The sequence below is a fragment of the Actinomadura sp. 9N215 genome (assembly GCF_044326345.1).
Taxonomy (GTDB): Bacteria; Actinomycetota; Actinomycetes; order Streptosporangiales; family Streptosporangiaceae; genus Spirillospora.
Map to the genome: position 1 here is coordinate 110027 of NZ_JBIRBA010000021.1, position 57671 is coordinate 167697.

General features: G+C 72.4%; 47 protein-coding genes and 2 pseudogenes (2 of these 49 running past the window's edge). 31 read left to right on the plus strand and 18 right to left on the minus strand.

The window, feature by feature from the left end:
• Window positions 1-854, plus strand: the 3' portion of a protein-coding gene (locus ACH34T_RS30405) for a DUF4132 domain-containing protein (protein ID WP_396024367.1). It extends 1795 nt beyond the left edge of the window; only the last 854 of its 2649 coding nucleotides appear in the window; its start codon lies off the left edge, out of view; it ends in the stop codon at window positions 852-854.
• Between the two features lie 49 nt (window positions 855-903).
• Here the strand turns inward: ACH34T_RS30405 and ACH34T_RS30410 are convergent, their stop codons facing one another.
• Window positions 904-1551 carry a response regulator gene (locus ACH34T_RS30410; protein ID WP_396024368.1) on the minus strand — a complete coding sequence of 216 codons (648 nt, stop codon included), beginning with the start codon at window positions 1549-1551 and terminating at the stop codon, window positions 904-906.
• Window positions 1548-3671: a sensor histidine kinase gene (locus ACH34T_RS30415; protein ID WP_396024369.1), complete on the minus strand. Its 2124-nt coding sequence runs from the start codon at window positions 3669-3671 to the stop codon at window positions 1548-1550. The genes ACH34T_RS30410 and ACH34T_RS30415 overlap by 4 nt, the downstream gene beginning before the upstream one ends.
• A gap of 201 nt (window positions 3672-3872) precedes the next feature.
• Here ACH34T_RS30415 and ACH34T_RS30420 point away from each other — a divergent pair, with 201 nt between their 5' ends.
• Window positions 3873-4592 carry a hypothetical protein gene (locus ACH34T_RS30420; RefSeq protein ID WP_396024370.1) on the plus strand — a complete coding sequence of 240 codons (720 nt, stop codon included), beginning with the start codon at window positions 3873-3875 and terminating at the stop codon, window positions 4590-4592.
• Window positions 4593-4730: 138 nt separating this feature from the next.
• Here the strand turns inward: ACH34T_RS30420 and ACH34T_RS30425 are convergent, their stop codons facing one another.
• A complete protein-coding gene (locus ACH34T_RS30425; protein ID WP_396024371.1) occupies window positions 4731-5303 on the minus strand; it encodes a glycoside hydrolase family 25 protein in 573 nt (190 codons plus the stop codon).
• Between the two features lie 250 nt (window positions 5304-5553).
• Between ACH34T_RS30425 and ACH34T_RS30430 the strand changes: the two genes are divergently transcribed.
• From ACH34T_RS30430 to ACH34T_RS30440, 3 genes are all read left to right on the plus strand, one after another.
• A complete protein-coding gene (locus tag ACH34T_RS30430; RefSeq protein WP_396024372.1) occupies window positions 5554-5880 on the plus strand; it encodes an Lsr2 family protein in 327 nt (108 codons plus the stop codon).
• 180 nt (window positions 5881-6060) lie between these two features.
• Complete coding sequence (locus ACH34T_RS30435) at window positions 6061-6549, plus strand: GerMN domain-containing protein (RefSeq protein WP_396024373.1); 489 nt, start codon at window positions 6061-6063, stop codon at window positions 6547-6549.
• Between the two features lie 462 nt (window positions 6550-7011).
• Window positions 7012-7305, plus strand: a complete 294-nt coding sequence (locus ACH34T_RS30440) for an alpha/beta hydrolase (protein WP_396024374.1) — start codon at window positions 7012-7014, stop codon at window positions 7303-7305.
• 40 nt (window positions 7306-7345) lie between these two features.
• On the opposite strand, the gene ACH34T_RS30445 is transcribed toward ACH34T_RS30440, so the two are convergent.
• Window positions 7346-9985, minus strand: coding sequence for a PQQ-binding-like beta-propeller repeat protein (locus tag ACH34T_RS30445; RefSeq protein WP_396024375.1), 2640 nt, complete (start codon window positions 9983-9985; stop codon window positions 7346-7348).
• A gap of 551 nt (window positions 9986-10536) precedes the next feature.
• Here ACH34T_RS30445 and ACH34T_RS30450 point away from each other — a divergent pair.
• From ACH34T_RS30450 to ACH34T_RS30465, 4 genes are all read left to right on the plus strand, one after another.
• Complete coding sequence (locus ACH34T_RS30450; RefSeq protein WP_396024376.1) at window positions 10537-11082, plus strand: sigma-70 family RNA polymerase sigma factor; 546 nt, start codon at window positions 10537-10539, stop codon at window positions 11080-11082.
• On the plus strand, window positions 11079-11903 hold the full coding sequence (locus ACH34T_RS30455; protein WP_396024377.1) for a maleylpyruvate isomerase family mycothiol-dependent enzyme: 825 nt from the start codon (window positions 11079-11081) through the stop codon (window positions 11901-11903). Before ACH34T_RS30450 ends, ACH34T_RS30455 begins: the two co-directional genes overlap by 4 nt.
• Window positions 11904-12039: 136 nt before the next feature.
• Window positions 12040-12615: a TetR/AcrR family transcriptional regulator gene (locus ACH34T_RS30460; RefSeq protein ID WP_396024378.1), complete on the plus strand. Its 576-nt coding sequence runs from the start codon at window positions 12040-12042 to the stop codon at window positions 12613-12615.
• Window positions 12612-14138, plus strand: coding sequence for an MFS transporter (locus ACH34T_RS30465; protein ID WP_396024379.1), 1527 nt, complete (start codon window positions 12612-12614; stop codon window positions 14136-14138). Before ACH34T_RS30460 ends, ACH34T_RS30465 begins: the two co-directional genes overlap by 4 nt.
• A gap of 24 nt (window positions 14139-14162) precedes the next feature.
• Here ACH34T_RS30465 and ACH34T_RS30470 read toward each other — a convergent pair whose 3' ends face one another.
• Both ACH34T_RS30470 and ACH34T_RS30475 read right to left on the minus strand, forming a co-directional pair.
• Complete coding sequence (locus ACH34T_RS30470; RefSeq protein WP_396024380.1) at window positions 14163-14594, minus strand: nuclear transport factor 2 family protein; 432 nt, start codon at window positions 14592-14594, stop codon at window positions 14163-14165.
• Window positions 14595-14751: 157 nt separating this feature from the next.
• Window positions 14752-15450: pseudogene (locus ACH34T_RS30475) on the minus strand (TIGR03619 family F420-dependent LLM class oxidoreductase); the annotation flags it as partial.
• A gap of 52 nt (window positions 15451-15502) precedes the next feature.
• Here ACH34T_RS30475 and ACH34T_RS30480 point away from each other — a divergent pair.
• From ACH34T_RS30480 to ACH34T_RS30490, 3 genes are all read left to right on the plus strand, one after another.
• Window positions 15503-16159 carry a Crp/Fnr family transcriptional regulator gene (locus ACH34T_RS30480; protein ID WP_396024381.1) on the plus strand — a complete coding sequence of 219 codons (657 nt, stop codon included), beginning with the start codon at window positions 15503-15505 and terminating at the stop codon, window positions 16157-16159.
• A gap of 70 nt (window positions 16160-16229) precedes the next feature.
• On the plus strand, window positions 16230-17018 hold the full coding sequence (locus ACH34T_RS30485) for a hypothetical protein (RefSeq protein ID WP_396024382.1): 789 nt from the start codon (window positions 16230-16232) through the stop codon (window positions 17016-17018).
• Window positions 17015-19180: a hypothetical protein gene (locus ACH34T_RS30490; RefSeq protein WP_396024383.1), complete on the plus strand. Its 2166-nt coding sequence runs from the start codon at window positions 17015-17017 to the stop codon at window positions 19178-19180. Before ACH34T_RS30485 ends, ACH34T_RS30490 begins: the two co-directional genes overlap by 4 nt.
• A 110-nt stretch (window positions 19181-19290) precedes the next feature.
• Here ACH34T_RS30490 and ACH34T_RS30495 read toward each other — a convergent pair whose 3' ends face one another.
• The gene (locus ACH34T_RS30495; protein ID WP_396024384.1) at window positions 19291-22293 is read right to left on the minus strand and encodes a glycosyl hydrolase family 18 protein; all 3003 of its coding nucleotides are present in this window, start codon (window positions 22291-22293) and stop codon (window positions 19291-19293) included.
• Window positions 22294-22356: 63 nt separating this feature from the next.
• Entirely contained in the window at window positions 22357-22593 is a 237-nt protein-coding gene (locus tag ACH34T_RS30500) for a hypothetical protein (RefSeq protein WP_396024385.1), read from the minus strand.
• A gap of 6 nt (window positions 22594-22599) precedes the next feature.
• On the opposite strand from ACH34T_RS30500, the gene ACH34T_RS30505 reads away from it, so the two are divergent.
• Window positions 22600-24219, plus strand: a complete 1620-nt coding sequence (locus ACH34T_RS30505) for a sensor histidine kinase (RefSeq protein ID WP_396024386.1) — start codon at window positions 22600-22602, stop codon at window positions 24217-24219.
• On the opposite strand, the gene ACH34T_RS30510 is transcribed toward ACH34T_RS30505, so the two are convergent.
• Window positions 24204-24854: a LuxR C-terminal-related transcriptional regulator gene (locus ACH34T_RS30510; RefSeq protein WP_396024387.1), complete on the minus strand. Its 651-nt coding sequence runs from the start codon at window positions 24852-24854 to the stop codon at window positions 24204-24206. The genes ACH34T_RS30505 and ACH34T_RS30510 overlap by 16 nt on opposite strands.
• A gap of 104 nt (window positions 24855-24958) precedes the next feature.
• On the opposite strand from ACH34T_RS30510, the gene ACH34T_RS30515 reads away from it, so the two are divergent.
• Window positions 24959-25696, plus strand: coding sequence for an ABC transporter ATP-binding protein (locus tag ACH34T_RS30515; RefSeq protein ID WP_396024424.1), 738 nt, complete (start codon window positions 24959-24961; stop codon window positions 25694-25696).
• Between the two features lie 7 nt (window positions 25697-25703).
• On the plus strand, window positions 25704-28250 hold the full coding sequence (locus ACH34T_RS30520; protein ID WP_396024388.1) for an FtsX-like permease family protein: 2547 nt from the start codon (window positions 25704-25706) through the stop codon (window positions 28248-28250).
• Between the two features lie 33 nt (window positions 28251-28283).
• Here the strand turns inward: ACH34T_RS30520 and ACH34T_RS30525 are convergent, their stop codons facing one another.
• From ACH34T_RS30525 to ACH34T_RS30535, 3 genes are read right to left on the minus strand one after another with little or no spacing between them, the layout of a single operon-like run.
• Complete coding sequence (locus tag ACH34T_RS30525; RefSeq protein WP_396024389.1) at window positions 28284-29786, minus strand: sugar ABC transporter ATP-binding protein; 1503 nt, start codon at window positions 29784-29786, stop codon at window positions 28284-28286.
• 1 nt (window position 29787) lies between these two features.
• A complete protein-coding gene (locus tag ACH34T_RS30530; RefSeq protein ID WP_396024390.1) occupies window positions 29788-30852 on the minus strand; it encodes a sugar ABC transporter substrate-binding protein in 1065 nt (354 codons plus the stop codon).
• A gap of 27 nt (window positions 30853-30879) precedes the next feature.
• Window positions 30880-31944 carry an ABC transporter permease gene (locus tag ACH34T_RS30535; RefSeq protein WP_396024391.1) on the minus strand — a complete coding sequence of 355 codons (1065 nt, stop codon included), beginning with the start codon at window positions 31942-31944 and terminating at the stop codon, window positions 30880-30882.
• A gap of 207 nt (window positions 31945-32151) precedes the next feature.
• Between ACH34T_RS30535 and ACH34T_RS30540 the strand changes: the two genes are divergently transcribed.
• Entirely contained in the window at window positions 32152-33666 is a 1515-nt protein-coding gene (locus ACH34T_RS30540; RefSeq protein WP_396024392.1) for a GMC family oxidoreductase, read from the plus strand.
• Here the strand turns inward: ACH34T_RS30540 and ACH34T_RS30545 are convergent.
• A complete protein-coding gene (locus tag ACH34T_RS30545) occupies window positions 33641-34741 on the minus strand; it encodes an NAD(P)-dependent alcohol dehydrogenase (protein WP_396024393.1) in 1101 nt (366 codons plus the stop codon). The two genes, ACH34T_RS30540 and ACH34T_RS30545, sit on opposite strands and share 26 nt — an antisense overlap.
• Before the next feature lie 38 nt (window positions 34742-34779).
• On the opposite strand from ACH34T_RS30545, the gene ACH34T_RS30550 reads away from it, so the two are divergent.
• From ACH34T_RS30550 to ACH34T_RS30585, 8 genes and pseudogenes are all read left to right on the plus strand, one after another.
• The gene (locus ACH34T_RS30550; RefSeq protein WP_396024394.1) at window positions 34780-35631 is read left to right on the plus strand and encodes an EI24 domain-containing protein; all 852 of its coding nucleotides are present in this window, start codon (window positions 34780-34782) and stop codon (window positions 35629-35631) included.
• A 76-nt stretch (window positions 35632-35707) separates the two neighbouring features.
• A complete protein-coding gene (locus ACH34T_RS30555; RefSeq protein ID WP_396024395.1) occupies window positions 35708-36889 on the plus strand; it encodes a hypothetical protein in 1182 nt (393 codons plus the stop codon).
• 53 nt (window positions 36890-36942) lie between these two features.
• Entirely contained in the window at window positions 36943-39081 is a 2139-nt protein-coding gene (locus ACH34T_RS30560) for an acyl-CoA dehydrogenase (RefSeq protein WP_396024396.1), read from the plus strand.
• 49 nt (window positions 39082-39130) lie between these two features.
• Window positions 39131-40837 carry a hypothetical protein gene (locus ACH34T_RS30565; protein WP_396024397.1) on the plus strand — a complete coding sequence of 569 codons (1707 nt, stop codon included), beginning with the start codon at window positions 39131-39133 and terminating at the stop codon, window positions 40835-40837.
• A gap of 29 nt (window positions 40838-40866) precedes the next feature.
• Window positions 40867-40998, plus strand: a complete 132-nt coding sequence (locus ACH34T_RS30570; protein WP_396024398.1) for a hypothetical protein — start codon at window positions 40867-40869, stop codon at window positions 40996-40998.
• Window positions 40999-41011: 13 nt separating this feature from the next.
• Entirely contained in the window at window positions 41012-41851 is an 840-nt protein-coding gene (locus ACH34T_RS30575) for a glycosyltransferase (RefSeq protein WP_396024399.1), read from the plus strand.
• The gene (locus ACH34T_RS30580) at window positions 41848-43014 is read left to right on the plus strand and encodes a glycosyltransferase family 4 protein (protein WP_396024400.1); all 1167 of its coding nucleotides are present in this window, start codon (window positions 41848-41850) and stop codon (window positions 43012-43014) included. The genes ACH34T_RS30575 and ACH34T_RS30580 overlap by 4 nt, the downstream gene beginning before the upstream one ends.
• 69 nt (window positions 43015-43083) lie before the next feature.
• Window positions 43084-45489: pseudogene (locus ACH34T_RS30585) on the plus strand (alpha-(1->3)-arabinofuranosyltransferase family protein); the annotation flags it as partial.
• Between the two features lie 1771 nt (window positions 45490-47260).
• Here ACH34T_RS30585 and ACH34T_RS30590 read toward each other — a convergent pair.
• Window positions 47261-48484: an acyltransferase family protein gene (locus tag ACH34T_RS30590; RefSeq protein ID WP_396024401.1), complete on the minus strand. Its 1224-nt coding sequence runs from the start codon at window positions 48482-48484 to the stop codon at window positions 47261-47263.
• Window positions 48485-48596: 112 nt separating this feature from the next.
• On the opposite strand from ACH34T_RS30590, the gene ACH34T_RS30595 reads away from it, so the two are divergent.
• Window positions 48597-49535 (plus strand): DUF3068 domain-containing protein, encoded by a 939-nt coding sequence (locus ACH34T_RS30595; protein ID WP_396024402.1) that lies wholly within the window; start codon window positions 48597-48599, stop codon window positions 49533-49535.
• A gap of 46 nt (window positions 49536-49581) precedes the next feature.
• On the plus strand, window positions 49582-50691 hold the full coding sequence (locus ACH34T_RS30600) for an NAD(P)H-dependent flavin oxidoreductase (RefSeq protein WP_396024403.1): 1110 nt from the start codon (window positions 49582-49584) through the stop codon (window positions 50689-50691).
• A 14-nt stretch (window positions 50692-50705) separates the two neighbouring features.
• Here ACH34T_RS30600 and ACH34T_RS30605 read toward each other — a convergent pair whose 3' ends face one another.
• From ACH34T_RS30605 to ACH34T_RS30620, 4 genes are all read right to left on the minus strand, one after another.
• Window positions 50706-51029, minus strand: a complete 324-nt coding sequence (locus ACH34T_RS30605) for a hypothetical protein (protein WP_396024404.1) — start codon at window positions 51027-51029, stop codon at window positions 50706-50708.
• Window positions 51026-51340 (minus strand): type II toxin-antitoxin system RelE/ParE family toxin, encoded by a 315-nt coding sequence (locus ACH34T_RS30610; RefSeq protein ID WP_396024405.1) that lies wholly within the window; start codon window positions 51338-51340, stop codon window positions 51026-51028. The genes ACH34T_RS30605 and ACH34T_RS30610 overlap by 4 nt, the downstream gene beginning before the upstream one ends.
• Window positions 51262-51534: a hypothetical protein gene (locus tag ACH34T_RS30615; protein WP_396024406.1), complete on the minus strand. Its 273-nt coding sequence runs from the start codon at window positions 51532-51534 to the stop codon at window positions 51262-51264. The genes ACH34T_RS30610 and ACH34T_RS30615 overlap by 79 nt, the downstream gene beginning before the upstream one ends.
• A gap of 140 nt (window positions 51535-51674) precedes the next feature.
• Entirely contained in the window at window positions 51675-52487 is an 813-nt protein-coding gene (locus ACH34T_RS30620; RefSeq protein ID WP_396024407.1) for a crotonase/enoyl-CoA hydratase family protein, read from the minus strand.
• A 175-nt stretch (window positions 52488-52662) separates the two neighbouring features.
• Here ACH34T_RS30620 and ACH34T_RS30625 point away from each other — a divergent pair, with 175 nt between their 5' ends.
• From ACH34T_RS30625 to ACH34T_RS30645, 5 genes are all read left to right on the plus strand, one after another.
• Complete coding sequence (locus tag ACH34T_RS30625; protein ID WP_396024408.1) at window positions 52663-54222, plus strand: acyl-CoA synthetase; 1560 nt, start codon at window positions 52663-52665, stop codon at window positions 54220-54222.
• Between the two features lie 106 nt (window positions 54223-54328).
• Complete coding sequence (locus ACH34T_RS30630) at window positions 54329-55261, plus strand: Zn-ribbon domain-containing OB-fold protein (protein ID WP_396024425.1); 933 nt, start codon at window positions 54329-54331, stop codon at window positions 55259-55261.
• The gene (locus tag ACH34T_RS30635; protein WP_396024409.1) at window positions 55261-56310 is read left to right on the plus strand and encodes a thiolase domain-containing protein; all 1050 of its coding nucleotides are present in this window, start codon (window positions 55261-55263) and stop codon (window positions 56308-56310) included. Before ACH34T_RS30630 ends, ACH34T_RS30635 begins: the two co-directional genes overlap by 1 nt.
• The gene (locus ACH34T_RS30640) at window positions 56303-57460 is read left to right on the plus strand and encodes a thiolase domain-containing protein (protein ID WP_396024410.1); all 1158 of its coding nucleotides are present in this window, start codon (window positions 56303-56305) and stop codon (window positions 57458-57460) included. Before ACH34T_RS30635 ends, ACH34T_RS30640 begins: the two co-directional genes overlap by 8 nt.
• A 40-nt stretch (window positions 57461-57500) precedes the next feature.
• On the plus strand, window positions 57501-57671 hold the 5' end (the start) of the coding sequence (locus tag ACH34T_RS30645) for an acyl-CoA synthetase (RefSeq protein ID WP_396024411.1). The gene runs 1464 nt beyond the window's last position; 171 of the gene's 1635 nt are visible here — the first part of the coding sequence; the start codon lies at window positions 57501-57503; the stop codon falls past the right edge of the window.

A 57671-nucleotide genomic window follows, 5' to 3' on the forward strand; every position in this document is an offset into this window, starting at 1 on the left:
ACGGCTGGGCGCTGACCAGGCTGGCGCACATCGGCGACGACGAGACGGCGCGCCGCCTGGTGCCCGTCATCCGGGGCTGGCGCAAATGGCGCGACGAGAACGCGGAAGAACGGGCGATCAAAGCACTCGACGTGCTGGCGGGAATCGGCACCGAGATCGCCTTGATGCATCTCCACGGCATCGCGCTGGATCCCGGCCTCAAGGAATTGGCCACGCACGCGGACGCGAGAATCGGCGAGATCGCGGCTCGGCGCGGCCTGACGGCCGGACAACTCGACGACCGTCTCGTCCCCGACTTCGGATTCGACGTCGACGGGGGACGGCTCGCCCTCGACTACGGCCGGCGCAGATTCCTCGTCGGGTTCGACGAATCCTTCGAGCCCGTCGTCCTCGACCTGGACCAGGACGGCGCGCCCCGCCGTTCCCTGCCCCGTCCTCGCGCGAACGACGACCTCGACCGCGCCGGAGCGGCGAACGCGACGTTCACGCAGCTCAAGGCCGACCTGCGCACGGTGGTCGGCAACCAGTCACGACGCCTGCGGCGCGCGATGACCACCGGACGGCGCTGGACGCACGCGGATTTCGACGCCTTCATCGTCCATCAGCCGGTGACGGGACGCATCGCCAGGCGCCTGCTCTGGACGAGCGAACACAAGGGAATGTCCACCGCTTTCCGGATCGCCGAGGACCGCACACTGGCCGACCTTCACGACAACGCCATCACGCTTCACCCGTCCGCGCACATCGGCGTCGCGAACCCGTCACTCCTCGACGAGGCCACCCGCCGAGCATGGACGCAATTGTTCCTCGACTACGAAATCGCACAGCCGTTCCCGCAACTCCAAGCCCGCTGAATGCGGTCCGTCCGAGGCCGGGGCATTCAGCGCGCCGAGGCCGGGGCCTTCAGCGGCCGAGGCCGGCGTCGCGGGCGCGGAGGATCGCCTCGGTGCGGTCGGCGACCTGGAGTTTGGCGAACACGGTCGAGACGTTGTTGCGGACGGTCTTCGGCGACAGCCCGAGCCGTTCGGCGATCGCCGGGTTCGGCAGTCCCAGCGCGATCAGTTCGAGCACGTCCCGTTCCCGGGCGGTGAGTTGCGGGAACGGCTCGCCGGCCGGGGGAGCCGCCGCGATCCGCGCGAAGTAGGCCGCGACGCGGCCCGCCAGCGCCGGTCCGAAGATCACCTCGCCGCCCGCGACCGCGGAGACCGCCCGCAGGATCTCGGCCTGGTCGGCGCCCTTCACCAGGTATCCGCGGGCTCCGGCGAGCATCGCGGCGAACACGCTCTCGTCGTCCTCGTGCATGGTCAGCACCAGCACCCCGGTCTCGGGGCGCGCCGCGAGGATCCGGCGGGTCGCGTCCACCCCGCCGAGCCTCGGCATCTGGAGGTCCATCACGATGACGTCCGGACGCAACCGTCCCGCCATCTTGACGGCGACCGCCCCGTCCGGCGCGGTCCCGACGATCTCGACCTCGCCGGTGGAGTCCAGCATCAGCCGCAGCCCGTCCCGGTACACCGGATGGTCGTCGGCGAGCAGCACCCGCGGCGTCACGGCGCGCTCCTCGTGAGCGGCAGCGGCTCCTCCTCGGCGGCCGGGCGCGGCCCGAACGGCAGGACGGCGTGGACGCGCGTCCCGCCGCCCGGCCGCGCCGACACCGCGCACCGTCCGCCGAGCTCCTCGGCCCGTTCCCGCATCCCGACCAGCCCGACGCCGACGAGCGCGTCCGGCGGGACGCCCCGCCCGTCGTCGGCGACCTCCACCTCCAGCGCGTCCCCGGACGCCGCCAGCCGGACGTCGCAGCGCGTCGCATCCGCGTGCCGCGAGACGTTCGCCAGCGCCTCCGCCACGATCCGGTACGCCGCCTCCTCGGCCGCCGCCGGCAGCGCCGCGAGCTCGCCCGCGCAGCGGAGCCGCACCCGCAGCGACCGTCCCTGGAACCGCTCCATGAGCTGCTCCACCGCCCCGGCCAGCCCGAACTGGTCCAGGGACGGGGGCCGCAGGTCGTGCACGAGCCGCCGCACGTCCGACAGCACGGCCGACAGGTCCGTGCGGACCGACTCCAGGGTCGCGTCGGCGGCGTCCCCGTCCCGCGGCGCGAGGTTGCGGGCCGCTTCGATCTTCAGTGCCGCCGCCGCGAGCGAGGGGCCGAGCCCGTCGTGCAGGTCGCGGCGCAGCCGGCGCCGCTCCTCGGCGATCCCCGTCACGAGCTGCTCCCGGCTGCGCTGCAACTCCTCGGTCAGCGCCGTGGCCCGCGCGGCGGCGGCCGCCTGCCGCACCATGTCCGCGAGGAGGCGCTGGTCCGCCGCCGGGAGCCGCGATCCCGTCCGCGGCACCAGCGCCAGCCGTCCGATCGCCGCGCCCCGGTACCCGAACGGCAGCACGACCACGTCGTCGCGCGCCGTCCCGTGCTCGACCACGACCGTCCGGCCGTCGGCGCGGTCCAGCTCCACCCGCACGTACGGGGAGCGGAACGACTCCGCCACCGTGCGTGCCACCTCCAGCAGCAGCTCGTCCGGTCCCATGGACCGCTCCAGCCGGCGTGCCAGCGCCGACACCACGTCGTAGGGCTCCGCGCGTCCCATCAGCACCCGGTTCACCCACCGCTGGAGCCGCAGCCGCAGCGGCGCGTACAGGACGGCCACCACGCCCGCGCCCGTCACGGCGGCGAGCGGCTCGTCGATGAACGTCCCCGCGAGGACGAACACCGCCACGTCGATGCCGATCACGGCGGCCGCCAGCGCCCCGTACAGCAGCGTCCAGCCGAGCAGCAGGTCCACGTCGTAGAGGCGGTACCGGGCGACCGCGACCAGCACCGCCACCGCGATCGCCGCGTGCATGAGGATGAGGGAGATGTCGCCCATCCACCAGTTCACCGACGGCGGCGCCACCTCGGTCAGCACCACGCCGACGACGATGAGGACGACGTTGGCGGCCAGCGCCAGCAGCATCCACCGCAGTTGCGCCCGCCGCACCGGGTCCGATCGGCGGAACCGCACCGTGAACGCGGCGATCGACACCGCGAAGGACGCGAGGAAGCCCGCCCAGAACATCCCCCCGGACTCCGCCCAGATCGCGTGGGGCAGCGGCGGCGTCAGCGGGTCCAGCGGGACGTCCCGCAGGCCGGGCGCGATCGGCTCGCCACGCGAGAACACCTCCCAGGGCACCATCAGCAGCGCCATGACCCCGGCGGCCTGCGCGGCGATCGCCGCCGCCACGGGCCATCGCCACCGCCGCGAGGGCAGCCGCCCGTCCGGGAAGAACATCAGCGTCAGCGGCACGATCATGTTGATCATCGGGCCGAACCTGGCGCCCGCGTACACGGCGGACGCCGTCAGCGGCAGGTCCCCGCCGTGCTCCAGCACCGACAGCGACGCGTACGCCGCGGTGATCCCGTCCAAGACCGCGATGGATCCGCCCGCCAGCAGCAGCCACGTCAGCGGATGCCGCGGCAGCCGCGTCGCGAGGACGCCGCCCGCGACCGCCAGCGGCAGCCCCGACCACGCCGACCCCCAGTGCGCCCAGTCCAGCGGATCCGGCGGCGGGCCGGCGCCCGCCAGCAGGACGTCCAGCCAGACGGTCGCGGCGGTCGCAGCCGCGCACAGCACGGCGATCGCGATGGCGGGCGGCCTCAGGAACCGCTCGCCCCGAGGCGCCGGGTCGGCGCTCCTCATCAGGCCAGCTTGACCCGTGCGGCGTCCCGTCTACCTGGGGCCGGTGTCCTTGCAGGTCAGGACAGGGGTCACCGGCGGAAGAGGCGCGGACCCGGGCGCTCCCGCCGCCCCTGTCACTGGCCGCCCGGGACATCGGGGACGGAGCGTCGGGGTCACCGGCGGCGCGCCCCTGCGCCGCCCCGTCACGGGGAGAGACAACCGATGACCGTGCACATCCGGCCCAGTTCCGTCTACGCACACGACCCGTCCGACCGGGGCCCCGGCGGGCTCCTGATCCGCACCCGCATCGCCGGCGCCGCCCTCGCCGCCGGGACCACCGCGTGGATCGCGGGCCTGCTCGAAGGCGGGGTCCGCATCAGCGAGGAGGTCGTCCCGGCCGAGATCTGGGGGAGCCTGGCGTTCCTGGTGGGCGTCATGGCCCTGGTCGTCCTCGTGCTGTCGACCAACGCCACCGGACATCGCAAGGGCCGCTACATCGCCATCGTGGAGATGGTGCTGCTCGTGCCCGCGATGGTGTGGTGCCCGCTCGTCATCGCCTACCCCGACGACACCCCCGCCTGGGTGACCCCCTTCGACATGTGCTGGCCGCTGTCGATGCTCGGCATGCTCGTCATCGGCATCGCCGTCGTCCGGGTCGGCCGCTACCGGGGCCTGCTGCGCTGGCAGTTCCTGCTCTGCGGGCTCTGGCTGGTCGTCGCGGGCGTGGGGCAGGGCGCGCTCGGCGACGACGGCGGCACCTACCCGGGCATGGTCTGGCTCGGCCTCACCTACGGCCTCCTCGGCCTGCGCCTCGCCATCACACCCCACATCGTCCTGCCCACGACCCCTGCCGCCTCCGCCGTCCCTGGCGCACCGGCTGCACCGGCTGCACCGCCCGCAGGAGCCGCCGGGACTGCGGGGCCTGCTGCACCCGCATCCTGACCGGCCGGTCAGCACAGCGCCGGACGGCGTCCCCGGCGGCCGGCGAACCCGCCGGTGGGTTGTCTCGAAGGCCGTCCCCGGACGGTCTTCGACGGGAGCGGGGGCCCCGAACCCACCGGCGCCCGCCGGACCGGGCTGTCAGACGGCCGACGCCCACTCCTTGAGCGCGTCCCGGCTCTTGAAGTCGGCGACGTTCTTGTCCAGCGGCTTGGACGTGTACTGGTGGAAGAGCCACTCGTCCCTGATGAGCGGGTGACCGGCCTTGCGGTAGTCGGCGATCCACAGCCCGTCGGCCCTGTAGTCGCCGGTGCTCTTCCTGGTCCACAGGTCGCGGTTGACGTACAGGATCACCCGGTGGTCGGGGCGCAGCTTGTTCACCTCGCGCAGGAACTTGTCCTTCTGGCCGCTGGTGGCGAGCCGCCCCTTCGGGTCGGTCTCCCAGTCCAGGGCCAGGATGTCGCCGGGCTCGGCGCCGCAGTTCTCGGCGAAGTACCGCGCCTGGGCCTTGATCCGGGCCAGGCTCAGACCCCGGCGGCCGAGCAGGAAGTGGTAGAACCCCACCACACAACGGGCCCGGCGGGCCTGCGCGGCCTGCCGGGCCCGGTAGGGATTGGTGTACGAGCGACCTTCGGTCGCCTTGACGATCACAAAGTCCAGCCCCTCGGCCTCGAACGAGGGGTTGTGGGAAGAAACGTCGATGCCGTGCAGCATCACGGCCCCTTTCAGCTCTCACGCCGACCCCCGTGCACTGCGCATTCCTCCACCGCCCGGGCGCCAACGTGCCACCGGGCAACAAACCCGTTTGTTCCGGCGAGACCGTCATAGCGCCGATGAAACGTCTCACAGTGCGGACACCCGGCTCGTGCCCGGTAACCCCGGCGAACTCCTCGCATCCGGAGCCCGTGATACGTTCAGCCGCTACAGTAAGAGCGAACAGTGACGCGAGAAGAAAGGGAAAGAAATGGCTCAGAAGGTACAGGTCACCATGACCGACGACCTCGACGGTGGCGAGGCTGAGGAGACCATCTCTTTCGCCCTCGATGGCAAGGCCTACGAAATCGATTTGAGCGAGAAGAACGCGAACAAGCTCCGCCGCACTCTGCACGCCTACATGGAGAGCGGCCGCCGGCTCAAGGCCACCCGGGGCGTGCGGACGACGGCCCGCGGCGCGGGCAACCGTGAACGGTCCGCCGAGATCCGGGAATGGGCGAGACAGGCCGGCATCAAGGTCAACGACCGCGGCCGCATTCCAGCCGACGTCGTCGAGCGGTACGAGGCGGCTCACTAGTGCGTTGACCAGGAATGTTCACCGGTTCGGTCATGCGGCCTTGGGGCTGGTCTTCCCCGGCGTGTCAGCAGACGCGGTGGACGTTCGCATCGCATCCAGGTATGTCCTTGGGCGGTTGGCCGGCTGGCCTGGAGTGGCCATCGGGGCCGGGGGCCGAGGTCCCACTGGCACGCTGATCATGTGTTGTCAGTCGCGATGATGGCCGCTCTCGCGCTCGCCGCGCCGCCGGCCGCGCTGCCCGGCGCGCATTCCTCCGGCGAGAGCTACCCGATCAAGGTCTACTTCTGGCGGCAGAGCCCCGGCGCTCCGGCCGCCGTCACGCCGGTGCGACGCCGGTCTCCCGACCTGCAAGTGGCCCGGTACGCCTTGGAGCAGCTGCTGGCCGGGCCGACCGAGCGGGAACGGGCTCAGGGGCTGCGCGGGGGTCTGCGCGACGCCCTCAAGGGCCCGTCGAACTGTGGCCAGGACTTCACCGTGGCGATCCGCCGCGGCGCGCTGACCGTGCGGTTCTGCCGGTACGTCAACACCACGACCGGGACGATGATGCAGGTCCTGCCGCAGCTCAATGCGACCTTGCGGCAGTTCCCCACCGTGCGGCGGGTCATCCTGCTGACCAGGGACGGGCACTGCACGTTCACGCAGCGGGACGGCGACCACTGCCTTTCCTAGCCGTCCTCGCCGGCAAGCACGGAGCGCCCCGAACTCGGAGTAGTGGATCCGGTGTTCGCCTTCGTCCAGGATGACGTAGTTTGCGCGATGCCCCATGCCGTCTGATTGTGGGTGACGCGCGGCCTTCTCTGATCGAATGGTTTTGCCGCAAGCGGGACGTCGTGCCGTGAGGGAGCGTTGGAAGGCGCTTGGTGGGGTCGGGGTGCTGTATTTGCCTACGGTCGCCGCCCGCTCCCTCTTAGGTTTGGGTCGGCGGTTCCCCACGCAGGGCGATGTGCGGGCGATCGGGCGCCATTCACACTTCTGGCGTGAATCTGATTTCGATGAGAGCGGTCAGCGCGGCGGCCGCGATCGCGGTTGCGGCCGCTGGTGGCGCGGTCACCGCATCGGCGGGCCTCGCTGAGACGCCGCGGAAAGAGTCGGTCGGCTGTGTGCCGGAGCCCGGGTCTGAACCAGGACCCGGTGCAGTCGACCGGCGGGCCGTTCCCCGACGTCCCGGTGCTGGTGGTCTCGGGTGATCTGGACGCCAACACCCCGACCGAACAGGGCCGGCGGGCCGCCCGCCAGTTCCGGCGCTCCACGGTCGTGGAGGCGCCCAACGTCGGACATGTGGCCGAACGCGAACCCAGCGGGTGCGTGGCCGCGATCGAGACCGGCTTCATCCGCGACCTGCGGGTACCCGATACCTCGTGTCTGGCGGACATTCCCCCTGCCCCGGTGAAGCCCCTTCCGGTCGCCGGACGGCCGGCCCGCTGACTCGGCACGCTCGCCGCGCCGCGGCGCGCCGCCTGGTGGCTCAGGCTTGGACGCGGTGGACGGTGAAGCGCGGCACCCCCGGTCCCGCGATGCCGTGCGTGATCTGCGACGGGGTCAGCACGGCGAACCCGGCGCCGAGGTCCACGTCCACCGGCCTGCCGGGGAGGCCGTCGGCGATCTGGCGGCCCGCCGCGTCGAGCAGCAGGAACCGTTCGGGCCGTCCGTCCGCGGCCGGGCGGATCGCGGTGAACCAGGTCCCGACCGCTCCGTACCGGGTGAGCGGCCCGGTCTCCAGCAGGTCGCGGATCGTCGCGCCGCCGCCGCCCGTCTGGACGGTCACGGCGCGCCCGCCCGGGTCGCTCCCCGAACCGCTGCGCGACCCCGCCCGGCAGACGATCAGCGCGTCGCCGTCCCCGCTGCACTGGACGAGCGGCGCGTACGTGCGGGCGAGTTCGCGGCCGGTCGCCCGGTCGAGGACGGCGCCGCCGTCCGCCGTCCCGATGACGATCGTTTTGCCGCCCTCGTCGTGCAGCAGTTCCGGTTCCCGGTACCGCGCGCCGAGCCGCCAGCGCTGCCCGCCGTCCGACGCCCCGTATGCGATGAGGTCGCGGGGCTCGCGCGTCCCGTTCTCGCCGCGGGCGTACCGGGCGGCGAGGACGAGCCCGCCGCCGACCCCGGCAGGGGAGACTCCGCGCTTGCGCCACAGCTCGCGCCGCGTACCGGTCGCGAGGACGACCGTTTCGTCGCGTCCGCCCTTCGGGCCGTCGTAGCTGGTCACCTCGACCGCGATGGTCGCGCCGTCGGCCGCCTCCAGGGTCACGAACCCGTTCCCGCCGGTCACCGGCTTCGTCCAGCGGGTGCGGCCGTCCTTGAGGGACAGCGCGGCGATGCCCTCGGCGTTCCCGGACGCCTCGTAGCGGACGAGCACCAGCCTCTCCCCGCCCGCGTCCACCATGCGGGGGACGGCGACGAAGCCCGCCTTGGCGCCGCCGCCGAGCGACGCGCCTTCGCGGACCGACCACCGCACCTTCCCGGTCTCGGCGTCGGCCACGACGAGCCTGTCGAGATCGTCGTCCTCGCGGTCCCGGCCGGTGTAGACGAGGGCGTCGCCCACGAGGTCCATGCTGATCACCGACTCCAGGCCGGTGTCCTTGGCGGGCGGGGGCACGGGGGCCTCGCCGGCCCCGGCCGTCCACAGGGGCGCGGCGTCGATCCGGGGCGGACGCAGCGTCGGCGTGCCGGGCCCGGCCGGTTCGGACGGCGTCGCCCCCACGGACACCGCGTGCACGACGAGACCGTCCGGCGTGGACGAGGTCGACCCCGCCCGCGCCACCCGGAACGCCGCGGCGCCGTCCGAGATCGCCGTCGCCTCGCCGGGCGGCGGCGACCCGGCCCGGTTCGCCGCCCGATCGACGACGGCGTACCGCTCTGGCCGGCCCTCACGGCCCGATCCCGCGAGCAGGACGCGGTCCCGCCAGACGGTCATCACCCGGGCCATGGTGTCTTCGCCGAACGGCTGCTTCTCCGTGACGACGGGCTTTCCGTGGTGGCCCGGCCGGATCGTGACGAGCCGTCCTTCGGGGCCCGAGCAGGCGATCAGGCTCCGTCCGTCGTCGTCGGCGCAGCCGTAGAGGATCAGGGACGTCCCGTCGTCCTCCTTCTTCGGCGATTCCTTCGTGGGACGGCCGGTGGCGGCGTCGACGAGCATCGTCCGGTCGCGGGAGTAGGTCCGTCCGGGCGGGGTCTCGGTCACCTTGACGACGGCCGTGCCGTTCGCGGCCGCCATCAGGTGGGAGCTTTCGGCCGTGCCGCCCAGATCCCAGCGCTTCTGGCCGGTCCGCGCGTCGACGGCGAAGACGTCGGTGTCCTCGCGCCCTTCTCCCCACGTGTGCGTCGGCGGGGCCTCGGCGCCGCGCGTCTCCCCGAGGACCACGTCGCCGACGAGCCGGTAGGCCCAGCCGTCCGCGTTCTCCCAGAGCCGGCGGCCGGTCGCCGGGTCGAGCGCGACGGTCTTCGGGTCGATGCCCTGCCGCGACTCCACGCTCGTCAGGACGATCCGCGGGTCCCCGGCGAGCAGCCGCATCCGCTGCTCGCGGTCGTCGTCGCCCGCATCGCCGCCCCGCGGACGGATCAGCGGCTGCTTCCACCGGACGGAACCGTCCTTGCCGGACAGCGCGGCGACCCCCAGCACGGTCTCGCGCCCCTGATCGCCCTCGGTGTACTGGACGAGAACGGTCCAGTCGTCCCCGTCTCCGGCTCCGTACACGGCGGGCTTCCCGGTGACGCCCCGCAGATGCTCCGCGCGATACCCGGACCCGTGATGGGCCACCGCGCCGCCTCCGCCCCGGAGCACAGAGCCCTTGTCGACGACCCAGCGGGGGCTCCCCGTCCTGACGTCGACGACGGCGAGCCTGGCGCCGCCGAGACCGACGTCTCCGGCGATGACGGCGACGTCGCCGCGCAGCTCGATGCCCGCGACCCGCGACATGCCGAGCTTCCGCTCGTCCCACAGCGGCTTGCCGCTGAACGAGACCGGCTTCGGTCGCCTCTCCCCGTGCGGCAGGTCGGCGACGTCCGAGCCGCCGCACGCCTTCACCCCGCCGAGGACGGCCAGCAGCAGGACGGCCAGCAGCCCGCCGCCCCACCGCATCGCGCTTGTCCGGGTCGCCGTCGGCCGCATGGCCCGCCTTTCGTCCGTCCTGCCCGGCGGACGACGGTTCCGTCCTGCGGCCGGGTGCGGGGTATGCGTGCAGACGTCGAGGCCGCCGCCGAAGCGGTCGGCCTCGCGAAACGGCACCATAGTGGGTCGAAGGCCCCGGCGCATAATGTGACGTCAATCACATACCTGGACGACATCCGATCACCCGGTACCGCGCGAAGCCATGACGACCCGATGCCGATGGAGGGGACCCGAATGGCACGGTACAAAACGGTCGTGCCGCAGTGGCGCGGAGAAGTGCTCCGGTTCAGCGGCCACTGCGCCTTCACCGGACGACAGCACTCCTGATGGATCACGGGCGACCCAGCCCCGACCCCGTACCCCGAGCCGACCCCGCCCCGGCCCCCGCCCCGGTGCTCGGCGTCGGCGCCAGGGGCGCGTCCGGCGACCGGGCCGCGGACGCCGCCGCCTTCCATCGGGACGGCCGGACTCGGCCACGTTCCCATCCCGTGCACGCCGACGAACGAACCCCATTTGCGGCAACGATGTCGTCAGGGCAGGGGAGAGGTTCGATGGACGGGGACATCAGGCTCAGGCAGCGGCTGGCGGCGGGCGACGACGCGGCGCTGGGGCATGCCTACGATCGCTGCTCGTCATTGGTCCACAGGCTGGCGTTACGGGTGACGCGGAGCCGTGAGGCCGCCGAGGAGATAACACAGGACGTGTTCGTCCATCTGTGGGAGCACCCTTACGCCTTCGATCCGGGCCGTGGGAGCCTGCGCACGTGGCTGGCACTGCTCGCGCACCGGCGCGCGGTCGACTGGGTCCGCCGGGAGGAACGCCGCCGGCGACTGCTGGACGCGGTCGGAAACCCCGAACCGGCCGCGCCCATCATCGACGTGATCATCGCCGACGAGACGGGGGCGCGGGTGCGGCACGCGGTGGCGGCCCTCCCGCTGCGGTTGCGCGAGGCGATCGAGCTGGCCTACTACAACGGACGGACCTACCGGCAGGCGGCGGTCGAGCTGGGGTTACCGGAGGGAACCGTCAAGTCGCGGATCCGCTCCGGGTTGCGCTGCATCGCCGACACCCTGGCAGAGGAAGGGAGCACCCCATGACCGAACCTCCGCTGGACCTGCGTGCGCGCACGCTCCGGGCGGCGCTGGCCCGCCGTCCGCCGGCGCGCCGGGTGCCCGATTTCGCCCGGCCGTACGCCGCGACGGTCGCGATGCTCGACGCGCTGCTGGCCGGCCTCAGGGAAATCGAGTGGGCGGTGGTCGTCGTCCGCGACTGGGACGCCCGCGACCTGGTCGTCCACCTGTCCGCCAGCGACGGGCTGCTCGCCGAGGCGATCGACGGGCGCGCCTCGTCCGCCTGCGACGTCCTGGACCGCACGCGCGAGGCGATCAGCCGCTGCCCGCCTCCGCAGGACGCGCGCCGGGCGTGGCGGTGGCACGCGGACGCCCTCTGCGACGGGCTCTGCGAGGACGACGCCGACCGCCGGGTCGAGGTGGGCGGCCGGCGGATGCGCCTGTCCGACCACTTCGCGGCCCGCGCCTTCGAGACCTGGATCCACGCCGACGACATCGCCCGGGGGACGGGCCGCGTCCTGCTGCCGCCGCCCGCCGAGCACCTGCACCCGATCGTCGACCTGGGCGTGCGGAGCCTGCCCAAGGCGTTCGCCGTGACCGGCCGCGACCTCCCCGACCGCATGCTGCGGCTCATCCTGGACGGTCCCGGCGGTGGCCAGTGGACGATCCCGCTGGGAACGGCGGCGGCCGGTGACGACCCGGTCGCGCTGCTGAGGATGGACGTCGTCGAGTTCTGCTTCCTGGCCGGAGGACGCCGCAACCCCGCGAGCGTCAGCGCCGAGACCAGCGGCGACCCGGCCGTCACGGACGACGTGCTCGCGGTCGCCTCAGCCTTCTCCGGCCCGTAACCCACCCCTCCGACCGCGCCTCCGCCACGGCCTCTCCGCGACAGCGTCCCCGCTGCCGCGGCATCCGCGTGCACACGCGACGGCCACCCTTTGTGTACTATCGTACATGTACATTCGTACATTAAGGGGTGCAGGGATGCCGGACGAGAGCACACCGGCGGCGGGCCCGCGCCGCCGCCGCGATCCCGCGGGGCGGCGGCGGGCGATCGTCGAGGCCGCGGCGGAGCTGATCACCGAGGTGGGGTCGGGCGGGCTGACGCACCGGCTGGTCGCCGGGCGGGCGGGCGTGCCGCTCGGCTCCACGACGCAGTACTTCGCGACCCTGGACGACCTGCGCGAGGCGGCGCTCCAGCACCTCGCGGACGAGATCGACGAGGCGCTCGCGATCGTGCGCGAGACGATGAAGGACGCGAGCACCGCGCCGGCCGCGCTCGCGTCCGCGTTCCACGAGTACCTGCGGGACACGCGGCTCGTCCAGGCGGACAGTGCGCTGGCCTGGGCCTCGGTGCACGACCCTCAGCTGCGCTCGCTGTCGCTGCGCTGGTTCGACGAGCTGGTCGCCATCCTGTCCGCGCACATCGGCGAGGCGAGGGCGACGGCGGTGGCGGTGTTCGCGGACGGCGCCACCTGGCACGCCGCGCTGCACGAGGAGCCCCTCGACGTGGACTTCCTGACGGACACCATCACGGCCCTGTTCACGGAGCCCCGATGAGCGTCGCCATGGACAAGCCGCCGGCCTCGGCGCGGCGGCGGTGGGCGTCGGTCGTCGTCCTCTCGGCGAGCCTGCTGGTCATCACGATGGACCTGACCGTCCTCAACATCGCGATCCCCGACATGTCGGCGGACCTGCGGCCGTCGTCGAGCCAGCTGCTGTGGATCGTCGACGTGTACTCGCTCGTCCTCGCGGGGCTGCTGGTGTCGGCGAGCGCGATCGGCGACCGGTGGGGACGCCGGCGCATGCTGCTGGCCGGGTACGCCGTCTTCGGCGGCGCGTCGGCCCTCGTCCTGCTCGCCGGGTCGGCGGAGGCGGTGATCGCGCTGCGCGCCGTGCTGGGCGTCGGCGGCGCGATGATCATGCCGACCACGCTGTCCATGATCCGGACCGTGTTCACCGACCCGGCGGAGCGCGCGACGGCGCTCGGGATCTGGGCGGCCGTGTCGGGGATCGGCGCGGCGGTCGGCCCGGTCGTCGGCGGGCTCCTGCTGGAGTACTTCTCCTGGCACGCCGCGTTCCTCGTGAACGTGCCGCTCATGGCGGCCGCGCTGATCGCCGGCGCGCTGATCCTGCCGGAGTCGCGCAGCCTGCGTCCCGGCCGGTGGGACGGCGTCGGCGCCGCGCTGTCGCTGGTCGGCATGGTCCTGCTCGTGTGGTCGCTCAAGCGCTTCGCGAAGGAGGAGAGCCTCGCCGTCCCCTACGGCTGGGCCGCGCTGATCGCGGCGGCCGCGACGCTGACCTGGTTCGTCGTGCGCAGCCTGCGCCGCCGCGACCCGCTCCTGGACATGCGCCTGTTCACCAGCCGGCGCTTCACCGCGGGCGTCGTCGCCGCGCTCGGCTCGACGTTCGCGCTGGCCGCCGCGCTGCTGCTGCTCGCCCAGTGGATGCAGCTCGTCGAAGGGCTCGGCGCGATCCAGACCGGCGTCCGGCTGCTCCCGGTCGCCGTGACCGCGACCCTCGCGTCGCTGCTCGCGCCGTGGCTCGCCCGGCGGACGGGCGGCAGGAGCGTGCTCGCCGGCGGGCTCGCGGTCGCGGGCGCCGGGATGCTCGTGCTCTGTCTCGTCCCCGGCGAGCTGGCCTACGCGCACGTCGCGGTCGCGCTGTCCCTGGTCGGGGCCGGTATCGGGTCGCTCGCCATCGGCTCGGCGATGATCATGTCGGGCAGCCCGGGGGACAGGGCCGGGAACGCCGCGGCGATCGAGGAGACGAGCTACGACCTCGGAAACGTCCTCGGCGTCGCGGTCCTCGGCAGCGTCGCGGCGCTCCTCTACCGCGCCGGGCTGGACGACCTCGGCATGCTCGACTCCCCGGCGGCCGGGGCGGCGCGCGAGTCGCTGGGGTCGGCGGTGGAGATCGCCGACCGGCAGGGCCTGCCCGAGCTCGCCGCCAGGGCGGGCGGCGCGTTCACCGACTCGATGCGGACGACCTCGCTGATCGGCGGCCTCATGATGCTGGCCGTGGCGGCCGCCGTCTTCAGGATCGTCCCGAAGGGCACCGACATCGCCGAGCAGCAGCACTGACCGTCAGGCGTCAGGCGGGAGGCGTCAGGCGGGCACGGTGCGCGTCGCCAGCGCCCGGTCGGGTTCCCAGTGGGCCCGCAGGGACGTGATGAGCCCCGCGTCGTCCACCGTGTAGACGATCACGCAGTCGACGGTCATCGTGGAGCCGTCGTCCAGCACCGTCGTGATCGTCGCGACGTTGGCGCAGCAGGGGCCGTTGGCGAACGAGTCGGCGACGGCGAAGTCGAAGCGCGCGGCGGTGGCGACGAAGGCGTCCCAGAACGCCTCGATGCCGTCCCGTCCCCGGTGGCCGCGTCCTTCGGGATCGAGGAACGACGGCCCGACGGGGTCTTCGATCAGGGCGTCCGGCGCGAACAGCCCCAGCCATTCGTCCTTGCGGCCCGCGGAGACGGCGCTCATGGACGCGTGCGCGGCCCGCCGCGCCGGATGCCCGTCTGTAACGTGTTCTCGTTTCATGTCCGGACGATGACGTTCTCGGCGAACCGTTCGAGCTGCTCGATCTTCTTGTGCAGCGGCTCCGTGTCGGGCCCCTTCGCGTAGGCGTCCGGAAGCCGACGATGACGTCGGTGACGCCCTTGTCCTCCAGCCGCCGGACCCCGTCGGGCGTGTAGGCGTCCGGCGAGATCACATGGACCTCGAAGGGCGCGCCGCCCTTGCCCTCCGCCTCGCGCAGGCGGTTCAGCCTGGTCAGGAGGCTGTCCAGGTCGCCGCCGCCCGCGTGCATCCAGCCGTCCCCGCGGACCGCCGCGCGCCGCAGCGCCGCCTCGCTGTGCCCGCCGACCAGGATCGGGAACGGCCGCGCCGGCGCCATCTTGATCGCCTGGATGTCGAAGAACTCGCCGTGGAACTCGAAGTACTCCCCGCCGCTCAGCCCCCGGACGACGTCGATGGCCTCGTCCATCCGCCTCCCGCGCCGCTCCCACGGCACGCCCATGACCTCGAAGTCCTCCCGCCACGGGCTGATCCCCACGCCCAGCCCGAGCCGCCCGCCGGTCAGGCAGGCGACCGACGTGGCCTGCTTGGCGACCAGCACCGGCGGCCGCACCGGCAGCTTGAGCACGAACGGCGTGAAGCGGATCGTGCTCGTCACCGCCCCCATCGCCGCGATCAGCGTGAACGTCTCGATGAACGGCTTGTCCTCCAGGAACTCCCGGCCGCCGTCCGCGGTGTAGGGATACACCGAGTCCGACTCCTTCGGATAGGCGAGCGAGTCGGCGACCGACACGCTCGCGTACCCCGCCGCCTCGGCGGCCCGGGCCAGCGGCAGGTAGAACGACGGATCCGTCATCGCCTCGGCGTAGGTGAACCTCATGCCCGGATACTAGAACCTGTTCCACCTCCCCGCCAGGCGGCATGATGTCCGCATGGCCCCGGACCCCGACGGCGTATCGGTGAAGACCTGGGAGTCGCTCGCCTCGGCGGGCGTCGAGCGGCGGTTCCGCGCGGGCGACGTGCTGCTCCGGCAGGGCGGCCCGCCGTCGCACGTGCTGCTGCTGATGGCGGGCCGGGTCAAGGCGCTGCTCACCCTCCCGGACGGCGAGGTGCTGCTCCTCGCCGTCCGCGGCCCGGGCGAACTCCTCGGCGAGATCGCCGTGCTCGGCGGCGACGACCGCTCCGCGACGGTCATCGCCATCGACCCGTGCGTGACCCGCGCGCTGCCCGCGTCCCGGTTCCGCGCGCTGCTCCGTTCGTCCGGCGCGGAGGACGAACTGCTCCGCCGCGCGATGCGCCGTCTCCGCGAAGGGGAGGCGTGGCGAGCGGAGACGGCCGCGCTGCCCGCGGGGCCCCGCGTGGTCCGCGCACTGTTGCGCCTCGCGCTCCCGGGCGAGGGGAACGCGCTGGAGGTGAGCCTCGGGCAGACGGAGATCGGCCAGGCGATCGGCCTGCACCGCAGCGTCATCGCGGCCGAGCTGGCGCGGCTCCGCGGGCTGGACGTCGTCGCCACGCACCGCGGCCGCACCGTCATCACCGACCTGCCCCGCCTGCGCTCGCTGGCCGGATCAGGCCCAGACACTGTCTGAAATCCGACAGTGGGCTCGACCGGCGGTCTGCAGGGTGGTTGGGAACCGCAGCCACCGAGGAAGTAGGCCTATGGAAGCGTTCCGCGCACTGCTCGTCGTCGACGCCGAGAGGTTCAGCGCCCATCGCGACGCCGAACTGCCCGGCCTCCATCTGGAAATCCGGCGTGTGCTCGCGGTGGCCTGCCGCGAGAGCGGGCTAGGCGAAACGTGGGCGAAGGTCCGGTTCATGGAGAGCACCGGGGACGGGATCCTCGCCGTCCTGCCGCTGGACGCGGCCCGTGCGCTCATCGATCCGTTTCCCCGGCGGCTGCAGGAGGCGCTCGAATCGGCCGCGCCGGGGTTGCGGATGCGAGGCGTCCGGCTGCGGCTTCGCGTGGCCATGCACATCGGGCTCGTGGACGACGAACGTCCGGACGCCCCCGGCATCTCGACCGCCACCGTCGACGTCAACCGGCTCCTCGACGCCGCCCCCCTGCGGGACGCGCTGAAACACAGCGACCCGGAGGTCACGTTCGCCGCGTTCCTCGTCTCGGCGGAACTGTTCGCGAGCTACGTCGAAGGCGGACGCACCGGCCTTCGCGAAAGCCAGTTCTCGCGGGTGCACGTCACGGTGAAGCAGTTCGACCGGCCCGCATACCTGTACGTGCCGGCCCCGTCCCACGCCGACGGCCCGCCCGCCGAGCAGGACGGTCCGCCCGCCGACCAGGATGAGCCGCCCGCCGAGCGGGACGAGCCTCCCGCCGGGCGGCGGACGGAGGCGGCCGGGCCGTCCATCAGCGGCATCACGATTAGCGGGGACGGCTCGCAGAACGCCATCGGCAACACCATCGGCGGCGGCTTCCGGCAGGAGCGGGGATGACGGCGACGATCGAGGACGTCACCATCATCGGCGACGACACCCAGAACGTCATCGGCAACACCGTCTCCGGTGATCTCATCCAGACACAGCTCACGTTCGTCCGGGGACGCCCTTCCATGGTCCTGTCGAAGGACGAGATCGACGAACGCGTCGCCGGGTACGTGCCCGTCCGCAATCACGAGCTGATCGCGGACGCGCTGGCGCGCCGGCAGGTGATCGCACTCTCCGGCCCGGCCGGCGCCGGAGTGGCGACCACGGCGGTCGCCGCGCTGCGGGAGGTGCGTCCGAGCCTGCCGATCCGCCTGTTCTCCACCGGCGAGGACGACGTCGAGGAGATCTCGGGCGCGGCGCGCGGCTACCTGGTCCGCGCGGGCGACGAGGAGGAGTCGCGGCTGCGGTCGTGCGTGGAGGCGGTCCGCGCGTCAGGCGGCTTACTGCTCGTGGTGGGCACCGAGGTCGAGCAGCGCGGGTTCGCCGAGTTCCTCCCGGTGATCGCGGTGGACCCGCCGCCGGCCGTCGCCGTCTTCCGGCGCCGGCTGGAACGCCGCGGTCTCGGCGGCACCGGCTGGACGGCCTGGCCTCGTGCCACGGAGCTGCTGAAGGAGGCGTCGCCCGGGGACGCCCGCCGGCTCGCCGACCTCGTCGCCGACATCCGCGACGAGGGGGAGGTCGAGCGGGCCTACCGCGGGTGGAAGGAGCAGCTGACCGGCTGGTTCGCCGAGAACTCGGGGCTGCGCGACCGCGCGCTGCTGGTCGCCGCCGCGACGATCGCGCCGGCGGACGAGACGAGCGTGTACGGCGCCGCGCTGTCGCTGGCGAGGCAGCTCAGGATCAAGGTGGAGGGCGGCGGTCTTGGCTGGTGCCCGTCGGCCGGGCTGAGCGAGCTGCTCGGCGCTGAGCGGGTGGACGACCGGATCCTGTTCCGCCGCCACGGCTACGCCGAGTCGGTCCTGCGGCACGTCTGGGACGACTATCCGCTGGCCCGGATGGATCTGCTGACCTGGCTGTCGGCCCTGCCCACCGACGACGTGGTGGTGCTCCCGTCCGGGCTGCGCCGCAAGCTCGTCGAGGTGTTCGCCGACCTCGCCGCCGAGGACGGGGCCGTGGAGAAGATCGTCCAGATGGCCGAGGCGTGGGCGGGGGACCGGCACAGGTCGGCGGACCTGTCCTATGTCGCCCTGGCCCGGACCTGCCTGCACCCGTTCGTCGGAGGCAGGGTCCGGAGGACGCTGTACGAGTGGTCCAGGCTCCGGCAGGCGCCGCAGACGCTGAAGCTGACCGTGGTGCGCGTCTGCCAGGTGCTCGGGGAGACGCACGTGTCGATCGCGCTGACCCGGCTGAAGCACCTCGCCACCCACGGCAACGAGCAGGTGCGGGACGAGGTGCTGGCGGTGGCGCGCGAGCTGGCGGTCGCGCATCCGCGGGCGGTCTTCCACGCGGCGCGCGAGTGGTGCCGGACGTCCGTCCGGCTGACCGTGAGGCAGGACGGCCCGCGCCGGGCCGATGTGGGGCTGCGGCTGATGCTCGATCTGCTGCCGAACGGCCCGGCGCGCGACGTTCTGGAGGTCGTCGACCATCTGGCGTGCTACGGCGGGGAGCGGATCCGTCCGGTGGCGTTGGATGCGGCGCGGGAACTGGCCGCCCGCCATCACTGGGAGGTGCTCGGCGCGGCGCTGGCGTGGACGGGCAACGCCGACGGCCGTCCGTACGAGGTGGCGACTCCCCGGGCGGCCCTGGGCACGGCGCTGTTCCTGCACCTGGCGGCCGCGCGGGACGTGGCCGGGCTCGCGGCGACGCTGACGGGGCCCGGCGCCGTCGAGCCGAGGGCGTGCACGTCCGCGTGGCGGGCGGCGCTGGCCGCCGAGGTCGGCCCGGCCGCCGGACACGAGGGCTTCGCCGCCGTGGTCGCGCTGTGGCTGGAAACGGCGTGCGCGCGTCCGGACCTGCGGCCGGGGATCGTCGAGACGTTCACGTCGGCCGCCGGGCCGGACCCGGCGAGCCGTGCGTACCTGGCGGGTTTCGTCCGGGCCTGGTCGGGGACCCGTCGTGACCGCCGGGAGGTCAGGGACGACCTCCTCGTCCGCGTCCTCGACCCTGAATGGAGGCGGCTCGTCCTTCTGCTCTGGGTACGGGCGAGCCGGGCGGTCCGGAGCGCCGGATGAGGCGGTCCGGAGCGCTGGGCGAGGCGGGAAAAGGCAGGCAGGGCGAGGCGGGAAAAGGCAGGCAGGGCGTGCGCCGGGTGGCGTACGCCCTGCCTTGGGGTGTTACGGGATCAGCGGCGGAGGCCGCCCACTGAGGCTGTTCTTGGGCTGTCCTGGGTCAGGACGTAGGACTTCCCTCCGAACGTGAGGACGAAGTTGGACGGTGTGACGATCGGGAGCTGGTAGCTCAGGGCGATCTCGGCGGAGCCGCCGTTCGGGATGCTCGTGTAGCTCGGCACCGTGAGGGTGGCCTTGTGGAAGTCGCCCTTCAGGCCGCCGGTGTTGTTGCCGGTGTGGCCTGCCTGGACGGAGAGCGTCCAGCCCGTCTGCTGGGTCATCGTCGACGGCGCGGACGTGCCGTAGTCGAACTTGAAGGTCGCGCCGCCTGGAATGGCCTGGCCCGACTTGTTGGTGATGCGCATCTTCGGGGTGATCGGGTAGTTGGCGTCGCCCACCGGGAAGTTGACCAGGTCGACCTTCACGTCGAGGACGTCGGTGGGCATCGTCTGGCTGGACTTGAGGTTCCCGTACGGGGCGGCGTTCTTCAGGCCGTCGTTGATCACGTTGATCAGCGTCTTGCCCATGAAGTACTCGCCCTTGCCGTCGTTGCGGGCCGGGTCCCAGGCGTAGTCGCCGGACAGCTCCCAGATCATGATGCCGCCGATGCCCTTGTCGGCCACGTACTTGGCCTTGGCCGCGAGCGACTCCTCGTCCTCGGTGGACAGGAACACCTTCTCGGTGGAGTTCCAGAGCCACGGCGTCTTCATGGTGCTGTTGTAATTGCGGGTGTAGGTGCCGACGAGACGGTCGTCGGGGTCGGTGGCCGGGTCGAGGCCGTAGTCGCCGATGTAGGTGCCCGCCTGTCCCTTTTCGAGGTTCTTGGCGTGCCACATCGGGTTGCTGCCCGACGCCATTTCCTTGCCGTTCTCAAGGTCGTGCCAGATGTTGTCGATGCCGATTCCGCCGTCGCCGCACGGCGTCTTGGAGCCGACGTCGCCCGCAGTGCCCTTCGGGCACTGCTTCTGGTCGGGCAAGGCGGATTTGCCCCACAACCCGTTCGTGCCGCCCTGGACGTTCTTCCAGCCGCGGGTGTAGAAGGGCACACCGATGTTGATGCGGCCGGCCTGCATAGAGCCTCGGAAGTAATGGTAGGCCCAGTCGGTGTTCAGATATCCGATTCCATAGGCGTTGTAGACGCCGCCCTCCTGGAGTTCGTTGTCCTTGCCGTCGTCGTACAGGGCGGCGTTGGGACCGACGAAGTGGTTCCAGGTTCCGTGCAGGTCGTAGGACATGATGTTGGCGTAGTCCAGGTACGGGACGACCTGGTAGCTGTCATGCCCGCGCAGGATCCAGCCGGACGCCGAGACGGCGGCGGTCAGCAGGTAGTGCTTGCCGTCGGCCGCGCCGGCCGCGTCCAGCTTCTCGCGCAGCGTCTTCATGAGGGCCACGTATCCGGCCATCAGCTTGGCGCGCCGCGGGTTCGAGAAGCTGAAGTCGTCCGGGTGTCCCGCGTACTGCATCGAGGTGGCGTACTCGTAGTCGATGTCCGCGCCGTTGAATCCGTACTTGCGCAGGAACTCGACGACGGAGTCCGCGAACGTGTTGATGCTCGCCTGGCTGTCGGTCATCTTGTAGAAACCGCCGGAGGCGACGCGGTTGCCGTTGTCGTCGATGTAGCCGCCGGATTCCGCCCAGCCGCCGATCGAGATCAGCGTCTTGACGTTCGGGTTCTGCTTCTTGAACTTGTTGAGCAGGTTGAAGTGGCCCTTGTACGGCAGGCTCGGATCCAGCTCCGCGCCCGGAACCTCAGGCCATTCCATTCCGATCGCCGGGTTGGTGGGCTTGTCGCCGCCGACCGAGACCTTGTTCTGCTCGTCGACGTGCGCGAAGGCGTAGTTGATGTGGCTGATCTTGTCCCACGGGATGTCGTTGGCGAGGAAGCGGGGCTTCTTGTCTTTGCCCGTCCGCCAGCTGGTGAAGTAGCCGATGGCGCGGCGGGTGCGCCCGTCGCCCATCTTCTCGCGGCCGTTCTCGTCGTAGACCTCGCAGTACGCGGGGGTGACGCCCGGCGTCTGGTAGAGGCCGTCGGGGCGGCAGCCGCCGGTGCCGGGGCCGATGGTGGCGGTCGCCTCGTCGCTCAGCTCGGAGTACTGGCCGATGGAGTCCTTGGCGCGGACGGCGAAGCGGTAGCTGCCCGTCCGGAGGCCGGTGACGGTGGCGGTCGTGCCGGTGACCGACTGGGCGACCGAGCCGTTCTGCAGCACGTCGTACCCGGTCACGCCGTTGTCGTCGGTGGCGGCCTTCCAGGTGAGAGTGACGGAGTCGCCCTTGGTCGTGACGCGCAGTTCGGCGGGCTTGGACGGGGGAGCGTCCTCGCCGGAACCGGGGGTGGTGAAGCTGACCGGGGCGCCGACCTCGGAGAGCTGGTCGGAGGTGTCGCGGGCGCGGACGGTGAACGTGTAGCGGGTGTTCGCCGTCAGGCCGCTGACGGTGGTGGTGGTCCCGGTGACGGTGGCGGCGACGGCGCTGCCGTTCAGCACGTCGTAGTTCTTGACGCCCTGGTCGTCGGACGCGGCGTCCCAGGCCAGGGCGACCGAGGTGGGAGTGACCTCGGTGGTGCGCAGGTTGGCGGGCGGGCTCGGCGGGGCGTCCGAGGGGCCGCCGTCGCACGGCTGGCCGTCGAGCTTGCAGTTCTCCGGGCCGCTCAGCGTCCCGGTGAAGGACACCAGGAAACCGAAGGAGGCGGTGCCGCCCGGGCTGATCGTGCCGTTGTAGTTCCGGTTGGTGAAGGTGTGGTGGCTGCCCGAACTGGTGAGGGAGGCGTCCCAGTACGAGCCCATCCGGACGGTGGAGGCGAGGTCGAACTCCAGTTTCCAGCCCGACGTGGCGGAGTTGCCGCCGTTGGTGACGGTACAGGTGTACTGGGCGCCGCCGCCCCATTCCTGGACGGTGCGGCAGGCGGCGGTCGGGCCCGCCGCGTGGGCGGACGTGGGAACGGCCACGGAGAGGCCGAACATGAGGAGGAGCGCGGTTACTCCGGCGAAGATCCTCCGGAGCGGGGGTCTGGTGCGCACGGCTATCTCAGTTCCCTTCAATAATTAGGAAACTATACTAATTGAAGGGAACATAACCGCACTTCAACGGGTATGCAAGGCCCGAATTTCGGCGATGTCATTCAGTTGGAACCGGTCCAGCAAGGGGACCAGACCAGTACCGGCGATATTCCGGAACCACAGCCAGACGCGACCGTCCGACGCATCGACGAGGCCGCTCAGCGCGCCGTCCGGACCGCCGCGCGGCGGACCCGTCGGCGGAGCCGTCGCACGCCGGACGGTGATCGCCCCTCGCGGCGGTTCGTCCAGGGCGGCGATCATGGACGGGTGCGTGTTCGGTGGTGGGTCGTCGGGGCCGCGGTGGGAGTCGCCGCGGTGGATCTGGCGTGGGGGCTGGGGAGCGAGACCGGCTCGGTGCGGGGAATGGCGCTGCTCGTCCTGGGCGTGGCGGCCGGGTGGTCGTTCGTCGCGGCCGGGCTGGTCACGCGGGCGCAGGTGCCGGGCGGCCACGGCGGCGGGCTGATGGCCGGGATCGGGCTGCTCCTGCTGCTGGCGGGCCTGACCTATCTCCCCGGTCGCGCGGCCCAGTTCCTGGGGAACGGGTTCGGGTGGCTGGCGCTGACGCTGCTGGCGCATCTGGTGCTGGCCATCCCGGAGGGCAGGGCCCGGAGCAGGACGCTCGTCGCTGTCCTCTATGGCGGCATGTCCGTCTCGGTCGTGGTGTGGGCGGTGGACGGTCCGCGGCCGCTCGCCGTCGCCGTGGCGATCTACATGTGGGTGTTCGGCGGCGTCCTGGCCGGGGCGCTGGTGTGGCGGTGGCTCGTGCGGGTCCCCCGTCCGCGGCGGCACACGTTCGCGCCCGTGGCGCTCGCGGGCGGGGTGATGGTGCTCACGATGTGGATGCGGCAGGGCGCCGGAATCTGGCCGGACGGGAGCCACGCGTCGTCCGCCGAGCCGATGCTGCATCTGGGCGCGCTGGCCGCGCTGGCGCTGTGGCCGCTGGCGGTGCTCGCCGGATTGCTGCGCGCCCGGCTCGACCACGTCGCGGTGGCGCGGGTCGCCGCGCAGGTCGACCGGACGCCCGAGGCGCTGGAGGCCGTCCTGGCGACGGTGCTGCGCGACCCTTCGCTGCGCCTCGTGCAGGGGACGGACGGTCCGCCGCCGGTGGGGGCAGGTCGGTCATGCGTGTCCCTGGGCAGCGGCGAGTCGATGCTGGTCTACGACGCCGCGCTGGACGCCGACCCGGCGCTGGTGCGGTCGGCGGCGGCGATCGCGCGGCTGGTGGTCGAGAACGAGCGGATGCGCGCGGAGCTGGCCGCGCGGCTGGCGGACGTCCGGGCCTCGCGCGCCCGCATCGTCGCGGCGGGCGACGCCGAGCGGCGGCGCATCGAGCGGAACCTGCACGACGGCGCGCAGCAGCGGCTCGCCGGGCTGGCGGTGACGCTGGGCCGGATCCGGGTCGGCGACGACGGAAGGCTCGCCGGGCTGGTGGACGAGGCGGCCGCCGGGCTGCGGGACGCGATGGCCGAGCTGCGGGAACTCGCCGGAGGCATCCACCCGGTGATCCTGACCGAGGCGGGCCTCGGCGCGGCGCTGCGTTCGCTCGCCGAAGGGGCGGCGCTCCCGGTCACCGTGGAGGCGCTCGACGGTCGGCTGCCCACGGACGTCGAGCAGGCCGCCTATTTCGTGGCCGCTGAGGCGCTGGCGAATGCGGTGAAGCATTCAGGCGCGTCCCAGGTGACGGTCACCGCGCGGGTGGACGGCGGCCTCCTGCGGCTGGACGTGCGCGACGACGGCATCGGCGGGGCCTGCCTCGACGGCGGCGGGACGGGCCTGCGCGGCCTCGCCGACAGAGTCGCCGCCCTGGACGGAACCCTTCACCTGGACAGCCCGCCCGGCCAGGGGACCGCGCTGCGAGCCGAACTCCCCGCTCAGGAACGCAAATAGGTCAGGACGGCGAGGACGCGCCGGTGGTCGTCGGCCGCGACCGGCAGCCCGAGCCGCTCGAAAATCCCGCGCACATGGGACTCGACGGTCTTCGGGCTGAGGTGGAGCCGGCGGCCGATCGCCTGGTTGGAGCGGCCCTCGGCCATCAGCGCGAGCACCTGCCGCTCGCGTTCGCTGAGCCGTCCCAGCGCCCCGCCGCGCCCCCCATTGCGCCCGCCCACCAGCCGGATCACGACCTCCGGGTCGATGACGGCCGCGCCCGCGTTGACGCGGTGCAGCGCGTCGGTCAGTTCGGCGACGTCCGAGACGCGGTCCTTCAGCAGGTAGCCGACGCCGCGGGCGTCGTCGCCGAGCAGGCCGATCGCGTGGTGCGCCTCGATGTGGTGGGACAGCACCAGCACGCCGACGTCCGGATGCCGCTCCCGGACGAGCCGCGCCGCGTCCAGGCCGTCGGCGCCGTGGCCCGGCGGCATCCGCACATCGGCGATGAGGACGTCGGGCGGGTCGGCGGCGATCAGCGCGGGCAGCGCCGCGGCGTCCCCGGTCTCGGCGGCCACGGTGATCCCGACGTCGGCGAGCAGCCGGGCCAGCCCCTGCCGGAAGAGCACGCTGTCCTCCGCGAGCACCACGCGCATGACCGGCAGCCTAATCGATCTTCAGGGTTGACCCTGACCGATCCGGGGGACAGCCCGGTGCCGGTGCGGTGCCGGTGCCCGCCAGGCTTGGCGGCGTGACCGACATGCGAACGACGACCGAGCCCGTCATCCGGCTGGCGGCCGTGACGCGGCGCTTCGGCCGGGGCCGGAGCGCGGTGGACGCGCTCCGCGGGGTCTCGGCCGACCTGCCCGCCGCGTCCTTCACCGCGATCATGGGGCCGTCCGGCTCGGGGAAGAGCACCCTGCTCCAGTGCGCGGCGGGGCTGGACCGTCCGACGTCCGGCACGGTGACGATCGGCGGGGACGAGCTGACCGGCATGAGCGAGTCGCGGCTGACGAAGCTGCGCCGCGATCGGGTCGGGTTCGTGTTCCAGTCGTTCAACCTCGTCCCCGCCCTGACGGCGCGGCAGAACATCGTCCTGCCGCTGCGGCTCGCGGGACGGCGCGCCGACCGGGCATGGCTCGACGAGCTGATCCGCCGCGTCGGCCTCGGTGAGCGGGCGAGGCACCGGCCCGCCGAGCTGTCCGGCGGGCAACAGCAGCGGGTGGCGATCGCCCGCGCGCTCATCACGCGTCCGGCCGTCGTGTTCGGCGACGAGCCGACCGGGGCGCTGGACCTGAGCACCGGCCGGGAGGTGCTGACACTGCTGCGGGAGGTCGTCGACACGCTCGGCCAGACGCTGGTCATGGTGACGCACGACCCGGTGGCCGCGTCCTACGCCGACCGGGTGCTGTTCCTCGCCGACGGCTCGATCGTCGAGGGCATGGACGCGCCGACCGCCGACCGGGTCGCGACCCGGCTGACCCGGCTGGGCGGGTGAGGACGGCATGGTGTCGCTGGCGCTCCGCACGATCCGCACCCGGCGCATCGGGTTCGCGGGCTCGTTCCTGGCGGTGCTGGTCGCCGTCACCCTGATCTCCGCCTGCGTGATCATGATCCAGTCCGGGCTCCAGGCGACGCCGGAGGTCGACCGGTTCGGCGCGACCGCCGCCGTCGTCCGCGCGGACCCCGACCTGCGCATCCGCTCGGACGAGAACGAGGAGAAGGTCCCCCTTGAGCAGCCGCCGCGCCTGACCCCGGACCAGCTCGCGAAGCTGCGCACGGTGCCCGGCGTCGAGGCCGTCATCACGGACACCCCCTTCTACGCGCAGGTCGTCGGCCGGGACGGCGTCCCGCTCGCCGGAGGCGACGAAGGCGAGGGCCCGTCGTGGGGCCACGGCTGGGACGCCGCGCGCCTCACACCGTTCACGCTCGGCGCGGGACGCGCGCCCCAAGCAGAAGACGAGGTCGTGCTGGACGCCGACCTCGCGCGCCGATCAGGCGCCCGGCCGGGAAGCACGGTCCAGATCGTCACGCGCGAAGGCACGCGGCGGTTCCGGGTCAGCGGGACGGTACGCGGCGCGCTGCCGTCGCAGGCCGCGCTGTTCTTCGCCCCGCGAACCGCGGACCGGCTGGCGCGGACGGGCGGCGCCACCGACTTCGCCGGTGTGCTGGGCCGTCCGGGAACGGACCGCGCGCTGGACGAGCGGCTTCGCGCCACCGGGCTGGACGTCCTCACCGGCGGCCCCCGGGCGCGGGCGGGCGCGCCGGAGACCGCCGAGAAGCTGCGGTACTCGACGGAGCTGTTCGGGCCGATGGCCGGGATCGGCGGGTTCCTCGCCGTGTTCGTCATCGGCGGCACGCTCGGCCTGTCGATCCTGCAACGCCGCCGCGAGATCGCGCTGCTGCGGGCGATCGGGACGACGCCGTGGCAGGTTAGACGGATGATCGCCGCGGAGGCGGTGCTGCTGGCGGTGCTCGCGTCCGTCCCCGGCTACCTGCTGGGAATTCCGCTGGCGCATGTGCTGCGGGCCGTCCTCACCGGTCAGGGGCTCGCGCCGCCGGAGTTCGCCGTCCAAGCGGGGCCGCTGCCGTTCCTCGTCGCGGGCGGGTCGGGGCTCGTGCTCGCGCTGGTGTCGGCGTTCACGGCGGTCAGGCAGGCGTCGCGGATCCGTCCGGCGGAGGCGCTGCGGGAGACGGCGGGGCCGCGGCGGCTCGTCACCGTCCCCCGGCTGCTGCTCGCGCTCGTGACGGCGGCGGGCGCGTTCGCGATCCTGGGGCTCACGCAGCATCTCGGCGGCGAGGTCGGCGTCGCGTTCCTCGCCCTGGTCGCCCTGCTGCTGATGGCCGCGACCGGGCTGCTGGCGCCGGTGCTGACCCGCGTCCTCGAACCCCCGGCCGGGGCGCTGGTCGCCGCCGTCACCCGGACGACCGGCTGGCTGGCGCACGCCGGGTCGGCAGTGGCCGTCCGCCGGGTCGCCTCGTCCGCCGCCGCGATCATGATCAGCGTGGCGATGGCCGGGTACGCGCTGCTGGTCACGGCCGTCCTCAACGACACGACCGCCGCGCAGGGCCGCGAGCGGACCGTGGCCGACCGGATCCTGATCCCGCGCGACGGGGACGGGCTCCCGCCCGGCGTCGCGGCCGCGGCGCTGCGGCTGCCCGGCGCGGAAGCCGTCTCCCCGGTCACCGGGACGATATTCGTGTCGTCCGTGCTCGGCTCCCCGGAGACCGTGCCCGCGCAGGCCGTGGACCCGGCGACCGCCGGACGCGTCCTCGACGTGAAGTTCCGCGAGGGCGGCTGGGACGGCCTCAAGACCCCCGGAACGGTGCTGGTCAGCCGCACGCACGCCGGGTCGCACGGCTGGCATGCCGGATCACGCGTCCAGGGCTGGCTCGCCGACGGGACGCGCGTCGAGCTGCGGGTCGGCGGCGTCTTCGACCGGTCGCTGGGCTTCGCCGACGTCGTCTTCTCCCGCGCCGCGCTCGCCGGGCACCTGCGCGACGGGCTCGACGACGCCGTCCTGATCCGGGCGCAGCCGGGACGAGCCGCCGACCTGGACCGGGCGCTGGACGATCTCGCACGCGCCGAACCGTCCGTCCAGGTCGTCGACCGCGCCGAGTACGCGGGCGCGACGGAGACCTCGATCGAGCAGAACCTGACCGGGACCTACCTGGTGCTGGCCGTGCTGGTGGCGTTCACGGCCGTGTCCCTCGTCAACACCCTCGTCATGGGCACGGCGGCCCGCGGCCGGGAGTTCGCGCTGCTCCGCGCGGTCGGCGCGAGCCGCCGCCAGGTCATCCGGATGATCGGCTGGGAGACCGTGATCGCCATGGCGATCGGGGTGCTCCTCGGGACGGTGATCGCCTGCGTGGTGCTGGCGGGCGCGAACGGGGCCCTGTCCGGCTCCATGCGGCTGTCCGGCCTGCCCATGCCGCTCTACCCGCTGGTCCTCGCGGGCGTCGCGGTCATGAGCCTGGCCGCCTCGACGCTGGCGTCGGGCGTGGCCCTGGCGTCCCGCCCGGTGGACGCCCTGGCCGGCGCCCGCGAATAGCCACCCGCCGAACGGCCCGGTGCCCGCGAACAGCTAGGCGTGGTCGCCCGTGTTGGACACCCGGACGATCGTGTGCTGGTCGAGGTCGGAACCGGAGAGCCGGGCGGCGACCCGGCCGCGGTAGAACACGTGGACGCGGTGGCACAGCTCGGCCAGCTCCTCCAGGTCGGTCGACGCGAGCAGGACCACCGCGCCGTCCGCCGCGGCCGCGCGGATCAGGTCGTGGATCTCGGCCTTGGCGCCCACGTCGACGCCCCGGGTCGGGTCGTCCAGGAGCAGGACCGTCGGCGACGCGTCCAGCCACTTCGCCAGCACGACCTTCTGCTGGTTGCCGCCGGAGAGCAGGCCGACGCGCTGGTCCACGTCCCGGCAGCGGATCCGCAGCCGCTCGACCTGGGTGCGGGCCCTGGTGCGCAGCGCCGAGCCGCGGACGACGAGCCCGTCCCGGCTCAGCCCGATGGACCTGACCTGGCCGATGTTCTGCCAGATCGGCTGGTCCAGCATCAGCCCGCGGCCGCGCCGGTCGCCCGAGACCACCGCGACCCCGGCGGCGATCGCCTGCCGCAGGCCGCGCGGGACCGGACGGTCGCCCGGCAGCCGGACGGACCCCCGGGACGCGCGCCGGAGCCCGGCGACGAGCTCCAGGACGGCGAGGTGCCCCGCCCCGGCGAGGCCCGTCACACCGACGATCTCGCCGGCGGACACCTCGAGGTCGACGTCGGTCAGGACGTCGTCCACCGACACCTTGTCGATCCGCAGCACCTGGCCGTTCGCGGCGCGCGGCGGGGCGGGCGGCGGCGCCGCCTCCCGTTCGGAGCGGGGGCCGAGCATCGCCGCGAGGATGTCGTCGATGCGCAGGTCCGCGCGGTCGGCGCCGGAGAGGACCGTGTTGCCGTCCCGCAGCACGGTGATCGTGTCGCAGAGCTGCATGACCTCTTCGAGGATGTGCGACACGAACACGACGCCGACCTGGCGTTCCCGCAGGACCTGCAGGATGCCGAGGAGGCGGTCCGAGCCGTCCCGGTCGAGGGCCGAGGTCGGCTCGTCCAGGATCAGCACGCGCGGATCGGCGAGGAGCGCGCGGGCGATCTCGACCAGCTGGCGCTGCCCGAGGGACAGCTCGCGGACGAGGGTGCGCGGGTCGACGTCGAGACCGAGCCTGGTGAGGATCGGGCGGGCGGCGTCGGCCATGGCGCGGCGGTCCAGGAACGGGCCGCGCCGCGGCTCGCGGAGCGGGTAGAGGTTGGCGAGGATGTCGAGGTCGGGGAACAGGTTCAGTTCCTGCGACACGACGGCGACGCCGTGGCGGACCGCGTCCGCCGTGCTGTGGAAAACGACGGGCCGGTCGTCCATGGTGAGGGCGCCCGAGTCGGGACGGATCGTCCCGGCGAGCACCTTCACCATGGTCGACTTCCCGGCCCCGTTCTCGCCCAGAAGCGCATGCACCGACCCGGGCTCGATGTTGAGCGAGCCCTCGGCGAGCGCGGTGACGCCGCCGTAGGTCTTGGTGATGCCCTGCGCGCGGAGCACCGTCATGTCAGTTGGCCTGGTTGAGGGGCTTGAGGTACTGGCCCTGGTTGCCGATCTGCTTCTCGGCGGCGGCCTTGAAGTAGTTGACGCGGCTCTGCTCGTTGGCCTGCCGCTTGATGATCTCGTCGACGTTGCCGGAGTTGACCACCAGGGTGCCGGGGTTCCACCAGCCCTCGGGCAGCTTCTTGCCCTCGCGCTTGCTCTGGATCAGCAGCTCGATCGCCACGTAGCCCTTCAGCCAGTGCTCGGGCGAGGACAGCGCGAACAGGGACCCGTCCTTGACGGCCTTCAGCGCGGCCGGGTCCAGGTCGCAGGAGCCGGCGAGGAACTTGCGTCCGGTCTGCTTCTGGATGAGCGGCAGCGAGACGCCGTCCTGGGCGCCGACCCCGAGGTAGGCGATGGCCTTGGGGTTCGCCTTGACGATCGAGTTCCACGCGTTGTAGTTGTCGGTCGGCTCGGACTTGGAGTCGAACGGCCCCTTGATCGTGATGCCGGGGCGCTCCTTCTTGATGACGGCGGTGAGGCCCTCGATGCGCTGTTCGAGGAGCCGCAGGCCGGGGATGGCGTTGCCGATGACGACCTCGCCCTTGGTGCCCGCCGGGACGTTCTTGACGAACTCCTGGCCGAGCGCGGTCCCGACCTCGGTGTTGCTGTTCCCGACGAACAGGTTCGTCTTCGTCCCGGGGGGCGCGGCGGCGTCGACGGCGACGGTCTGGATGTCGTCGTCGTCCGCCTGCACGAGCGGTCGGACGAACAGGTCCGGGGCGAGGCTCTGCAGGGCGATGCCGTCCGGCGAACTGCGGATCGCGGAGCGGAAGAGCTGAACCTGGACGGGACCGTTCACGCCGGTGGGCGCGGACGCGTTGAGCGTCACATTGCCGTCGGCGTTCGCGGCCGCCTTCGCCCCGTACGCCATTTCCTGGAACGGGTTCTGCGTGGTGGTCGCGTAAATGAATCCCAGCTTAAGCTTTCCGCTCTTCTTCTCCCCCGAGCCGCCTGACCCGGATCCGCATCCGGCCAGCGCGACCGTGCCGATCAGCACCGTGGCCAGGGTCAAAGATCTGATCTTCACTTGTTCTCCTTAGGAGGGTGCGGGGTGTCACAGACCCAGCTTGGCGCTCTCTCGCCGCCGACGGCGGCGCACCAGGCTGTCCAGCGCGACGGCGGCGAGGATGACTCCGCCGGTCGCGAACGCGCTCCAGTTGGCGGGAATGTTGAAGTACTGCAGACCACTGGTGACCACACTCAGGAGCACGGCGCCGAGGCAGGCGCCGATGACGGTGGCACTGCCACCGCGCAGGGGGGTGCCGCCGATGATGGCGGCGGCGATCGCCTGGAGTTCGAACCCGGTGCCGATGTTCGGGTCACCTGAGGTGAAGAACGCCAGGCCGAGCACGCCCGACAGGCCGGCGAGCAGTCCGACGAGGACGAGCGCCTGCATGCGGACCTTCGGGATGGAGATGCCGGAGAACGTCGCCGCGTCGGGGTTCGACCCGATGGAACGGACCCGGAAGCCGAACGGGGTGAACCGCAGCACGAGGGTGAGCACGATGGCGACCACGACCAGGACCCACACGCTCGTCGGGACCCCGAACGTCTTGCCGCCCAGGACGGTGAAGAAGGAACTCTCCAGCGGCAGGCCCGTGACCTGTTTGCCGTCGCTCAGCGCGAGCGTCAGGCCGTGGAAGACCGACAGCGTGGCGAGCGTGGCCACGATCGCCGGGATGCCGACGAACTGCACGATCAGTGCGTTGACGAGGCCGAGCAGCCCGCCGAGGACGATGCCGAGGGCCGCGGCCGGCCAGGCCGGCAGCCCCTCGTTCATCATCAGGCCGGTGGCGATCACCGTCAGCCCGAACGTCGATCCGACGGAGAGGTCGATCTCGCGCATCGACAGCAGGTAGGCCATGCCGCACGCGAGGAGCCCCACGTAGACGGCCGACTGGAGGGTGTCGAGCAGCTGCCCGACGCGGAAGAACTCCGGGTGCAGGATGCTGATGAACGCGACCAGCGCCAGGGTCGCGACCAGGACGCTCGTGGCCTCCCCGCGTCCGGCCCTGATGGCCAGCACCGGGAGCCTCGACTGGGCCAGCGACGCGGCGTGGCCCCGGCTCCGAGGTGCAGGTCCGGCCTTTTCGGGTTCGGACTGCCGTTGGGCGGTCACTGGCGGCTCCCTTCTTCGTCCCCAGTTGGACGGTGCGGAAAGTTCACCGCCTTCTTCGCCAGTGCTCTTGGCTGTGGCGGAACAGTCCTTGTCTTTGGCGGCATGGCCTGCGATTTCCGGAATCTTACACAAATCCCCCCGAAGTACGCTCCCTTCACACCAGTACCGTTCGTTTCCGCACGATTTCGGACCTCGGGGAGGCCATGCATGAGCGGTGAAAGTCGTCGGCGGGCCGATGTGATCGTGGTAGGGGCGGGGTCGGCGGGGTCGGTCGTCGCGCGGCGGCTGGCCGACGCGGGACGCGACGTCCTCGTCGTCGAGGCTGGCCCGCACCGCGACGAGCCCGCGGTCGACGACCCGTCCCGCATGCACGAGCTCTGGGACTCGCCGCTCGACTGGGCCTTCCGCACCGTCCCGCAGGAGAGCGCGGACGAGCGCACGCTGCACCTGCCGCGCGGCCGCGTCGTCGGCGGCTCGCACGCGCTGAACGCCATGATCTGGGTGCGCGGCAATCCCGCCGACTACGACCACTGGGCGTCCCTCGGCAACGAGGGCTGGTCGTGGCGGGACGTCCAGCCGGTCTTCGCGCGGATCGACGGGCTCGGCGCCGAGACGCCCGGAACGCTCGACATACTCACCGGATACGAGCCCGACCCCGTGCAGCGTTCGATCGTGGACGCCGCGCAGCAGGCCGGGCTGCCGTTCAACCCGGACTACAACGGCGTCCGGCAGGACGGCGTGTCCTTCATGCAGTTCACGATCCGCGACCGGCGGCGTCTCACGACGGCGCGCGCGTACCTGGCGCCGGTGCTGGGACGCGGCGCCACGCTCGTCGCGGACGCGAACGTCCGCCGCCTCCTCATCGAGGGGCGGCGGTGCGTGGGCGTCGAATGGAGCCGCGGCGGCGTCGCGGAACGCGCCTACGCCGACGAGGTGGTGGTGTGCGCGGGCGCCATCGGGTCGCCCGTGCTGCTCATGCGGTCCGGGATCGGGGACGCGGACGCGCTCGGCGGCGGCGTCGCGCACCTTCCCGGCGTCGGCCGCAACCTGCAAGATCACTGGCTGGTGCCGGTGATCGCGTCCATCGACCGGCCGCCCGCGTTCACCCCGGGCCTGCCCTACACGCAGAGCCACCTGTTCTGGCGCAGCCGTCCCGACCTGCCGTTGCCCGACCTCCAGCCGCTCCATTTCGGGGTGCCGCTCTACGAGCCCTGGATGGACGGCCCGCCGGACGGCGTCTCCCTCATGGCGGGGCTGGTGCGCCCGGCGTCGCGCGGCGAGATCCGCCTCGCCGCCGACCCGTGGGCGGCGCCGCTGATCGACCCGCGCGTGCTGTCGGACGACGCCGACCTGGCGGCGCTCGGCGCGGCCGTCCGGCTGTGCCAGCAGATCGTGGACGCCCCCGGGCTGCGCGACGCCTGGGGAGCGCGGGAGCTGTACCCCGGGACGCTGGCGGAGAGCACCGCCGACCTGCACGCCTACGTCCGGCGGTCCGTCGTCACGTACCACCACCAGGCGGGCACCTGCAAGATGGGCGTGGACGACTCCGCGGTCGTCGACCCGGAACTGCGCGTCCACGGCGTCGCGGGCCTGCGGGTCGCGGACGCCTCGGTCATGCCGGCCGTCCCCACCGGCAACACCAACGCGCCCGCGATCATGATCGCGGAGCGGGCCGCCGACCTGATCACCGCGACCGTCACGGCATCCGGAGCACCGGCTTGATGACCTCCCCCGCGTAGGAGCGGTCCAGCGCGGTCTGGACGTCGGCGAAGTCGAAGTACTCCACGAGCCGGTCGAACGGGAAGCGGCCCTGCGCGTACAGCGCCATGATCGCGGTGATCAGCTCGCCGCTGCGCCCGCCGCCGCCGAGCACGCCGACGATCCGCTTGCCCCACAGGGTCGACAGGTGGTCCACGGCGAACTCGGCGCCCGCGGGCGCGCCGCCGATCAGGACGCAGGTGCCGAGCATGCCCACCGAGTCGGCGGCCTGCCGGACGACGTCGATCACCCCGGTGCACTCCAGCGCGTAGTCGGCGGGCCCGCCGCACAGGTCGTGGACGGCGCCGACGACGTCGTCCACGGTGGCGTCCACGGTGTCGGTCGCGCCGAGCTCGCGCGCGAAAGCCAGCCGGGACGGGTGCCGGTCGACGGCGATGATCCGGGTGGCGGCCGAGTTCCGCGCGGCCATGATCGCCGCCAGCCCGACGGTGCCGACCCCGAAGACGACCAGCTGCGCCCCGGCCCGCGGCCGCACGGTGTTGAAGATCGCGCCCGCGCCGGTGGACACCCCGCAGGCCAGCGGCCCCATCAGCTCAAGAGGCAGGTCGCGCGGCACGGGCACGAGCGCGGCGGCGGTGGTCAGCGAATGCGTCGCGAACGACGACTGGCCGAAGAAATGGCTGGACACCGGGCTGCCGTCGGGACGGTGCAGCGCCGTCCCGCCGTCGATGCGGCCGCCGCCGCACAGCCCTTCCGCGAGCCGCAGGCAGTACCTCGGCTCCCCGGCCAGGCAGTTCCGGCAGGCCCCGCACGACGGCCAGCCGATCACCACCGGGTCGCCCTCGGCGTAGCCGGTGACGCCCGCCCCGACCTCGGCGACGGTGCCCGCGCCCTCGTGGCCGAGCACGCCGGGCAGCGGGAACGGCAGGTCGCCGTGCCGGGCCAGCCCGTCGGTGTGGCAGATGCCGGTCGCGGCCAGCCGGACCAGGACCTCGCCGGGGCCCGGGCCGTCCAGCTCCAGTTCGGTGAGGACGAACGGGCCGTCCTGCTCTTCGACGAGGGCCGCGGTGATCTGCAAGACGACTCCTTCGGTCTGCCCCTATAGGGTCTGGGGGCGTGAGCCAACCGTACGTCCCCCAGGAAACACCGCCCACCGGACGACCGTCCGGCGTCAAGGACCTGTTCAACGGCGTCGGATACCTGCTGCGCGGCATCGCCTGGATGGCGCGGCATCCGGCCCAGTGGCTTTTCGGCCTGATCCCCGCGCTGATCGTGCTGACCGTGTACGTGGCGGCGCTGGTCTTCCTGGCCTTCCAGATCGACGACCTCGCCGGATGGGTGACGGGCTTCGCCGACGACTGGTCGGACGCGCCGCGCACATCGGCCCGGCTCGTCGCCGGGATCGCGATCTACGGGGCGTCGCTGTTCGTCGCCGTCCTCACGTTCACCGCCGTGACGCTGCTGGTCGGTGACCCGTTCTACGAGGCCATCGCCGTCCGCGTCGAGGAGTCGCAGGGCGGTGCGCCGCCAGAGCCGGACGTCCCGCTGCTCGTCCAGATCGGGCGGGCGATCAAGGACGCGGCGCTGCTCGGGATCATCGCGCTGACGTTCGCCGTCGTGTTCTTCGTGTGCGGGTTCCTGCCCGTGCTGGGGCAGACGGTCGTGCCCGTGATCGCGGCGATGGTGTCCGGGTACTTCCTGGCGGGCGAGCTGACGTCGGTCGCGCTGGAGCGGCGCGAGATCAGGCGCGCCGAGCGGTTCGCGCGGCTGCGGGCGAACCGCCCGCTGGTGATCGGGTTCGGCGCCGCGACGTTCCTGGTCTTCCTCGTCCCGCTGGGCGCGGTGCTGGCGATGCCGGGCGCGGTGGCGGGCGCGACGCTGCTGGCCAGGGAACGCCTCGCGGACCCGCCGCAGGTGAAGGAGGCGCTGGTCACACCCGGTGACGCCGGATCGGCGCTGAACGGCTGAGGCGCCTGAGAAGATGTGTCCTGAGCGTGATTCCAGGCCGGAACCGAGCGGCTGATCTTCGCGTAACGTGTCCCGCATGTCCGATCAGGGGGAGCGCGGCGCGCGCTGGACCGACATGAGCGAGAGCGAGCCCGGACCGGCGGGGCGCACCGAGTTCTCGGCCGACGGCGAGGACGCGCACGACGTCTGGGGCAAGGTCGAGGAGCGGCCTCAGGAGCGGTGGCTCGAGGAGGCCCCGGCCGGGAACGTCGAGGACGATCTCAAGGTCGCGCCCGTCCGCGAGGACGAGCCGCCGCACTGGGAAGGCTCGATCTTCGAGGAGGGCGACGGCGAAGGCGCCGGTGACGCGCGGTACACGCAGCCCGTCCCCACGGGCGTGGGCGAGCCCGCGAAGCCAGGCAAGCCGAGCAGCGGCAACTGGCAGATGCCCGACTGGATGGCGGACGAGGCCGCCGCCGACGCCAAACTCGGCGCGCCGGGCAAGCCACGGCGCGACGTCCTGGACGACAACGGCGGGCGCTCCCGCATCGTGCTGTTCGGCGGGGTGGGCCTGCTGGTGCTCGCGCTCGTCGCGGCCGGTGCCGTCTACTTCGTGAAGAGCGGCGGCGACGACCCGGCGGAGTCGGATTCGGGCGCCAACGCGGGCCGGACGGCGACGGCCGAGCAGTCGGAGGCGGCGCAGGTCAAGCTGCCGCCCGACAAGAGGCTCAAGACGTTCCCCGGCAGGCCGAGCCGGATGCTGGGGCGGGTCGCCGACGCCCACTCGGGCCTGTCGTACCCGCGGCTGGCCGCGCCGTGGAAGGTGCCGACCAAGCAGAACAAGCTGGGCACGCCGGGATGGTCCGGGCAGCAGATCCTGGTGACGGAGAAGATCGGCGGGCAGTTCTGGTACGGCCAGCTGCTGACCGGCACGCTGCTGCCGAGCCTCCAGAGCGCCTACCAGGGCCCGGACAGCGTCAAGAACGTCGCCGGGCTCGTCGCGCAGGGGTTCGAGGCGCAGTACTACGGCTTCCCGCACCGGTCGGCGCCGCTGGCGTCGCAGGCCCTGACCGTGGACGGACGCCAGGGCTGGCTGATCGCCTCCTACCTCACCTACAAGCGGGACGGGGTCCGGGCGACCGGCGAGATCTACGCCACGGCCGTGATCGACACCGGCCGGAAGGCGCCCGCCGTGGTGTTCGTGTCGATGCCGAACACGCACAAGCAGCGGTACCCGGACGTCAACGCGTTCTTCGCCCAGCTGAAGCTCGCCTCCTGACGGCCGAATAGCGTTCTAATAGGCTTTGTCCCACCCTGAGGAGAGGTGGGGCCATGGCGATCGGGCTGACCGAGGAACATGAGGCGCTGGCGGCGTCCGTGCGCGGGTTCGCCGAGCGGAACATCACGTCGCAGACCGTCCGGGACGCGGACGCCGCGTTCTGGCCCGCGCTCGCCGCGGAGGGCCTGCCCGGCCTGCACCTTCCCGAGGACGCGGGCGGGCAGGGCTTCGGGATCCTGGAACAGGCCGTCGCGCTGGAGGAACTCGGCCGCGCGATGGCTCCCGGCCCGTACACCCCGACGGTGCTCGCGTCCGCGATCATGCACGCGGGCGGCGCCGGGACCCGCGGGCTGGGCGACGGCACCCGCACCGCGACCGTCGGGCTGTCCGGCCGCCTGGACAGGGACGGCTCGACCGTCTCCGGCACGGTCCGGCCCGTGCTTGGCGCGCCGCTCGCGGACCTGTTCGTGCTCGCGACGGGCGGCGGCTGGGTCGTCCTCACGCGGGACGACGTCACGGTCGAACCCCTGGAATCGCTCGACATTTCCCGTTCGGTGGGGGCGGTGACTATCGACGGGGTGACCGTCCGGGACGACTGCTTCCTCGGCGAGGTGGACGCGCATGCCTTCGCCGCCGTCCTGCTGGGCGCCGAGGCGTGCGGTGTGGCGGGACGCGCGCTGGACGACGCCGTGGCGTACGCGAAGCTGCGTGAGCAGTTCGGTCGTCCGATCGGGCAGTTCCAGGGCGTCAAGCACAAATGCGCCCGCATGCTCATCGCCGTCGAACGCGCCAGGGCGGCCGTATGGGATGCTGCCCGCGCCCTGGACGAGCCAGAGGAACAACGCGCCTACGCCGTCGGAGTCGCCGCGGTGCTGGCCGCGGACGCCGCCGTCCAGTGCGCGGAGGGCAACATCCAAGTCCACGGTGGAATTGGCTACACCTACGAACACGACGCCCACCTGCTCTACCGGAGGGCCCTGACGCTGCGTGCGCTGCTGGGGCGGGCCAGCAAGCACAGGGCGGATGTGGCCGCGCTCGCCGTCGCGGGCGTCCGGCGTCCCATGGGCATCGAGCTCGCCGACGACGAGGACGTCGCCCCGCTGCGCGAGGAGATCCGCGCCCGCGTCGCCGAGCTGGCCGCGATGGAACCCCGCGAACAGCGGGCGGCGATGGCGGACGGCGGCTGGGTCACCCCGCACCTGCCGGAACCGTGGGGACGGGGCGCCGGGCCGCTGGAGCAGATCGTCGTCCAGCAGGAGCTGAAGGCGGCCGGGGTGCGGCCGGTACCGCTGATGATCGCGGCGTGGGTCGTCCCGTCGCTGGTCCAGTACGGCACGCCTGAGCAGCAGGAACGGTTCCTGCCGCCGACGCTGCGCGGCGAGATCGTCTGGTGCCAGCTGTTCTCCGAGCCGGGTGCGGGCTCCGACCTCGCCGGGCTCAGGACGCGCGCCGAACGCGCCGAGGGCGGCTGGACGATCACCGGCCAGAAGGTCTGGACGTCCCTGGCCCGCGAATCGCAGTGGGGCATCTGCATCGCCCGCACCGACCCCGCCCGCCCGAAGCACGACGGCATCACCTACTTCCTCGTGGACATGGCGTCGCCGGGCATCGACGTCCGCCCGCTCCGCGAATGCACCGGCGACGCCGTCTTCAACGAGGTGTTCCTGGACGGCGTGTTCGTCCCCGACGACCTCGTCGTCGGGCCGGTCAACGCGGGCTGGCGCGTCGCCCGCAACACCCTCGCGAACGAGCGCGTCGGCCTGACCAGCTCGTTCCAGCTCGGCGGCGACCTGCCGAAGCTCCTCGACCTCGCCGCCGAGCTGGGGCTGGACGGCGACCCGGTCGTCCGCGACGGCCTCGGACGCCTCGCCTGCGACGAGCACTCCTTCGCCCTCCTCGGTCTGCGCGCCACCCTCAAACAGCTTTCCGGCACCGATCCGGGCGCGACGGCGAACGTCCGGAAACTGGTGGCGATGGAGCACGGCCAGCAGGCCACCGAGTTCGGGTTCACGCTGCTCGGCGAGGACGGCGCGCTCACCGGCGGCTGGAAGGACGCCCTGCGCGCCCGCTGGACCCGCTACCTCCTCGCCTCGCGCGCCATGACGATCGGCGGCGGCACCACCGAGGTCAACCTGAACGTGATCGGCGAGCGCATCCTCGGCCTGCCCCGCGACCCGGAGCCCGCGCGCTAGCCAGGGCCGGTGGGGTAGCCAGCGCCGGTGGGGTAGCGTCCGGCGCACCATGCGGGAGCGGACGCGGCACCTGGTGGCCGCGCTGACCGGGCTTGGGCTCGGGCTCGCGGCGCTGGGGCCGGGGCTCGCGCCCGGATTCGTGCTGTCGTACGACATGGTGTTCGTGCCCGATCCTGCGTTCACCCGCATGACGTTCGGGCTCACCGGGACCGTCCCGCGGCACGTCCCGAGCGACGCGTTCGCGACCGCGCTCGGCACCGTCCTTCCGGCGGACCTCGCGCAGAAGCTGATCCTGCTGTCGATCTTCGTGATGGCGTGCACGTCGGCGGCGTCACTGGTGCCGACCAGGCGGCTCCTGCCGCGCCTGGCCGCCGGGGTCTGCTACGCCTGGAACCCGTTCGTCGCCGAACGGCTGCTGCTCGGCCAGTGGGCGCTCCTCCTCGGCTACGCGGCCCTGCCCTGGGTGGTGGCGGCCGCGTCCCGGCTGGACGAGCCGCGCGGCGGGCGCCGTCTCGTCCGCGCCCTGCTCCCCGCCGCCGTCGGTGGCTTCGCCGCCCTCGCCGTCACCGCCGTCACGGCCCTGACCGTCGCCGTGGCGACCGGACGAACCGGACGCCCCCGCGCCGCTCTCCAGGTGATCGGGGCCGTCGCGGCCCTGAGCCTCCCGTGGCTGGTCCCGGGCCTGCTGCGGCCCGACGGCCTGCCGCGCGACGGGACGGCCGTCGACCTGTTCGCCGCCCGCGCGGACACGCCGTTCGGAACGCTCGGGAGCCTGCTCGCGCTCGGCGGCGTGTGGAACGGCGAGACCGTCCCGATGGGGTACGGGTCGCCGGTGACCGCGACGATCTGGCTGGCCGTCGTGGCCGGTGCGCTCGCCGCCTACTGGACCTGGTGCCGGGAGCCCGCGTGGCGGCGTGGCGCGGCGGTCGCGGCGGCGGCCGGGTTCGCGGTGGCGGCGCTGGGCGCGGTGGCCGCGCCGGTGCTGGAGGGGATCATCGGGCTGTGGCCCGGGTTCGCCGTCCTGCGGGACGGGCAGCAGTACGTCGCGCCGCTCGCTGTCGTCATCGCGGTCGGGCTCGGGACGGCCGCGGACCGGGCCGCCGAGGCCCGCTGGCCCGGGGCGGCCGCCGGGGCGATGGCCGCGCCCGTGCTCCTGCTGCCGACGCTGGCCTGGGGCGCGGCGGGCGACCTGCGGGCCGTCCGCTACCCGGACGACTGGGCGCGGGCGCGGCGGATCATCCACGCCGACCCGGTCGCGGGGGACGTGCTGTTGCTGCCCTGGGCGTCCTACCGGAGCTATCCGTGGAATCACGGCCGCCGCGTCCTCGATCCGCTGCCCCGCTACCTGCACCGGCGGGTCGTCGTGAACGACGCCGTCACCGTGGGCGGGACGACCGTGGCCGCCGAGGACCCGAAGGCCGTCAGGCTCGCGCCGGCCGCCGGAACGGGGACACCGGCCGCGACCGTGCTGCGTGACGAGGGAATACGGTACGTCGTGGTCGATGCGGAGACCGGAGCCAACCGTCCGTCGGGTGCGGTCGTCGAGGTGCTGCGGGGCCGCGATCTGGTCGTCTACCGGATCGACGGGGTCGCTGAGGCGAGTGAGGACCGGGTTTCGGTCGTGCCAATAGCGATCATATGGGGAGTTATAGGCCTGCTCGTCATCTGGTCAAGTCTTCCGTCAAATAATACGCTGAGCCTTCCTTCCCCTGAGAAGGTCAAGCCCCGCAGGTCAGGGGCGCCCCGCAAGAAGTAAGCCTCCCGCCGCTTGAAAGAGGAACCCCCATGCGTATCGCCATCGCCGCCCTGGTCGGAATCATCCTGGCCGCCGGAGCATCCTTCGGCGCGGTACAGCTCGCGAACGCCTCGCAGAACGACCCCGTCCAAAAGCCGATGTACAACTACGGCACTCGCTGACGTGTAGGCCCTGATGGGGACCCGACGTGACGGTCCCGCCCTTCTGGAAATTGTCATTCCCGCTTACAACGAGGCCGCCAGGCTTCCAGCGGGGTTGGGCCTGCTGTGCGACAAGCTCGCCGGGCTCCCGGTGCGCTCGAAGGTCATCATCGTCGACAACGCCAGTACCGACGGCACGGCCGGCATCGTCCGTTCCTGGGACGGGCCGGTCCCCGTTCGGCTGCTACGCTGCGAACGCAGGGGCAAGGGCGCCGCCGTCCGAGCCGGGTTGCTGGCGTCGCACGCCCCGTACGTAGGGTTCATGGACGCCGACATGGCAACAGACCTCGCGGCCTTGGACGAAGCCATCGTCCTGCTGCGCGAGGGCCGCCCGGTCGTGGTCGGGTCAAGGTGCCACGGTCGGTCGGTCGTCCAGAGATATTCGCTGCCGGTCAGGCGCTTCGGCGCCATCGCGTTCAACCGGTTCGTCCGCGCCCTCGCCGGCGGGATCCCCGACACGCAGTGCGGCTTCAAGTTCTTCGACGGTCCGCTGGCCCGTGCGGCCGCGGCCGACCTGCGCACCGCGGGGTTCGCGTTCGACGTTGAGCTCCTCGCCCACTGTGTGCGGCGGGGGGCGTCCGTGACGGACATCCCGGTGGTGTGGCGCGACCGTCCCGGTTCCACGTTCTCCGTGCGACGCCATTCGTTCCAGTGCCTCCTCGACCTGGCGCGCATCCGCATCCGCATGCGCGCGAGGCGCACGCCCGCCGCACCCGCCGCGCCCGCGCCCGCCGCACCTCCCACGCACACCGCGCTCGTGGTGCCGATCGTCGAGGTCGTGCCCCGGTCGGCGGCGGGCGCCAAGCCAGGATGAACGCGAGCCCCGTGAACCTCCGGCTGGCGGTCGTCAACTGGCGAGACCCTTGGCATCCCGCCGCGGGCGGTGCCGAACGCTACGCCTGGGAATTGGCGCGCAGGATCGCGAGCGACGGGGCCCGCGTGCACTACGTGACGTGCAGGGCAGCGGGCCAGAAACGCCGGGAACGGATCGAGGACGTCGATTTCGTGCGTCTCGGCGGCCGGTTCACCGTGTATCCACTCGTCCTGCTGTGGATGCTGGCCGGCCGTTTACGACTTAATGGTTCGTTCGACGCGGTCATCGACTGCCAAAACGGAATTCCGTTCTTTACGCCCTGGGTGCAGTCTCGCCGAACCCGGGTGTTCTGCGTTATCCACCATGTGCACGACGCCCAGTTCGGCCTTTATTTCCCAAGGTGGCTCGCCTGGATCGGACGCGCTCTGGAGGGCCCGGTGAGCCGCTGGACGTACCGGCGGCATGCGTTCGTGGTCGTCTCGCCGTCCACGCTCCGCGCTGTAAGGGAACGACTGGGCTGGACGGGCCCGATCCATCTCATCCCCAACGGGTCTTTCGTCGCCGAACCCACCGGTCTGGTCACGGAGCCCGCCGGTGACCCGGATCTGGTCTGCGTGGCCCGGCTCGTCCCGTACAAGCGATTGGACCTTCTCCTCGATCTCGCGCAGAGGCTCGCCGAGAACCATCCCGGGCTGAGACTCCACATCGTCGGGGACGGACCGGAGGCGCCCGCGCTGAGAGCCGGCATCGCCGCGCGCGGCCTCGGCGGCGTCGTCGTCGCGCACGGCTATGTGGACGAGGAGGTCAAGGCGGCCCTGGTCGCCCGCGCCGACCTGCACCTCAGCACGTCCCAGGGCGAGGGCTGGGGCCTCAGCGTGATCGAGGCCGCCGCGCTCGGCGTCCCGACCGTCGCCGGCGACGTGGACGGCCTGCGCGACGCGGTCCGCGACGAGACCACCGGATGGCTCGTCCGCCAGGGCGACGACCGCGTGGACGTGGTCGAACGCGCGCTCAAGGAACTGGACGACCCGGCGCGCCGCGACGAGGTCGCCGGGGCCTGCCGCGCCTGGGCGGGCGAGTTCGACTGGACGCGGTCGGCCGCCCTGATGCGCGACCTCGTCACCCGCCGCGATCCGGGACCGGTGCGGCCGAAGGTACGGTGACGGGCACCCGGACGGCGGCGGCCGCCCGGCGGCGCGGGCAGGCGCGCGGAGCAGAAAGGCGAGGAGACCATGGCGGTGGGAGAGGCGGATCCGCCTCGCGCCGGCGCGGCCCGTCCGCCCACCGCCGCCGACGGCGCACCGGACAGCGCGGGCGCGGACGTCGGCGAGCGGCTACGGGTGCGGCTGCGCGTCCTCGCGTGCTGCCTGACGCTGACGGCGCTGGCGTTCGGCACCCGTCCCGGCGCGATCCTCGCCGACACCAAGATCGACATGGCGGTGAACCCGCTCGGGTTCCTCGGCCGCGCCCTGCACCTGTGGGACCCCGAGCAGTTCGGCCAGCTCCAGAACCAGGCCGTCGGCTACCTGTTGCCGATGGGGCCGTTCTTCGCGCTCGGCGACCTGATCGGGATGCCCGCCTGGATCACGCAGCGGATCTGGCTGTCGCTGCTGATGTGCCTGGCGTTCACCGGCACCTACCGGCTGGCCGGACGGCTCGGCGTCGGTGCCGACCACCCCTGGACGCGACTGTTCGCGGCGATGGCGTACGCGCTCGCCCCCAACGGGCTGGCGACGCTCGGGCAGATCTCGTCGGAGTACCTGCCGGTCGCGATGCTGCCGTGGATCGTCCTGCCGCTGGTCAGCGCGGCATCGGGGGAGAGTGGACGGGTGCGGGCTGCGGCACGCTCGGGCCTGGCGATCGCCTGCTGCGGCGGCGTCAACGCGACCGCGACCGTCGCCGTCCTGGTCGTCCCGGTCGTGTACGTCGTGACGCGGCCGCGCGGGTCGTTCCGGGTGCGGACGCTCGCGTGGTGGTCCGCGGCGGCGGGCGCGGCGGCCACATGGTGGCTGGTCCCGCTGCTCCTCACCGGGACGTACGGGTTCTCGTGGCTGACCTACACCGAGCGGGCGGAGACGACGACCGGGCCGACCGGTCTGGTCAACGTGCTGCGCGGCGCGGAACGCTGGGTCAACTACCTGATCGTGGACGGTCAGGTGTGGTGGCCGGTCGGGCACGCGCTCTCCACCGGCCCGGTTCCGATCGTCTGCACGGGTGCGGTCGCCGCGCTCGGACTCGCGGGCCTGCTCGGCCGGACGCTCCCGGAGCGGACGTTCCTGCTGGTCACCCTGCTGGCCGGGCTGGCGATCATTTCCATGGGCCATCTCAGCGACATCCCGGGCCCGTTCGCCGGGCAGCTGCGGGACCTGTTGAACGGGCCGCTCGCGCCGCTGCGCAACCTGCACAAGTTCGACGCGGTCGTCCGGCTGCCGCTCGCGCTCGGCCTGGCCCAGCTGCTCACCGCCGCCGCCGCGGCCGCGCGCCGCCCGTCAGCCGGGACGGTGAAGGCCCTCGTCAGCCTGCCCGTGGCCGCCGCCGTCGCGCTCGGCGGCGTCGGCGTCACGGCCGTCTCGCAGGGGCTCAGCGGGCCGGGCGAGTTCACGCAGGTCCCGGGGTACTGGCGGGACGCGGCGTCCTGGATCAACGCGCGGGCCGGACGGCAGGCCGTGCTCGCGGTTCCCGGGGCGCCGTTCGGCGAATACCTGTGGGGCCGTCCGATGGACGACATCGTCCAGCCGCTGCTGGAGGCGCGGTGGGGCGTCCGGCAGCTCGTCCCGGCCGGTTCGCCCGGGTACACGAGGGCACTGGACGCGATCGACCAGCGAGTCAGGTCGGGTCAGGGGGCGTCGGGGCTGAGCGCGTTCCTCGGCCGGATGGGCGTCCGGTACCTCCTGGTCCGCAATGACCTGCGGAGGGAGACGCTGCGCGGCGCCTGGCCCGCCCGCCTCCACCAGGCGCTGGACGACTCGCCCGGTCTGCGCAAGGCCGCCGCGTTCGGCGGGCCGGTGGGCGGTACCGCGAGCGACGCCGTGTCGGCCGTCGACCAGCCCTACCCGGCACTGGAGGTCTACGAGGTGCGGGGCGCCGCGGACGTCGTGAACCTCGCGGACGCGACCGATCCCGTCCGCGTGTACGGGGGACCGGAATCGCTGCTGGCCATGGCGGACGACGACGCACTGCCGGACGGGCCCGTCCTGCTGGACGACGACGCCCCCGACCTCAAGGGCCTCCCGGTCGTGGCCGACTCGCCCCGGCTGCTGCGCCGGAACTTCGGCGAGTTGCACCAGACGTCGCCGACGCTCACCGAGGCGCACCGTCCCGAGGCCACCGACGTCTTGGACGAGGGCTGGAAGCGCTACGCCACGCACGTCGCCTACGGCGGGGGCGTCCGCGACGTCACCGCGTCCTCCTCGGCGGCCGGGGACGAGGCGGTTCCGCAGGCCCGCAAGCCCGGCGCGACCCCGTTCGCCGCGTTCGACGGCAACCGGTTCACCGCCTGGGAGACGGGCGGGTGGAACGGGCCGGTGGGGCAATGGCTCCGCGTCGACTTCGACGAACCCCGGGACGTTCCGGGCCTGACCACCGCGTTCGTCCAGGACGAGTCCTTCGGGCCGCCCGTCTCGCGTGTCGCCGTCGAGACCGAGAACGGGACCGTGGAACAGGACGTCCGGGCGACGGGGACTGCACAGCCGCTCCGCGCGCCCGCTGGCCCGACCCGCTGGCTCCGGCTGCGCATCACCGGCCTCGCGTACGCACCCTTCATCCCGGGATTCGCGCGGGCGGGCGTGGCGGAGGTGTCCATCGGCGGGGTGAAACCCACGCGCACGTACACGCTGCCCGCACCCGCCGGGATCGATGGCCCGGCCACGTACGTGATGAGCCGGACGCCCGGCGCGAAGGCCGAATGCATGAAGGGAAGCACCCGCTGGGTGTGCTCGCCGTCCCTCGGTTCCCTGGACGAGGAAGGACCCGGGTTCGACCGCACGCTCACGTCCGCGGCGTCCGGCGAGGCTCCGTTGACGGGAACGGCGGTCCTGACGAGCCTGCCGTTGATCGAACGGTTCACGGCCGTTGCCGGGCAGCCGTCCGTCACCGCTAGTTCGACGCTTTCCGGCCATCCGGCCGGCCAGGCCAGGTCCGGCTTCGACGGCGACCCGGCGACGTCCTGGATCGCGGGGGAGAAGGACACCTCGCCTACGTACAGCGTCCGGTGGAAGGGCCGTAAGCGTCTTTCCAGGGTCGCTTTGGAACGTCCGCCTGGCGTGTCGGGGCCGATCCGGATCCGGGTCGAGGGCGCCGGCGGCGAAATCCGCGAGGGGCTGCCGGATTCCAAGGGCACGCTGTCGTTCGCCCCGATGACCACCGACCGCCTGACGCTCACCTTCTTCAGAACGAGGCACCCGCAGCCGGTGCAGCTCACCGAGCTGGCCATTCCTGGCGTGCGGCCGATCCCGGACGTGCGCACGTCTCCGCTGCGGCTGCCGTGTGGGGTCGGGCCGACGCTACGGGTCGGCGCGGCCGACGTCGCGGCCGACGTCCCGGCGAAGGCGTCGGGCACGTTCGGTGACCTGCTCGCCGGCCGTCCGCTGCGCTTCAGCGCCTGCAAGCGGGTGACGCTGCGGCCCGGCCACAACCACCTGGCCGCCGCGCCGCTCGGTCCCTACCGCGTCGAGACCGTTACGGTCGGCGCCAAACCGACCGCGCGGCCCCCGCGACCGGTGAAGGTGATCGACTGGGGCACGGGCTCCCGCCGGGTGGAGGTGGACGCCGCCGCGCCGGCCTTCCTCACCGTGAACGAGAACTTCAACACCGGCTGGCGCGCCACCATCGGCGGCAAGGAACTGCGCCCCGTACGCCTGGACGGGTGGAAGCAAGCCTGGGTCGTCCCCGCGGGCACCACCGGCCCGGTCGAACTCGCCTACGGACCGGACCGGGCACAACGCGTCTCGGTCGCGGCGGGCCTCGCCCTGCTCCTCGTCCTCCTGCTCGTCGCCGCCTGGCCCAGGCGCGACCCTCGGCCGTCGCGGAGCCAGGCCCCCGTGGCGGGGACGGGCTTCCCCTCGTGGGCGGCCCTCGTCCTGGCGGCGGCGCTCGGCGGCTGGATCGCCGGGGCGCCCGGCCTCGCCGTCACCGTCACGGTCGCCGCCGGCTGCCGCTGGGCGGGCACCCGGCCCTCCCTCGTCCCGCGCGTCATCGCCTCACCGCGGACGGCCGCGGCCGCGCTGTTCGCCGGACCGGCCTGCCTCGCCGCCGGGGCGTGGCTGGACGAGATCGGCAGCCCGGCCGCGCCGTCCGGACCGCTCGGCGACATCGCCCCGCAACTTCTCGGGCTCGCGGTCGCCGGACGGGTCGTGGCCGGGCTGTGGCTGCCCCGTCCGTCCGGCGACGGCTCCGGCGGGCGGATCGCGCTCAGCCGGACGCCGCCGGGACCGGGGCCGGACGCGACCGGCCACGGCGCCGCCGCACCAGCCCCTGGATCGGGCGTTCCACCAGGTAGTAGCTCAGAGTCGCCGCCGCGACGGTCGCCGCCGCCAGCAGCGGCAGATCCGTCGTGACGTTCCCGCGGAAGGTCCGGTCCAGGGCGTCGTACCAGCCGAGAATGATCAGTGACTGCCAGAGGAACAGGCCGTAGGAGATCCGGCCGAGGAACCGCATCACCCCGTTCCCGAGAACCGCGCCGAGCGCGGGCTGCCCCGCCGGAGCCAGCGCCACCGGGACGACCAGCGCCGCCGCGCACAGCCCGTGCACGATCATGTGGAGGACGGACGTCCAGGGCGCGTCCGGCGCCTGGAGCCCGATCGGCCCCGTCGCGGGCGTGGCCGACACCACGTACAGCATCGCCGCCGCCGTCCAGCACACCGGCCACGAGTCCGACACGGCCTTGCACTGGGCCGCGACGGGCCGGGACTCGTCCAGCCGCGCCCACACCGTCACCACCGCGAGCGCCATCCCGATCGCGAACCAGACGAAGTACCGGGGAAGCCACAGCCCCATCTGGGAATGCCACTCCGGGACGAACATGAACACCGTGTAGACGAACGACAGCGCCGCATACGCGCCGATGCCGACGAGCAGCCGCTGAGCGCGCACACCGACGTCGTCGCTGCCCGCACGCCGCGCGTACCAGGCGAGAACCATCGCGGTGACCGGCAGCGTCACGTACCAGCCCACCTCGACGGCCAGGCTCCACAACTGCCCGAGATGCGCGGGCCCCAGGCCGCCGTTCCACCACGGGTCGGGCAGGTAGGTCTGCGTGAGCGTGAGCAGCGAACCCCAGGTCACCGGGTCGTCGATGTGGTCTCGTCCGGCCGTGAGCATGAAGCACACGACCACGGCCCAGAGCGCCGGCATGATGCGGAAGAAGCGCTTCCACAGATATCTGTGGGCGCGCGGGGCGGGCCGTCCTTCGAGCACGGCCGCGGCCCACGGCCGGTACAGCAGAAGGCCCGACAGTATGAAGAAGATGGGCACGCCGACCTGGCCGCCGTTGAACAACCACCGCGCACCGGCCGGATCGGTGATGGAGCCCGCCGCACTCGCCACATGGAACACCAGAACCCCGAGCGCGGCCACCGCCCGCAAACCGTCGAGCGGGTCCTGATGCCCGGATGTCTGCGGCGGCGCCACGGTCATGGCCACCTCGCGGGTTCGGGGGGTCGGTTCCTCGGAGCTTACCGCTCCGGTTCGGGGCGGTAAGGTGACCGGGCAGACGGCTCGTCGGCGATGACGATGACCGGAGGTTCTCATGCGGCGACCGGTCGGCCCCGTCCTGATCTGCCTGGGCGCCTTCCTCCTCACGCTCGCGCCCATGGTCCGCTTCTACGTGGCCGACCAGGTCGTCGTGGCGCCGCTGGACCGCTACGAGGTGACGCGCCTGGAGTCGAAGAACTCCACCTATTACGACACGGCTCAGCTCAAGCTCAGAACGGGCGTCACGCTCCTGGCCGAGACCACCGTCCGCGGCGACGTCCGCGCGAACGGGAACGACGACGACATCGCCGTCTGGGACTCCAGCACCGACGTCTACGACACGGCCGATCTGGACAGGCCCATCCAGATCCAGGGCTTCCGGATCGCCTTCGACCGCCGGACGAGCCTCCTCGTCAACTGCTGCGGCGTCAACGTCGACGGCGACGGGGTCCGGATGTCGGGCTACGGCCTGCTGTTCCCCGTCGCGAACGTCGAGAAGCGCGACTACCGGTTCTACGACATGGCGACCCGGCGGCCTGCGCCGATGCGGTTCGACGCCGTCGACGAGGTCCACGGCCTCACCGCCTACCGCTTCACGCAGACCATCCCGCTGACCAGGATCGCCGCTGTGGACGTCACGATGCCCGCCGAGCTGCTGGGCCTCCCCAAGGGCGCCGGAGACCAGAGGGTCGACCGCTACACGGAGGCCTCCAACACCGTCTGGGTGGATCCGCGTACCGGCATCCCGGTCAAGCACCGCAAGAACATCCGCAGCACTCTCCGCACCCCGGACGGCAAGGGCTCGGTGGTCGTCACACAGGCCGACCTCATCACCGTCGACAAGGACCAGCGGGGCCTGGTCGACATGGCCAACGGCAGGTCCCTGCAGATCGACGCCGTCCGCACCTACGTTCCGGGCGCCGCGATCCTCATCGGCCTGCTCCTGCTGCTCACCGGCATCTACGCAGCCATCATCCACCGCGCCGCTCCGTAACTAGAACCTGTTGCAGTTTTCCGGGACCGCGCTTAGGGTCGGGCAGGTGCGGACACGAGTCACCGAACTTTTCGGCATCGAGTACCCGATCTTCGCGTTCAGTCATTGCCGCGACGTGGTCGCGGCGGTGAGCCGCGCCGGCGGCATGGGCGTCCTCGGCGCCCTGCACTTCACCCCCGAGGAGCTCGAACTCGAACTCGCGTGGCTCGACGAGCACACCGGCGGCAGGCCCTACGGCGTGGACGTCGTCATGCCCGCCGAGTACGAGGGCGCCGACCTGGGCGACGCCGAAGAACTGCTCGCCAAGCTCCAGGGCATGATTCCGGCCGAGCACAAGAGATTCCTGGCGGACCTCCTCGCCGAGCACGGCGTCGAGCCCGCCACCGACAAGGCGGGCAAGGCCCTCCTCGGCTGGACGGACGTGACCGCGCGCCCCCAGGTCGAGGTCGCCCTCAGGCACCCGATCGCGCTGCTCGCCAACGCGCTCGGCCCGCCCCCGGCGGACGTCGTCGAGCAGGCGCACCGGCACGGCGTCAAGGTCGCAGGCCTGGCGTCCAACGCGCGGCACGCCCGCAAGCAGGTGGACGTCGGCGTCGACATCATCGTCGCGCAGGGCACCGAGGCTGGCGGCCACACCGGCGACGTCGCCACGATGGTCCTCGTCCCCGAGGTCGTGGACGCCGTCGGCGACGGCACGATCGTCCTCGCCGCGGGCGGCATCGGACGCGGCCGCCAGATGGCCGCGGGCATGGCCCTCGGCGCCGACGGCGTCTGGACGGGCTCCATCTGGCTGACCGTCGACGAGGCCGACACCCCCGAGCGCGCCCTCCCCAAACTGCTCGACGCGACGTCCCGCGACACCGTCCGCTCCCGCGCCTGGACGGGCAAGCCCGCCCGCTTCCTCAGAACCGCTTGGACGGACGCCTGGGAGAGCGACGCCTCCCCGGGATACCTCCCGATGCCCATGCAGTTCATGCTGATCGCGGACGCCTTGCCCCGCATAGCCCGCTCCGGCGACGGCGAACTCGTCACCTTCCCGGTGGGCCAGATCGTCGGCTCCATGAACCGCATCAAACCCGCCGCCCAGGTCGTCTACGACCTGATCGAGGAGTACATCGAGGCCATAGACCGCCTCAACACCATCACCGACTCCTGACCCACGGTGAAGGGCTAAGGCTCACCCGCATCACCGAGGATCTCGGCCATGACCTCCTCGTGGGACTTGGCGCCAGGACGTCCGGCAGCCTCCCACTCGTCCATCTTTGCGGAGATGGCGGCGGCCTCGGCCGCTTCCGCGTCTTCGTTGCGATCTTCACTCGCGGATTGCCCGAGCAGGAACCGCGTGACCTCCTCATGGGAGATCGCCCCAGGCCGACCCGCCGCCTCCCATCTGAGGAATTCGGCGTACAGCACTTCGGCGTCGACTTCTTCGACATCATCGGTCGAGCCGACCCCCTCACCTTCACCACGGGTCGGCCGGTCTCGCGGGCTCATGTCGCGGTTCGGCTTATGTGGGCGACGTGGATGATGCCGTCATGAAGGCGGTACAACACCCGATATGGACCGACCCGGAGCCTGTAGTCGTCGTTACTTCCCCAGGCGAACGCCTTCGGTGGTGTCGGATCATCGACCAGCTCGTTCACCGCAGCGGCGATGGCGTGCATGCCTTGCTGGTCGTGCATGTATCGGCGCATCGTCCTTTGTGCTTGCGGTGACCACTCGACCTTCACTCGGCGTCGCCGACGAGGATCTCCGCCATGAACTCCTCGTGGGACTTGGCTCCCGGGCGACCGGCCGCCTCCCACTCGTCCATCGCGGCAAAGGCGGCGGTGGCCTCGGCGTGCTCCAGGGCTTCTGGAGTGGCCGCCTGCTCCAACGCCTTCAGTTGCCTGAACACGTCCAGGGGCACGATCACAGCGGCTTCGCCGCCTAGGTGGATGACCTCGTACTCGTCCGTCGCCGGGGTGTCCGACGTGGTTCCGGTCGGTTCCGCGCTCATGGTCGCCAGCGTACTCACGGTTCGCTCTCCATCCGGGGGCTACGGCGGGCTCTTGCGCCGCCTGGTCGAACATACCAGCGAAAGTCGCGCTTCGTGTCCGAGTGATTACTTTCTGGCGGGCCGGGTCGCGAGGCCGGGGCTCAGGTGCCCTTGTAGACGGCGGGGCGCTTTTCCTTGAAGGCGCGGGAGCCCTCCTTGGCGTCCTCGGAGGCGATGATGGGCCAGCCGATCTCGTCGGAGACCTTGAGGGCGTCCTCTTCGGAGAGGTGCTCGGTCTCGCGGTAGGTGCGCAGGATGCCCTGGACGGCGAGCGGGCCGCAGGCGGCGATCTGGTCGGCGAGTTCGCGGGCGGCGGCGAGGGCCGTGCCCGCCGGGACGATCTTGTTGATGAGGCCCATGGTCAGGGCTTCCCGCGGGGTGACCGGACGGGCGGTGAGCAGGATGTCCATCGCGTTGGCGTAGCCGATCTGGCGGGGGAGGCGGATGGCGGAGCCGCCCATGGGGAACAGGCCGCGCTTGGCCTCGTACAGGCCGAGGGTCGCGTCCTCGGCGACGACCCGCAGGTCGGTTCCCACGAGGAGTTCGGTGCCGCCCGCGACGGCGTAGCCCTCGATGGCGCAGATGAGGGGCTTGGTCGGACGCCCCTCGCGCAGCAGGCCCTTCCAGTGGAAGTCGGGAATCTGCGCCATGCGCTCCTGGGCGCGCGGGTCGGACGGCTGCTGCCCCATCGCCTTCAGGTCGGCGCCGGAACAGAACGTCCCGCCCGCTCCGGTGAGGATGCCGACGCGGACCTCCGGGGTCTCGGACATGTAGGCCCAGGCGTCGGCGAGGCCCACGAGCATGGCGGAGCTGAGCGCGTTGCGCGCCTCGGGCCGGTTCATCGTGACGGTGACGACGTGGCCGTCGCGTTCGACGGCGCAGTGCTCGGTGCTGATCGGCAGCCGTTCCGTCATGGTCCCTCCAGCGTCCAGGAAATGAGAACAGATTCTAGTAAAGACGCGGCCTTGCTGGTAGGGGTTGATCTGGAAAACGAGAACGTGATCTACTTTGGGCGGCCGGGTGTCGCGCGCCGGCGGGGTGACGGCGCTCACCGGGGTCACGCAGTCACCGGCGGCGGAGGGAGAGCCGATGGGGTCGTTGGGCTTTTGGCGGCTGGCGCAGGCCGATCCCGGGTGGATCGCGGCCGTCGACCCGGACGGGACGGAGCACACCGCGGGCGAGCTGCTGGCCCGCGCCAACCGGCTCGTCCACGGGCTTCGCGCGCTGGGGCTGGACAAGGGCGACGGGATCTGCGGGCTCGTCCCGAACGGGTCCGAGGGGCTCGTGCTGTATCTGGCGGCGCTCCAGGCCGGCTGGTACTACACGCCGATCAACTGGCATCTGACCGGTCCCGAGATCGGGTACGTCGTCGCCGACAGCGAGGCGAAGGCGTTCTTCGTCCACGAGCGGTACGCGGCCGAGGGCGCGCGCGCCGGTGAGGAGATCGAGGCGCGGAGGCGGTTCGCGTTCGGTCGGGTGCACGGGTTCCGCGCGTACGAGGAACTGGTCGACGGTCAGCCGGACACCCTGCCGGACGATCGCAGCAACGGCGCGACGATGCACTACACGTCCGGGACGACCGGACGCCCGAAGGGCGTCAAGCGGGCGCTGATGGGCATCGACCCCGACGACAGCGCCGAGCTGATGACGTTCCTGCTCGGCATGTTCGGCATCGCGCCGGGACGTCCGGCGGGCGGCGAGCGGCAGGCCCACCTGATCACCTCGCCGAACTACCACACGGCCGTCACCCAGTTCGGCGGCACCGCCCTGCACCTGGGGCACACGCTCGTCTACATGGACAGGTGGGACGCCGAAGACACCCTCAGGATGATCCAGGAGCATCGCGTCACCAACACCCACATGGTGCCGACGCACTTCAAGCGGCTGCTGGCGCTGCCCGACGACGTCCGGGGACGGTACGACGTGTCGAGCATGCGGCACGCGATCCACGCGGCGGCGCCGTGCCCGGTGCCGATCAAGCAGCGGATGCTCGACTGGTGGGGCGACTGCGTCTGGGAGTACTACGCGGCGACCGAGGGCGGCGGGACGATCGCCAGCCCGTCCGACTGGCGCGCCCACCCCGGGACGGTCGGCAACGCGTGGCCGATCAGCGAGCTGCTGGTCGTGGACGACGACGGCGAGCCCGTCCCCGCCGGGACGCACGGCACGATCTACATGAAGATGGCGGGCGTCGAGTTCGAGTACAAGGGCGATGAGGAGAAGACGCGGAAGAACCGTCTGAAGGACTTCTTCACCGTCGGCGACGTCGGCTACCTCACCGGCGACGGGTTCCTCTTCCTCTCCGACCGCAAGTCCGACCTGATCATCTCGGGCGGGGCGAACATTTACCCGGCGGAGATCGAGAACGAGATCATCCCGCATCCGAAGGTCGCGGACGTGGCCGTGTTCGGCATCCCGGACGAGGAGTGGGGCGAGCAGATCAAGGCCGTCGTCGAGCCCGCCGAGGGCGTCGAGCCGGGCGAGGCCCTCGCGGCCGAGATCCTCGCGTCGCTGGAGGGGCGGCTCGCGAAGATGAAATGGCCGAAATCCATCGACTTCATCGAGACGATGCCGCGCGAGCCCAACGGCAAACTCCTCAAACGCAAGCTCAGGGACCCGTACTGGAAGGACCGCTCCAGTGCCATCTGAGACCGGGCCGTCCGGCACGGGGCCGTCCGGCATGGGGCCGTCCGGCATGGGGTCGTCCGGCATGGGGTCGTCCGGCACGGGGTCGTCCAGCATGGGGTCGTCCGGCATGGGGCCGTCTGAGCCCAACCACGTTCTGGAGTTTCCCGGCGGTTACACGCGGTCGGTCGGGCCGGTCATCGGACGGTTCCTCAGCGAGCTGCGCGACGGGCGGCTGGTCGGCGTCCGCACGGCGGGCGGGCGGGTGCTCGTCCCGCCGTCCGAGCACGACCCGGACACGGGCGAGGACGTCACGGGCGAGTTCGTCGGCGTCGGCCCGGCCGGGACGGTCACGACGTGGTCGTGGGTGCCGCGACCGGCGAAGGAGCATCCGCTCGACCGTCCGTTCGCGTGGGCGCTGATCCGTCCGGACGGCGCAGACACGGCCCTGCTGCACGCGCTCGACCTCGGCGTCTTCGAGGACGGCGCGCAGCCGCCGAAGATTCTCAGGACCGGGATGCGGGTGCGGCCCCGCTGGCGGGCGGACCGGGTCGGTGGGATCGGCGACATCGAGTGCTTCCGGCCCGAGGTCACCATGATCAACGCGCCGACGCGGCTGGAGTACGACCTGCGCGGCGGCAAGGCGCTGCGGCGCTTCCTCGAAGGCGTCGCGGAGGGCCGCATCCTCGGGCACAGGTGCCCGGTGTGCGAGCAGGTCATCGTCCCGATGAAGGGGCTGTGCCCGCGCGACGGCGTCCCCACGGCGGAGGAGGTGGAGCTGCCGCACACCGGCACCGTCACCACGTTCGCCGTCAACAACATCCCCGACCCGCGCGCGCCCGAGGTCCCGTTCGTGTCCGCGTACGTGCTGCTGGACGGCGCCGGGCTCACGATGCTCACGCTCGTCGCGGGCGTCCCGGCCGACCGGGTCCGGATGGGCATGCGCGTCAGGGCGGCGTGGCGTCCCCGCGACGAATGGGGCCCGAGCATGGACAACATCAAGTGGTTCGAGCCGCTCGACGAGCCCGACGTCCCCTTCGACGAGATCAAGGACTACCTGTGATGCGGGAGATCGCCGTCGTCGCGTTCGCGCAGACCCGCCACAGCGGCGCGGACGAGGGCCTCGCGGAGATCGAACTGCTCGCCCCCGTCATCACCGGGATCAAGGAGCGGACCGGCCTGGCGCGGTTCGGCTTCACCTGCTCCGGGTCGTGCGACTACCTCGCGGGCGCGCCGTTCTCGTTCGTGTCGGCGCTCGACGCGGTCGGCGCCTGGCCGCCGATCTCCGAGAGCCACGTCGAGATGGACGCCGCCTGGGCCCTGTACGAGGCGTGGGTGAGGCTGCTGCACGGCGACATCGACACGGCGCTCGTGTACGGGTTCGGGAAGTCGTCCCAGGGGAATTTGCGCGCGATCCTCACACAGCAGCTCGATCCGTACCATCTGGCGCCGCTCGGCATCGACTCGGTGTCGCTGGCCGCGCTCCAGGCCCGCGCCTACCTGGAACGGTCGGGCGCCAAGGAGGACGACCTGCGCGCTGTCGCGGCCCGGTCGCGCGCGTCCGGACGCGGCAACCCGTTCGCGCTCCACCTGCCGGAGCCGGGCGGAGACGAGGAGTACGACGTGGCGCCGCTGCGTCCGTACGACGTCGCGCCGATCACCGACGGCGCCGCCGCGATCGTCCTCGCCGCCGGGGACAAGGCCAGGGAGCTGTGCGAACGTCCCGCCTGGATCACGGGCATCGATCATCGCGGTGAGCCGCACGCACCCGGCGTCCGCGACCTGACCCGCTCGGAGTCGGCCCGCCTCGCCGGTGAGAAGGCGGGCGCGGACGGTGTCGAGGTCGCGGAGTTGCACGCGCAGTTCAGCCACGAGGAGCTGATCCTGCGCGAGGCGCTCGGCCTGCGGGACGGGGTGGCGGTCAACCCGTCCGGCGGGGCGCTGTCGGCGAACCCGATGATGGCGGCGGGCCTGATCCGGATCGGCGAGGCAGCGGCCCGCGTCCACGACGGGTCGGCGTTCCGGACGCTCGGGCACGCGTCGTCCGGCCCCTGCCTTCAGCAGAACCTGGTCTGCGTCCTGTCCGCGTCGCCGGGAGGGAACGATGGCTGAACGCTGCGCGATCATCGGCGTCGGGCAGACCGCGTACCGGAGCAGGCGGCCGGACGTGTCGATGCCCGGCCTGCTCCGTGAGGCCGCCCGCCGCGCACTCGACGACGCCGGGCTGACCTGGACGGACATCGACGCCGTCGTCGTCGGCAAGGCCCCCGACCTGTTCGAGGGCGTGCTGATGCCGGAGACGTTCATGGCGGACGCGCTCGGCGCCGCCGGGAAACCGCTCATGCGGGTGCACACGGCCGGGTCGGTCGGCGGGTCCACGGCGATCGTCGCCGCGGGGCTGATCCAGGGCGGGGTGCACGACCGCGTCCTCACGGTGGCCTGGGAGAAGCAGTCGGAGTCGAACGCGACGTGGGCGCTGACGGTGAACTCGCCGTTCACGACGTCGCTGGTCGTCGGCGCGGGCGGCTACTTCGCCCCGCACATCCGCGCCTATATGCGGCGGGCGGGCGCGCCCGACCACATCGGCACGCTCGTCGCCGTCAAGGACCGGCAGAATGCGCTGCGGAACGAGTACGCGCACCTGAAGATCCCCGGCATCTCCCGCGAGATGGTCGAGTCGACGCCGATGCTGTGGGAGCCGATCCGCTACCTGGAGACGTGCCCGTCGTCGGACGGCGCGTGCGCGATGGTCCTGGCCTCGGAGAACGCCGCCAAAAAGGCCCCCGGGAAGCCCGCCTGGGTGCACGGCACGTCGATGCGCTCCGAGCCGATGATGTTCGCCGGGCGCGACACCGTCAGCCCGCAGGGCGGCAAGGACGCGGCCGCCGACGTGTACCGGCAGGCCGGAATCACCGACCCCCGCGCCGAGCTCGACTGCGCCGAGGTGTACGTCCCGTTCTCCTGGTACGAGCCGATGTGGCTGGAGAACCTCGGGTTCTGCGGCGAGAACGAGGGCTGGAAGCTCACCGAGGCGGGCGCGACCGCGATGGACGGCGACATCCCGTGGAACCCGTCCGGCGGGGTGCTGTCGTCCAACCCGATCGGCGCGTCGGGGATGATCCGGTTCGCCGAGGCGGCGCTCCAGGTGCGCGGCCGGGCCGGTGACCACCAGGTGGACGGAGCCCGCCGCGCGCTCGGCCACGCCTACGGCGGCGGCGCCCAGTTCTTCGCGATGTGGGTCGTCGGCAGCGACAAACCCTGATTCTCTAGTAGAGGCGCGATCACCCTCCGGAGGACGTCCGATGGAGTACCACCACGCTGACCTGTTCGAGGGAGTCGCGGACGCGATCGGTGAGCGCGTCGCCCTGATCTGCGGCGACCGGCGCCTCACCTACGCGGAGCTGGACGAGCACGCCAACCGCCTCGCGCACCACCTGGCGGACGCGGGCGTCGGGCCGGGACGACACGTCGCC

Coding starts and splice junctions, on each gene's coding strand:
- ACH34T_RS30615 (WP_396024406.1), bottom strand. CDS start 51,534: ATGAGCGCGGAACCGACCGGAACCACGTCGGACACCCCGGCGACGGAC.
- ACH34T_RS30580 (WP_396024400.1), top strand. CDS start 41,848: ATGAACGCGAGCCCCGTGAACCTCCGGCTGGCGGTCGTCAACTGGCGA.
- ACH34T_RS30520 (WP_396024388.1), top strand. CDS start 25,704: ATGGTGTCGCTGGCGCTCCGCACGATCCGCACCCGGCGCATCGGGTTC.
- ACH34T_RS30560 (WP_396024396.1), top strand. CDS start 36,943: ATGGCGATCGGGCTGACCGAGGAACATGAGGCGCTGGCGGCGTCCGTG.
- ACH34T_RS30460 (WP_396024378.1), top strand. CDS start 12,040: ATGCCGGACGAGAGCACACCGGCGGCGGGCCCGCGCCGCCGCCGCGAT.
- ACH34T_RS30575 (WP_396024399.1), top strand. CDS start 41,012: ATGGGGACCCGACGTGACGGTCCCGCCCTTCTGGAAATTGTCATTCCC.
- ACH34T_RS30595 (WP_396024402.1), top strand. CDS start 48,597: ATGCGGCGACCGGTCGGCCCCGTCCTGATCTGCCTGGGCGCCTTCCTC.
- ACH34T_RS30590 (WP_396024401.1), bottom strand. CDS start 48,484: ATGACCGTGGCGCCGCCGCAGACATCCGGGCATCAGGACCCGCTCGAC.
- ACH34T_RS30425 (WP_396024371.1), bottom strand. CDS start 5,303: ATGCTGCACGGCATCGACGTTTCTTCCCACAACCCCTCGTTCGAGGCC.
- ACH34T_RS30490 (WP_396024383.1), top strand. CDS start 17,015: ATGACGGCGACGATCGAGGACGTCACCATCATCGGCGACGACACCCAG.
- ACH34T_RS30445 (WP_396024375.1), bottom strand. CDS start 9,985: ATGCGGCCGACGGCGACCCGGACAAGCGCGATGCGGTGGGGCGGCGGG.
- ACH34T_RS30635 (WP_396024409.1), top strand. CDS start 55,261: ATGCGGGAGATCGCCGTCGTCGCGTTCGCGCAGACCCGCCACAGCGGC.
- ACH34T_RS30630 (WP_396024425.1), top strand. CDS start 54,329: ATGGGGCCGTCTGAGCCCAACCACGTTCTGGAGTTTCCCGGCGGTTAC.
- ACH34T_RS30565 (WP_396024397.1), top strand. CDS start 39,131: ATGCGGGAGCGGACGCGGCACCTGGTGGCCGCGCTGACCGGGCTTGGG.
- ACH34T_RS30525 (WP_396024389.1), bottom strand. CDS start 29,786: ATGACGGTGCTCCGCGCGCAGGGCATCACCAAGACCTACGGCGGCGTC.
- ACH34T_RS30465 (WP_396024379.1), top strand. CDS start 12,612: ATGAGCGTCGCCATGGACAAGCCGCCGGCCTCGGCGCGGCGGCGGTGG.
- ACH34T_RS30515 (WP_396024424.1), top strand. CDS start 24,959: ATGCGAACGACGACCGAGCCCGTCATCCGGCTGGCGGCCGTGACGCGG.
- ACH34T_RS30570 (WP_396024398.1), top strand. CDS start 40,867: ATGCGTATCGCCATCGCCGCCCTGGTCGGAATCATCCTGGCCGCCGGA.
- ACH34T_RS30555 (WP_396024395.1), top strand. CDS start 35,708: ATGTCCGATCAGGGGGAGCGCGGCGCGCGCTGGACCGACATGAGCGAG.
- ACH34T_RS30605 (WP_396024404.1), bottom strand. CDS start 51,029: ATGAGCCCGCGAGACCGGCCGACCCGTGGTGAAGGTGAGGGGGTCGGC.
- ACH34T_RS30455 (WP_396024377.1), top strand. CDS start 11,079: ATGACCGAACCTCCGCTGGACCTGCGTGCGCGCACGCTCCGGGCGGCG.
- ACH34T_RS30470 (WP_396024380.1), bottom strand. CDS start 14,594: ATGAAACGAGAACACGTTACAGACGGGCATCCGGCGCGGCGGGCCGCG.
- ACH34T_RS30510 (WP_396024387.1), bottom strand. CDS start 24,854: ATGCGCGTGGTGCTCGCGGAGGACAGCGTGCTCTTCCGGCAGGGGCTG.
- ACH34T_RS30620 (WP_396024407.1), bottom strand. CDS start 52,487: ATGACGGAACGGCTGCCGATCAGCACCGAGCACTGCGCCGTCGAACGC.
- ACH34T_RS30420 (WP_396024370.1), top strand. CDS start 3,873: ATGACCGTGCACATCCGGCCCAGTTCCGTCTACGCACACGACCCGTCC.
- ACH34T_RS30485 (WP_396024382.1), top strand. CDS start 16,230: ATGGAAGCGTTCCGCGCACTGCTCGTCGTCGACGCCGAGAGGTTCAGC.
- ACH34T_RS30430 (WP_396024372.1), top strand. CDS start 5,554: ATGGCTCAGAAGGTACAGGTCACCATGACCGACGACCTCGACGGTGGC.
- ACH34T_RS30450 (WP_396024376.1), top strand. CDS start 10,537: ATGGACGGGGACATCAGGCTCAGGCAGCGGCTGGCGGCGGGCGACGAC.
- ACH34T_RS30415 (WP_396024369.1), bottom strand. CDS start 3,671: ATGAGGAGCGCCGACCCGGCGCCTCGGGGCGAGCGGTTCCTGAGGCCG.
- ACH34T_RS30625 (WP_396024408.1), top strand. CDS start 52,663: ATGGGGTCGTTGGGCTTTTGGCGGCTGGCGCAGGCCGATCCCGGGTGG.
- ACH34T_RS30540 (WP_396024392.1), top strand. CDS start 32,152: ATGAGCGGTGAAAGTCGTCGGCGGGCCGATGTGATCGTGGTAGGGGCG.
- ACH34T_RS30640 (WP_396024410.1), top strand. CDS start 56,303: ATGGCTGAACGCTGCGCGATCATCGGCGTCGGGCAGACCGCGTACCGG.
- ACH34T_RS30480 (WP_396024381.1), top strand. CDS start 15,503: ATGGCCCCGGACCCCGACGGCGTATCGGTGAAGACCTGGGAGTCGCTC.
- ACH34T_RS30500 (WP_396024385.1), bottom strand. CDS start 22,593: ATGATCGCCGCCCTGGACGAACCGCCGCGAGGGGCGATCACCGTCCGG.